General features: G+C 59.1%; 53 protein-coding genes and 1 tRNA gene (1 of these 54 running past the window's edge). 37 read left to right on the top strand and 17 right to left on the bottom strand.

Features of this window, described 5'->3' with window-relative positions; genetic code table 11:
• From eno to BMZ42_RS11250, 10 genes are all read left to right on the top strand, one after another.
• A protein-coding gene (eno, locus tag BMZ42_RS11295) for a phosphopyruvate hydratase (protein ID WP_091522525.1) crosses the window boundary here: on the top strand, positions 1-848 show its 3' portion. It extends 427 nt beyond the left edge of the window; only the last 848 of its 1275 coding nucleotides appear in the window; the start codon falls outside the window, past its left edge; it ends in the stop codon at positions 846-848.
• Positions 849-934: 86 nt separating this feature from the next.
• Entirely contained in the window at positions 935-1246 is a 312-nt protein-coding gene (locus BMZ42_RS11290) for an FtsB family cell division protein (protein ID WP_091522335.1), read from the top strand.
• A 188-nt stretch (positions 1247-1434) separates the two neighbouring features.
• Positions 1435-2478: a pyruvate dehydrogenase (acetyl-transferring) E1 component subunit alpha gene (gene pdhA, locus BMZ42_RS11285; RefSeq protein ID WP_091522333.1), complete on the top strand. Its 1044-nt coding sequence runs from the start codon at positions 1435-1437 to the stop codon at positions 2476-2478.
• Between the two features lie 15 nt (positions 2479-2493).
• Positions 2494-3879: a pyruvate dehydrogenase complex E1 component subunit beta gene (locus BMZ42_RS11280; protein ID WP_091522330.1), complete on the top strand. Its 1386-nt coding sequence runs from the start codon at positions 2494-2496 to the stop codon at positions 3877-3879.
• A gap of 13 nt (positions 3880-3892) precedes the next feature.
• Positions 3893-5230, top strand: coding sequence for a pyruvate dehydrogenase complex dihydrolipoamide acetyltransferase (locus BMZ42_RS11275; protein WP_091522328.1), 1338 nt, complete (start codon positions 3893-3895; stop codon positions 5228-5230).
• Between the two features lie 123 nt (positions 5231-5353).
• Complete coding sequence (locus tag BMZ42_RS11270) at positions 5354-5899, top strand: HdeD family acid-resistance protein (RefSeq protein WP_091522522.1); 546 nt, start codon at positions 5354-5356, stop codon at positions 5897-5899.
• 28 nt (positions 5900-5927) lie between these two features.
• Positions 5928-6569: an SGNH/GDSL hydrolase family protein gene (locus BMZ42_RS11265; RefSeq protein WP_091522325.1), complete on the top strand. Its 642-nt coding sequence runs from the start codon at positions 5928-5930 to the stop codon at positions 6567-6569.
• Between the two features lie 13 nt (positions 6570-6582).
• Positions 6583-8025 (top strand): dihydrolipoyl dehydrogenase, encoded by a 1443-nt coding sequence (gene lpdA, locus BMZ42_RS11260; RefSeq protein WP_091522321.1) that lies wholly within the window; start codon positions 6583-6585, stop codon positions 8023-8025.
• 68 nt (positions 8026-8093) lie between these two features.
• The gene (lipA, locus tag BMZ42_RS11255) at positions 8094-9062 is read left to right on the top strand and encodes a lipoyl synthase (protein ID WP_091522319.1); all 969 of its coding nucleotides are present in this window, start codon (positions 8094-8096) and stop codon (positions 9060-9062) included.
• Positions 9063-9072: 10 nt separating this feature from the next.
• The gene (locus tag BMZ42_RS11250) at positions 9073-9528 is read left to right on the top strand and encodes a type II toxin-antitoxin system RatA family toxin (protein ID WP_091522317.1); all 456 of its coding nucleotides are present in this window, start codon (positions 9073-9075) and stop codon (positions 9526-9528) included.
• Here BMZ42_RS11250 and BMZ42_RS11245 read toward each other — a convergent pair.
• On the bottom strand, positions 9525-10025 hold the full coding sequence (locus tag BMZ42_RS11245) for a CinA family protein (protein WP_091522315.1): 501 nt from the start codon (positions 10023-10025) through the stop codon (positions 9525-9527). The genes BMZ42_RS11250 and BMZ42_RS11245 overlap by 4 nt on opposite strands.
• A complete protein-coding gene (locus BMZ42_RS11240; protein WP_091522312.1) occupies positions 10022-11221 on the bottom strand; it encodes a bifunctional 2-C-methyl-D-erythritol 4-phosphate cytidylyltransferase/2-C-methyl-D-erythritol 2,4-cyclodiphosphate synthase in 1200 nt (399 codons plus the stop codon). Before BMZ42_RS11240 ends, BMZ42_RS11245 begins: the two co-directional genes overlap by 4 nt.
• Before the next feature lie 196 nt (positions 11222-11417).
• Here BMZ42_RS11240 and dusB point away from each other — a divergent pair, with 196 nt between their 5' ends.
• The 8 genes from dusB (at position 11418) to hflX (ending at position 21436) form a co-directional block, all read left to right on the top strand.
• A complete protein-coding gene (dusB, locus tag BMZ42_RS11235; protein WP_091522309.1) occupies positions 11418-12440 on the top strand; it encodes a tRNA dihydrouridine synthase DusB in 1023 nt (340 codons plus the stop codon).
• Positions 12437-13567 (top strand): two-component system sensor histidine kinase NtrB, encoded by a 1131-nt coding sequence (locus BMZ42_RS11230; RefSeq protein WP_091522306.1) that lies wholly within the window; start codon positions 12437-12439, stop codon positions 13565-13567. The genes dusB and BMZ42_RS11230 overlap by 4 nt, the downstream gene beginning before the upstream one ends.
• Entirely contained in the window at positions 13564-15018 is a 1455-nt protein-coding gene (ntrC, locus tag BMZ42_RS11225) for a nitrogen regulation protein NR(I) (protein WP_091522304.1), read from the top strand. Before BMZ42_RS11230 ends, ntrC begins: the two co-directional genes overlap by 4 nt.
• A gap of 76 nt (positions 15019-15094) precedes the next feature.
• A complete protein-coding gene (locus BMZ42_RS11220; protein ID WP_420492464.1) occupies positions 15095-17389 on the top strand; it encodes a sensor histidine kinase NtrY-like in 2295 nt (764 codons plus the stop codon).
• A 2-nt stretch (positions 17390-17391) separates the two neighbouring features.
• The gene (ntrX, locus tag BMZ42_RS11215) at positions 17392-18756 is read left to right on the top strand and encodes a nitrogen assimilation response regulator NtrX (RefSeq protein ID WP_091522299.1); all 1365 of its coding nucleotides are present in this window, start codon (positions 17392-17394) and stop codon (positions 18754-18756) included.
• 30 nt (positions 18757-18786) lie between these two features.
• A complete protein-coding gene (locus tag BMZ42_RS11210; RefSeq protein WP_091522297.1) occupies positions 18787-19650 on the top strand; it encodes a D-amino-acid transaminase in 864 nt (287 codons plus the stop codon).
• A 142-nt stretch (positions 19651-19792) separates the two neighbouring features.
• Positions 19793-20041: an RNA chaperone Hfq gene (gene hfq / locus BMZ42_RS11205; protein WP_091522294.1), complete on the top strand. Its 249-nt coding sequence runs from the start codon at positions 19793-19795 to the stop codon at positions 20039-20041.
• Positions 20042-21436 carry a GTPase HflX gene (gene hflX, locus BMZ42_RS11200; protein WP_420492463.1) on the top strand — a complete coding sequence of 465 codons (1395 nt, stop codon included), beginning with the start codon at positions 20042-20044 and terminating at the stop codon, positions 21434-21436.
• Here hflX and mazG read toward each other — a convergent pair.
• Together mazG and BMZ42_RS11190 are read right to left on the bottom strand one after the other, a co-directional pair.
• Entirely contained in the window at positions 21433-22278 is an 846-nt protein-coding gene (gene mazG / locus BMZ42_RS11195; RefSeq protein WP_091522292.1) for a nucleoside triphosphate pyrophosphohydrolase, read from the bottom strand. The genes hflX and mazG overlap by 4 nt on opposite strands.
• Positions 22279-22356: 78 nt before the next feature.
• Positions 22357-23580, bottom strand: coding sequence for an acyl-CoA dehydrogenase (locus tag BMZ42_RS11190; RefSeq protein ID WP_091522290.1), 1224 nt, complete (start codon positions 23578-23580; stop codon positions 22357-22359).
• 127 nt (positions 23581-23707) lie between these two features.
• On the opposite strand from BMZ42_RS11190, the gene BMZ42_RS11185 reads away from it, so the two are divergent.
• Positions 23708-24631 carry a LysR substrate-binding domain-containing protein gene (locus BMZ42_RS11185; RefSeq protein WP_091522287.1) on the top strand — a complete coding sequence of 308 codons (924 nt, stop codon included), beginning with the start codon at positions 23708-23710 and terminating at the stop codon, positions 24629-24631.
• A 63-nt stretch (positions 24632-24694) separates the two neighbouring features.
• Complete coding sequence (gene metH, locus BMZ42_RS11180) at positions 24695-28477, top strand: methionine synthase (RefSeq protein ID WP_091522284.1); 3783 nt, start codon at positions 24695-24697, stop codon at positions 28475-28477.
• 183 nt (positions 28478-28660) lie between these two features.
• Here the strand turns inward: metH and BMZ42_RS11175 are convergent, their stop codons facing one another.
• From BMZ42_RS11175 to BMZ42_RS11145, 7 genes are all read right to left on the bottom strand, one after another.
• Positions 28661-29476 carry an MBL fold metallo-hydrolase gene (locus BMZ42_RS11175; protein ID WP_091522283.1) on the bottom strand — a complete coding sequence of 272 codons (816 nt, stop codon included), beginning with the start codon at positions 29474-29476 and terminating at the stop codon, positions 28661-28663.
• Positions 29469-30260, bottom strand: coding sequence for a TatD family hydrolase (locus tag BMZ42_RS11170; RefSeq protein WP_091522280.1), 792 nt, complete (start codon positions 30258-30260; stop codon positions 29469-29471). Before BMZ42_RS11170 ends, BMZ42_RS11175 begins: the two co-directional genes overlap by 8 nt.
• Before the next feature lie 9 nt (positions 30261-30269).
• Positions 30270-31817 carry a methionine--tRNA ligase gene (metG, locus tag BMZ42_RS11165; protein WP_091522278.1) on the bottom strand — a complete coding sequence of 516 codons (1548 nt, stop codon included), beginning with the start codon at positions 31815-31817 and terminating at the stop codon, positions 30270-30272.
• 81 nt (positions 31818-31898) lie between these two features.
• A complete protein-coding gene (locus tag BMZ42_RS11160) occupies positions 31899-32954 on the bottom strand; it encodes a DNA polymerase III subunit delta' (protein ID WP_091522276.1) in 1056 nt (351 codons plus the stop codon).
• Positions 32951-33616 carry a dTMP kinase gene (tmk, locus tag BMZ42_RS11155; protein WP_091522517.1) on the bottom strand — a complete coding sequence of 222 codons (666 nt, stop codon included), beginning with the start codon at positions 33614-33616 and terminating at the stop codon, positions 32951-32953. The genes BMZ42_RS11160 and tmk overlap by 4 nt, the downstream gene beginning before the upstream one ends.
• Before the next feature lie 189 nt (positions 33617-33805).
• Positions 33806-34969 (bottom strand): D-alanyl-D-alanine carboxypeptidase family protein, encoded by a 1164-nt coding sequence (locus BMZ42_RS11150; protein ID WP_091522273.1) that lies wholly within the window; start codon positions 34967-34969, stop codon positions 33806-33808.
• 72 nt (positions 34970-35041) lie between these two features.
• Positions 35042-36100 (bottom strand): septal ring lytic transglycosylase RlpA family protein, encoded by a 1059-nt coding sequence (locus tag BMZ42_RS11145; protein WP_342028951.1) that lies wholly within the window; start codon positions 36098-36100, stop codon positions 35042-35044.
• A gap of 495 nt (positions 36101-36595) precedes the next feature.
• Here BMZ42_RS11145 and BMZ42_RS11140 point away from each other — a divergent pair, with 495 nt between their 5' ends.
• Together BMZ42_RS11140 and BMZ42_RS11135 are read left to right on the top strand one after the other, a co-directional pair.
• Complete coding sequence (locus tag BMZ42_RS11140; protein WP_244523236.1) at positions 36596-37036, top strand: diacylglycerol kinase; 441 nt, start codon at positions 36596-36598, stop codon at positions 37034-37036.
• Positions 37037-37276: 240 nt separating this feature from the next.
• Positions 37277-37366: transfer RNA gene (locus BMZ42_RS11135), tRNA-Ser, on the top strand.
• A gap of 338 nt (positions 37367-37704) precedes the next feature.
• Here BMZ42_RS11135 and BMZ42_RS11130 read toward each other — a convergent pair.
• The 5 genes from BMZ42_RS11130 to BMZ42_RS11110 all read right to left on the bottom strand — a co-directional run bounded on the left by BMZ42_RS11130 (position 37705) and on the right by BMZ42_RS11110 (position 46090).
• Complete coding sequence (locus tag BMZ42_RS11130; protein ID WP_091522269.1) at positions 37705-40500, bottom strand: BPTD_3080 family restriction endonuclease; 2796 nt, start codon at positions 40498-40500, stop codon at positions 37705-37707.
• A gap of 4 nt (positions 40501-40504) precedes the next feature.
• On the bottom strand, positions 40505-43585 hold the full coding sequence (locus tag BMZ42_RS11125) for a site-specific DNA-methyltransferase (RefSeq protein WP_244523235.1): 3081 nt from the start codon (positions 43583-43585) through the stop codon (positions 40505-40507).
• A gap of 317 nt (positions 43586-43902) precedes the next feature.
• Positions 43903-44313, bottom strand: a complete 411-nt coding sequence (locus BMZ42_RS11120) for a hypothetical protein (protein ID WP_091522265.1) — start codon at positions 44311-44313, stop codon at positions 43903-43905.
• Entirely contained in the window at positions 44310-45641 is a 1332-nt protein-coding gene (locus BMZ42_RS11115) for a recombinase family protein (RefSeq protein WP_091522262.1), read from the bottom strand. The genes BMZ42_RS11120 and BMZ42_RS11115 overlap by 4 nt, the downstream gene beginning before the upstream one ends.
• Positions 45638-46090, bottom strand: coding sequence for a DUF2924 domain-containing protein (locus BMZ42_RS11110; protein ID WP_091522261.1), 453 nt, complete (start codon positions 46088-46090; stop codon positions 45638-45640). The genes BMZ42_RS11115 and BMZ42_RS11110 overlap by 4 nt, the downstream gene beginning before the upstream one ends.
• Positions 46091-46116: 26 nt before the next feature.
• Between BMZ42_RS11110 and BMZ42_RS18015 the strand changes: the two genes are divergently transcribed.
• The 13 genes from BMZ42_RS18015 (at position 46117) to BMZ42_RS11045 (ending at position 55418) form a co-directional block, all read left to right on the top strand.
• Entirely contained in the window at positions 46117-46371 is a 255-nt protein-coding gene (locus BMZ42_RS18015; RefSeq protein WP_175556701.1) for a hypothetical protein, read from the top strand.
• 47 nt (positions 46372-46418) lie between these two features.
• Positions 46419-47183, top strand: a complete 765-nt coding sequence (locus BMZ42_RS11100) for a hypothetical protein (RefSeq protein ID WP_091522255.1) — start codon at positions 46419-46421, stop codon at positions 47181-47183.
• Positions 47123-47644: a hypothetical protein gene (locus BMZ42_RS11095; protein WP_139207912.1), complete on the top strand. Its 522-nt coding sequence runs from the start codon at positions 47123-47125 to the stop codon at positions 47642-47644. Before BMZ42_RS11100 ends, BMZ42_RS11095 begins: the two co-directional genes overlap by 61 nt.
• Positions 47592-48578 carry a helix-turn-helix domain-containing protein gene (locus BMZ42_RS11090; RefSeq protein WP_091522251.1) on the top strand — a complete coding sequence of 329 codons (987 nt, stop codon included), beginning with the start codon at positions 47592-47594 and terminating at the stop codon, positions 48576-48578. Before BMZ42_RS11095 ends, BMZ42_RS11090 begins: the two co-directional genes overlap by 53 nt.
• Before the next feature lie 117 nt (positions 48579-48695).
• Positions 48696-49271: a sigma factor gene (locus tag BMZ42_RS11085; RefSeq protein ID WP_091522248.1), complete on the top strand. Its 576-nt coding sequence runs from the start codon at positions 48696-48698 to the stop codon at positions 49269-49271.
• Between the two features lie 33 nt (positions 49272-49304).
• Positions 49305-49694: a hypothetical protein gene (locus tag BMZ42_RS11080; protein ID WP_175556700.1), complete on the top strand. Its 390-nt coding sequence runs from the start codon at positions 49305-49307 to the stop codon at positions 49692-49694.
• 12 nt (positions 49695-49706) lie between these two features.
• Positions 49707-50000 carry a hypothetical protein gene (locus tag BMZ42_RS11075; protein WP_091522246.1) on the top strand — a complete coding sequence of 98 codons (294 nt, stop codon included), beginning with the start codon at positions 49707-49709 and terminating at the stop codon, positions 49998-50000.
• 2 nt (positions 50001-50002) lie between these two features.
• Entirely contained in the window at positions 50003-50545 is a 543-nt protein-coding gene (locus tag BMZ42_RS11070) for a RuvC family protein (RefSeq protein WP_091522243.1), read from the top strand.
• Positions 50542-51288 (top strand): PD-(D/E)XK nuclease family protein, encoded by a 747-nt coding sequence (locus BMZ42_RS11065; RefSeq protein WP_091522241.1) that lies wholly within the window; start codon positions 50542-50544, stop codon positions 51286-51288. Before BMZ42_RS11070 ends, BMZ42_RS11065 begins: the two co-directional genes overlap by 4 nt.
• Positions 51289-51363: 75 nt before the next feature.
• Positions 51364-52020, top strand: coding sequence for a hypothetical protein (locus BMZ42_RS11060; protein ID WP_139207910.1), 657 nt, complete (start codon positions 51364-51366; stop codon positions 52018-52020).
• 81 nt (positions 52021-52101) lie between these two features.
• Positions 52102-54168 (top strand): AAA family ATPase, encoded by a 2067-nt coding sequence (locus tag BMZ42_RS11055; protein WP_091522236.1) that lies wholly within the window; start codon positions 52102-52104, stop codon positions 54166-54168.
• A gap of 211 nt (positions 54169-54379) precedes the next feature.
• Entirely contained in the window at positions 54380-54943 is a 564-nt protein-coding gene (locus tag BMZ42_RS11050) for a hypothetical protein (protein ID WP_091522233.1), read from the top strand.
• Positions 54927-55418 carry a DUF6362 family protein gene (locus BMZ42_RS11045; protein ID WP_091522230.1) on the top strand — a complete coding sequence of 164 codons (492 nt, stop codon included), beginning with the start codon at positions 54927-54929 and terminating at the stop codon, positions 55416-55418. Before BMZ42_RS11050 ends, BMZ42_RS11045 begins: the two co-directional genes overlap by 17 nt.
• A gap of 22 nt (positions 55419-55440) precedes the next feature.
• Here BMZ42_RS11045 and BMZ42_RS11040 read toward each other — a convergent pair whose 3' ends face one another.
• On the bottom strand, positions 55441-55863 hold the full coding sequence (locus BMZ42_RS11040; RefSeq protein ID WP_091522227.1) for a PACE efflux transporter: 423 nt from the start codon (positions 55861-55863) through the stop codon (positions 55441-55443).
• A 308-nt stretch (positions 55864-56171) separates the two neighbouring features.
• Between BMZ42_RS11040 and BMZ42_RS11035 the strand changes: the two genes are divergently transcribed.
• Together BMZ42_RS11035 and BMZ42_RS11030 are read left to right on the top strand one after the other, a co-directional pair.
• A complete protein-coding gene (locus BMZ42_RS11035) occupies positions 56172-56516 on the top strand; it encodes an HNH endonuclease (RefSeq protein WP_091522225.1) in 345 nt (114 codons plus the stop codon).
• A 136-nt stretch (positions 56517-56652) separates the two neighbouring features.
• The coding region (locus BMZ42_RS11030) for a ParB N-terminal domain-containing protein (protein ID WP_139207909.1) at positions 56653-57671 on the top strand (1019 nt) is incomplete at its 3' end.

The following is a 57671-nucleotide window of genomic DNA, read 5'->3' as shown; positions in this document are numbered from 1 at the left end:
TGCCGATGATGAACATCATCAACGGCGGCGCCCACGCTGACAATCCGATCGACTTCCAGGAATTCATGATCATGCCGGTCGGCGCGGATTCCTTCCGCGAGGGGCTGCGTTGGGGTGCGGAAATTTTCCACACGCTCAAGAAGGGTCTGAAGGATGCTGGCCACAACACCAATGTGGGTGACGAAGGCGGATTCGCCCCGAACCTTCTGAGCGCGACTGCCGCACTCGATTTCGTCATGGCGTCTATCGAAAAGGCCGGCTTCAAGCCGGGCGAAGACGTCTCGATTGCGCTCGACTGCGCGGCAACCGAGTTCTTCAAGGATGGCAACTACGTCTACGAAGGCGAGAATCAGACCCGCGATCCGAAGGCGCAGGCCGAGTACCTCGCCAAGCTGTCAGCGGACTACCCGATCATCTCCATCGAAGATGGCATGTCCGAAGATGACTGGGACGGCTGGAAGTATCTGACCGAGCTGGTTGGCGACAACGTTCAGCTCGTCGGCGACGATCTGTTCGTGACCAACTCCGCGCGCCTGCGCGACGGCATCCGCATGGGCGTCGCCAACTCGATTCTGGTCAAGGTCAACCAGATCGGCACGCTGACCGAGACGCTCGACGCGGTCGAGACGGCGCATAAGGCTGCCTACACCGCCGTCATGTCGCATCGTTCGGGTGAGACGGAAGATTCGACCATTGCCGACCTCGCAGTTGCGACCAACTGCGGTCAGATCAAGACCGGCTCGCTGGCGCGGTCTGACCGGACGGCCAAGTACAACCAGCTTCTTCGCATCGAGGAGGAGCTGGGCCGGAGCGCCCGGTATGCCGGGAAGGGCATCCTGAAGGGCTGATGATTTGAGAGGGGCGGTTGCGATGGTAACCGCCCCTTAAACATAATCGTGCGAAGTGGGCGAATTGTATTTGAGTTAGTTTCGCCATGTGGACACGTCAGCACAAGAAAAGAAATACCGGCGCGTTGATCGTCCCGGCCATTGCCGCGCTCGTTCTTCCCTATTTCGGTTTTCATGCCTACCATGGCGAATATGGCATATACTCCAAGCATCGGCTGCAGGAGCGTGTGGCCGTGCTGGAGCAGTCGCTCGACAAGGTTCGTGGTCAGCGTATCAAGCTGGAGAAGCGGGTCGCTCTGCTTCAAGACGGAACCATCGAGAGGGACATGCTGGACGAATATGCGCGGCGTAGTCTCAGCCTCGCTCTTCCGGATGAAGTTATCATCATGCGGAAGTAGGGCGATCTGCGATTAACCTGAAGTCGGTTAATCGTTGATTTGTTCTTTAATTTTAATCGGTTACACGCATGTCAGCTATGCATTTTCTGCATGGCGAAACGCGCTGCGCCGTGCTAGCCTTTCAGTCAATCGGGGGGAGCGGGTGCGCTTCTCTGTCCGCGAAGAGACTTTACGAAAGGGAGCGACCTATGGCGACAAACGCCAGGAAAACATCCGCCAGATCCCGGGCGGATGGCAAAGCCCAGCCAGCACTGAAAACGCCGCCGCCAGCCAGCTTCACCAAGGAGCAGGATCTCAAGGCATATCGTGACATGCTGCTGATCCGCCGTTTCGAGGAGAAGGCAGGCCAGCTCTATGGCATGGGCTTCATTGGCGGTTTCTGCCACCTCTATATCGGTCAGGAAGCAGTGGTGACCGGCATGGCCATGGCGATCAAGGAAGGCGATCAGATGATCACCGCCTATCGCGATCACGGCCACATGCTGGCAATGGACATGGACCCGCGCGGCGTCATGGCCGAGCTGACCGGCCGTCGCGGAGGCTACTCCCGCGGCAAGGGCGGCTCCATGCACATGTTCTCGAAAGAGAAGAACTTTTACGGCGGCCACGGCATCGTCGGTGCGCAGGTTCCGCTCGGCACCGGTCTGGCCTTCGCCAACAAGTACCGCGGCAATGACAGCGTTTCGCTGACCTATTTCGGCGACGGCGCGGCCAACCAGGGCCAGGTCTACGAGAGCTTCAACATGGCATCGCTGTGGAAGCTTCCGGTGATCTACGTGATCGAGAACAACCGTTACGCCATGGGCACTGCCGTGACCCGTTCGTCGGCCGAGACCAATTTCTCGCAGCGCGGTGTTTCCTTCCGCATTCCGGGCATCCAGGTCGATGGCATGGACGTGCGCGCCGTCAAGAGCGCCAGCGACCTTGCGGTCGAGTGGTGCCGTGAGGGCAATGGCCCAATCATCCTCGAGATGGAAACCTACCGCTATCGCGGTCACTCGATGTCCGACCCGGCGAAGTACCGTTCGAAGGACGAAGTGCAGAAGATGCGCTCCGAGCACGACCCGATCGAGCAGGTCAAGGCGCGCTTGCTGGATTCGAAGTGGGCCACGGAAGACGATCTGAAGGCGATCGACAAGGAAGTCCGCGATATCGTCGCAGACTCGGCCGATTTCGCCCAGACCGACCCGGAGCCGGATCCGTCCGAGCTCTACACCGACGTGCTCATCTAAGGGAGAAGGCCGATCATGCCGATTGAAATCCTGATGCCCGCTCTCTCCCCGACGATGGAAGAGGGCAACCTTTCGAAATGGCTGAAGAAGGAAGGCGACGCCGTGTCGCCAGGCGACGTCATCGCCGAGATTGAAACCGACAAGGCAACGATGGAAGTCGAAGCCGTCGATGAAGGCACGCTGGGCAAGATCCTCGTGGCTGAAGGCACCGAAGGCGTGAAGGTGAATACGCCGATCGCAGTTCTACTGCAGGAAGGCGAAAGCGCCGACGCTGCGCCAGCGGCGAAGCCTGCAGAACCTGACGCAGCGCCGAAGGCTGCGGCTCAGGAAGCTGCACCTGCAAGCACGCCGGCCCCGGTTCCTGCCGCGCCGAAATTCGAAGCAGCAGCTGACCCGGATATTCCGGCTGGCACCGAAATGGTCCCGACGACCGTTCGTGAAGCGCTGCGCGACGCCATGGCCGAAGAAATGCGCCGCGACGAAGACGTTTTCGTCATGGGCGAAGAGGTCGCGGAATATCAGGGCGCCTACAAGATCACGCAAGGCTTGCTGCAGGAATTCGGCCCGCGCCGCGTGGTCGATACGCCGATCACCGAGCATGGCTTTGCCGGCGTTGGCATCGGTGCATCGTTTGCAGGACTGAAGCCGATCGTCGAATTCATGACGTTCAACTTCGCCATGCAGGCGATCGACCAGATCGTGAACTCGGCAGCCAAGACGCTTTACATGGCAGGCGGCCAGATGGGCGCTCCGATCGTGTTCCGTGGCCCTAACGGCGCTGCTGCACGCGTCGCAGCCCAGCACTCGCAGTGCTATGCGGCGTGGTACGGCCACATTCCGGGCCTCAAGGTCGTCATGCCTTATTCAGCAGCCGATGCGAAGGGCTTGCTGAAGGCGGCGATCCGCGACCCGAACCCGATCATCTTCCTTGAAAACGAAATCCTGTACGGCCAGACCTTCGACGTGCCGAAGATGGATGACTTCGTGCTGCCGATTGGCAAGGCGCGCATCCACAAGCAGGGCAAGGACGTCACGCTGGTTTCCTTCGGCATCGGCATGGTCTACGCGGTCAAGGCTGAAGCCGAGCTGCGCGCCATGGGGCTCGACGTCGAGATCATCGATCTGCGCACTATTCGTCCGCTCGATTTCGACACGATCATGGCATCGGTTCGCAAGACCAACCGCCTCGTCGTGGTGGAAGAAGGCTTCCCGCAGTCTTCGGTCGGCGATTTCATCGCCAACCGCGTGCAGCGCGAGATTTTCGACTATCTTGATGCGCCTGTGATCACCATTGCGGGCAAGGACGTGCCGATGCCGTATGCGGCCAACCTCGAAAAGCTGGCTCTGCCAAGCGTGGCCGAGGTGGTTGAAGCGGTCAAAGCCGTCACTTACCGCAGCTAAGGGGGGCGCCGCCATGCCGATTGAAATCACCATGCCTGCGCTGTCACCGACCATGGAGGAGGGCAACCTCGCAAAGTGGCTGGTCAAGGAAGGCGACAAGGTTTCGCCCGGCGATGTGATCGCCGAAATCGAAACCGACAAGGCGACGATGGAAGTCGAATCCGTCGATGAAGGCACCGTCGCGAAGATTCTCGTTGCGGCGGGAACGGAAGGCGTGAAAGTCAACGCAGTGATCGCAATCCTCGCCGAAGACAGCGAGGACGTGGCGAGCGCTGCGGCCGGGAAGCCGGCCGAAGCCAAGGCAGAACCTGCCAAGGCCGAGGCTGCGGCACCCGCTCCGGCGGTTCAGCCAACAGCGGCAGCGCCCGCTCCGGCCACGGTGGCTGCGGCCCCTGCAGCATCCGGGGAGCGCGTTTTCGCCTCTCCTCTGGCGCGTCGCGTCGCCAAGGACGCTGGCGTCGAGATCACGGCCATCTCCGGCACCGGGCCCAAGGGCCGGGTGATCAAGGCTGACGTGGATGCAGCGATCGCTGGCGGCGTTGCGCCGAAGGCAGCTGCCGCTGGCAAGGCTGCGGATACAGCAGCACCAGCGCCAAAGGCGATGTCCGATGATGCTGTTCTCAAGCTGTTCGAGCCTGACAGCTACGAGCTGATCCCGCACGACAACATGCGCAAGACGATTGCGCGTCGCCTGGTGGAAGCCAAGAGCACGGTTCCGCACTTCTACCTCACCATCGATTGCGAGATCGATGCGCTGCTGGCGCTGCGCAAGCAGCTCAACGATGCCGCTCCGGTGGTGAAGACAGAGAAGGGCGAAACGCCTGCCTACAAGCTTTCCGTCAATGACATGGTCATCAAGGCGATGGCCGTTGCGCTGAAGGCGGTTCCGGACGCGAATGTTTCGTGGACGGATGCGGGCATGCTGAAGCACAAGCACGCCGATGTCGGCGTTGCGGTGTCGATCCCCGGCGGCCTGATCACCCCGATCATCCGCAAGGCCGAGGAAAAGACGCTCTCCACCATCTCGAACGAGATGAAGGATCTGGCGGTTCGCGCGCGCAATCGCAAGCTCAAGCCGGAAGAGTATCAGGGCGGCACGACGGCCGTTTCGAACCTCGGCATGTTCGGCATCAAGGACTTCGCCGCCGTCATCAACCCGCCGCATGCCACAATTCTGGCGGTTGGCGCAGGTGAGCAGCGGGCCGTGGTGAAGGACGGCGCGGTCGTGGTCGCCAACGTGATGTCGGTGACGCTGTCGACCGACCACCGTGCGGTGGACGGCGCGCTCGGAGCCGAAATGCTGGCTGCGTTCAAGCGGACCATTGAAAACCCGCTCAGCATGCTGGTGTGATAGATTTTGCCGGGAGCCGGAAACGGCTTCCGGTGTTGCCATGCAGTTTTGCGTCCCGACGGGGCGCACGGAGTATGGAAAGCCGGTCAATAGTGTCCGGCTTTTGACGTGGAGGCAGATGCCATGACCATGACCGTGCATGAAGAAGGAATGAGAAAATCCTGGATCTGGATGGCGGTGCTTGCCGTCATCTCGCTGATCGGTGGCGTTCTCGCGCTGTTTAATCCGTTTGCGGCAACTCTTGCCGCCACCATGATGGCAGGCTGGGTCTTTGCCCTGCTGGGTATCGTCCAGATATTTCAGGCGTTTCAGGTGCAGGGATGGGGCGGCTTCATCTGGGCGCTTCTGTTCGGTCTTTTGTCACTGATCGTTGGCGGCTCGCTGATCTTCAATCCGCTTGCCGGCATGATCTCGCTGACACTTCTGGTCGCGGTGCTCTTCATCGCAACCGGCGTCGTGAAAATCATGTACTCGTTTTCGCTGCGCCCGGTGACCGGTTGGGGGTGGGTCTTGTTTTCAGGGCTCGTTTCGCTCGTTTTGGGCGTCATGATCCTGGCCGATTTCCCAGCGTCCGCCGCGAGCATCCTTGGTATTCTGCTTGGGGTTGAACTGATCTCCAATGGAGTTCTGTTCCTTTTCGTGGCTCTCGGTCTGCGCAATTTGCGCTAAGTCGGCATCACGCGGAAGGCACGCGCACATGAAGACAATCCTCTGCTACGGCGACAGCATCACGTGGGGAAGCGCCCCGGCGACCGGCGAACGTCATCCGTTCGAAGTTCGCTGGCCCAATGTGCTGCAGAAGGCGCTTGGTCCCGAAGTGCAGGTGATTACGGACGGACTGCGCGGTCGCACGACAGGTTTTGACGAGCATCTGGCGGCCTGCGACCGTAACGGCGTTCGCATCCTGCCAACGAGCCTGTACACGCACGCGCCGCTCGATCTCGTCATTCTGATGCTCGGGTCGAACGACATGAAACCGGCAATCGCGGGGACCGCGCTTGCCGCGATGCAGGGGATGCGCCGCCTTGTCGAAATCGTACGGCTGAACGCGACGCGCGACCGCACCACAGAACCGCCGGAGGTGCTGATCGTGGCACCCCCGGCGCTGTGCGAAACCGCGAACTTCGAGTTCGCAGCCATGTTTGCCGGTGGCATCGAGCATTCCAAGATGCTGGCAAGCCTGTATTCCGATCTTGCCGACGCTGAAGGCTGCGGCTTCTTTGACGCCGGTTCGGTTGCGCAAACCTCGCCGATCGACGGTGTCCATCTTGACGAAAACAACACACGTGCCATCGGCAAGGGGCTCGAGCCCATCGTGCGGATGATGCTGGGAATTTGACGAGGAGAGCCCTGTGGCCGATACCAGTTACGACGTCATCATCATCGGTGCTGGCCCCGGCGGCTATATTGCAGCCATTCGCGCCGCACAGCTGGGCCTGAAGACGGCGATTGTCGAACGCGAGCATCTGGCTGGAATCTGCTCCAACTGGGGCTGCATTCCGACCAAAGCGCTGTTGCGCTCTGCCGAAGTGATGCACCTTGCCAATGAAGGCAAGGCGTATGGCATCGACATCTCCGGCGCGAAGCCGGACCTGAAGGCTATCGTTGCACGTTCGCGTGGCATTGCCGAGCGCATGAATGGCGGCGTCGGCATGCTGATGAAGAAGAACAAGGTCGACATCATCTGGGGCGAGGCCAAATTCACCAAGCCCAACGAGATCGTCGTCAGCAAGACCACCAAGACGATCATGCAGCCGCAGGCGCCAGCACCGAAGAACGCCAAGGGTGAGGGCACCTACTCGGCCAAGCACATCATCGTTGCCACCGGCGCACGCCCACGCGCACTGCCGGGCTTCGAGCCGGACGGCAAGCTAATCTGGACCTATTTCGAGGCAATGGTGCCGCCGGAAATGCCCAAATCACTGCTGGTGATGGGATCGGGCGCCATCGGCATCGAGTTCGCTTCGTTCTATCGCACGATGGGCGTCGACGTCACCGTTGTCGAACTGATGCCGCAGATCATGCCGGTGGAAGACGCGGAAATCTCCAAGTTCGCCCAGAAGCGTCTCGAAAAGCAGGGAATGAAGTTCATCCTCGAGGCGAAGGTAACGAAGGTCGAAAAGTCGGCCAATTCGGTTACTGCGCATGTCGAGAAGAAGGACGGTTCGGTCGAGAAGATCACTGCAGACCGGATGATTTCGGCCGTCGGCGTTCAGTGTAACTCCGAAAACCTTGGCCTCGAGGCCATCGGCGTGAAGCTCGATCGCGGCGCGATTGCCATCGACGAATATTGCCGCACGAATGTTGCTGGCGTCTACGCGATCGGCGACGTCGCAGGTCCGCCGATGCTGGCGCACAAGGCCGAGCATGAGGCTGTCATCTGCGTGGAAAAGATCGCAGGGCTCAACGTTCATCCGCTGGACAAGTCCCGCGTTCCGGGCTGCACCTATTGCCATCCGCAGGTGGCCTCTGTGGGGCTCACGGAAGCTAAGGCGAAGGAAGCTGGCCGCGACATCCGCGTCGGTCGCTTCCAGTTTATCGCCAATGGCAAGGCCGTCGCGCTCGGTGACGATCAGGGTCTGGTCAAGACGATCTTCGACAAGAAGACCGGCGAGTTGCTCGGCGCGCACATGGTGGGCCCAGAGGTGACCGAACTCATTCAGGGCTTCGTGATCGCTATGAACCTGGAAACCACCGAAGAAGAACTGATGCATACGATCTTCCCGCATCCGACACTCTCGGAAGCGATGAAGGAAAGCGTGCTCGACGCCTACGGACGCGTGCTGAACATGTAAGGCGTGAGGGCGGTTTCATTTGCCGCCCGAATTGCCTATATCGGCGGCACCAGAAGGACACTAGCTGAATGGTCACCGTACTCAACCTTGTCGACAAGCCCCGCCCGCGCCACCCGGAGAAGGCCCACCGGCCCGATCAGGAGGTGCTGCGCAAGCCGGAGTGGATTCGCGTCAAGGCACCGGTGTCGAAGGGGTTTCTCGAAACCCGCGATATCGTGCAGAACAACAATCTGGTGACGGTGTGCCAGGAAGCCGGCTGCCCGAATATCGGCGAGTGCTGGGACAAGAAGCACGCGACCTTCATGATCATGGGTGAAATCTGCACCCGTGCCTGCGCGTTCTGCAACGTCGCCACCGGTGTGCCGACCGCGCTTGATGCGAACGAGCCGGCAAATGTGGCCAAGGCGGTCAAGCAGATGGCACTCAGCCATGTGGTGATCACCTCGGTTGACCGGGATGATCTTGCCGATGGCGGTGCGCAGCATTTTGCGGACGTGATCCACGCGATCCGCGAAAGCTCTCCCGCGACGACGATCGAAATCCTAACGCCGGACTTTCTGCGCAAGGACAAGGCGAACGCTCTTGAGATCGTGGTCGCGGCGCGGCCCGACGTGTTCAACCACAACCTGGAAACCGTCGCGTCGAACTATCTGACGGTTCGCCCCGGCGCGCGCTATTTCCACTCGATCCGGCTTCTCCAGCGGGTGAAGGAACTTGACCCGACGATCTTCACCAAGTCCGGCATCATGCTCGGGCTCGGCGAGGAGCGTAACGAAGTGCTGCAGTTGATGGACGACCTGCGTGTCGCCGATGTCGACTTCATCACGCTTGGCCAGTACCTCGCGCCTTCGCGCAAGCATCATCCGGTCAAGGCGTTCGTAACGCCCGACGAGTTCAAGTCCTATGAGACGATTGCCTATACGAAGGGCTTCCTGATGGTGGCTTCGAGCCCGCTGACACGTTCGTCGCACCATGCAGGTGACGATTTTGCCCGTCTTCGCGCAAACCGCGAAAAGAAGCTGGCAGGGAAAGCGTAGCGTTTCCCACATGCCGCAGTTTGAAACGACGCGTGTCATAAAGCATTCGCCCGAAAAGATGTTCGCGTTGGTCGCGGACATCGAGCGCTATCCGGAATTTCTGCCAATGTGCGAGGCGCTGAGCATTCGCACTCGCCGCGAGCGCGGCGACCTGACGTTGCTGGTGGCCGACATGACCGTCGGCTACAAGGCGATCCGTGAGACGTTCACCAGCCAGGTTGTGCTGAAGCCAGCCCAAAACCAGATCGTCGTCAAATATGTCGATGGCCCGTTCAAATATCTGAGCAATATCTGGCGATTCGAACCCGCAGGCGAGGGGGTGACGACCGTCCACTTCTTCATCGATTACGAGTTCAAGAGCCGCGTTCTGGGCGCGCTGATGGGCGCGATGTTCGACCGCGCCTTTCGCATGTTCACCGACGCGTTCGAAAAGCGCGCCGACGCGATCTACGGGCAAAGCGCCTAGGCTGTACGGCCTTCCTCAAGCGCGGCGAGCGCCATCGTCACAGCGTGGTGGACGGTCTGGCGACGGACATAATCGCGACCGAGATTCTCAAAGATCCGCCGTTCAGCGACCGGCCGACGCCCGTGCATTGCCAGGCCGAACCAGACGAGACCGACAGGTTTCTCCGCACTGCCGCCATCCGGGCCAGCAATGCCGGTAACCGATATGGCGAGGCCGGCATTCGAGCGCTCAAGCGCGCCGCTAGCCATCTCCAGCGCGGTCTGCTCGGAAACCGCGCCATGCTCGTCGAGCGTTTCCTTGCGCACGCCGAGCATTTCCATCTTGGCCTCATTGGAATAGGTAACGAAGCCACGGTCGACCATCGAGGATGAACCGGGCAAATCGGTCATCAGCGAGACGATCATGCCGCCGGTGCAGGATTCGGCTGTCGCGACCAAGGTGCCGTGACGCTTGCAGATTTCCAGGAGCCGGCGCGTAAGGTCGACGGTTTCGCTCATTCTGGCAGTTCTCCGGGGTAGACGACGCTCGCGGTAACGATTGCGGCGATGCCCTCTTCACGCCCCACGAAGCCAAGGCGCTCATTGGTCGTCGCCTTGACCGAGATGCGCTCTTTCGAAATTCCGAGCATCTTTGCCAGACTTTCGGTCATAGCTTCGCGGTGAGGGCCGATTTTCGGGGCTTCGCAGATCAAAGTGATGTCGGCGTTGGCAATGCGTCCGCCCTTTGAACGGACGATGCGCACCGCTTCCTCGACGAAAATATGCGAGGCAGCGTCTTTCCATTTCATGTCCGACGGAGGGAAGTGCGTGCCGATGTCGCCTGCACCGCAGGTTGCAAGCAGCGCGTCGGTCAAGGCATGGAGGCCGACATCAGCGTCCGAATGGCCGCTGAGCTTCTTGTCGAAAGGAATTTTGTGCCCGCACAGGATGACGCCGTCGCCAGGCTCGAATGCGTGCACATCGTAGCCATTGCCGGTGCGCACATCCGGGAAAGATGCTGACTGTGCGAGACGCAGGTTGGCCATTTCGAGATCCTTTGCCCAAGTGATTTTAGTATTGTCCGCGTTTCCGTCCACGATCCGGACAGGAATTTTCGCCCATTCGGCAATGGCGGCGTCATCGGTGAAATCGTCCCGCCCGGCTTCCGCTGCCCGCTGATGCGCTTCGAGAATAGCGGCGAACGGAAAACCCTGCGGTGTCTGGGCAGCAAAAAGACCGGCCCGATCGGTTGTACCGATAACAATCCTGTCAGCGCTGGCGTTCTTCAAGGTGTCCGAGACGGGCAGGGCAGGCAGGCTGCCTCGCCCTTGATCGACGCCAGCGATAACCCGATCAATCAGGCTGCCATCTACAAAAGGCCGCACGCCGTCGTGTATGAGGACGAAATCCAGGTCGCTGTCGGCGAGGGCGGCAAGGGCATGCAGGGTCGATTCTTGTCGGGTACCGCCACCGACAACAGTGCGCATGCGGGGCCGAAGATCGCCTGCGGCACGGTCGAACTGCGTCGCGTCGTCAGCATGGATTGCAACGACGATGTCCGAGATCGCAGGATGGCCTGCAAATGCGCGCAGCGTGCGTCGGATGACGGGTTCGCCGCCGATGGAACGGTACTGTTTTGGTCCCTCGGCAGACTGTCCAGCGCGCTCGCCACGTCCGGCAGCGACAATAACAACCCCGATTTTGCCTGACGTCATGGATTCGCCGTTCTTGCGTGTTTTGCCGTTATCAGCGCGTGCCCCGCTGGCTAGCGCCCTGCCTACCCTCTAGAGGCCGAAGGGTCTCAAGGCCAGATTTATTCTGATTTCCGCGAAGGCAGCAATTCTCACATTGCGCCGCAGCATGAATCTGTTTAGTTAATAAGCAATCATCTTCACTGCTTGGTTTTTGTGCATGTCTTCTGTCGCCACCCTAGCGACACCTCTGCGGCTCGGTCATAATTTGATCGGGAACCGCGTGTTCCTCGCTCCACTTTCCGGAATTACCGACGAACCCTTCAGGCAACGTGCCGTGCGCCACGGTGCGGGGCTGGTTGTGTCCGAAATGGTTGCCAGTGGTGAGCTGGCGAAGGGGAGCCGGAACTCACAACTTCGCATTCAGCGTCCTGACGTGCCGATCCATGTGGTTCAGTTGGCTGGACGCGAAGGGCGGTGGATGGCGGAGGGTGCCCGCATCGCAGTCGACCAGGGTGCCGACGTCATCGATATCAATATGGGCTGTCCGGCCAAGAAGGTGACTGGCGGCTATTGCGGCTCGGCCCTGATGCGCGAGCCGGATCATGCCCTGACCCTGATCGAGGCCGTCATCGGGGCGGTTGATGTTCCGGTCACGGTCAAGATGCGCCTTGGTTGGGACGATGACGATCTGAATGCGCCATCAATCGCGCGTCGGGCGCAAGAGGCGGGTGTTTCCATGGTTACGATCCATGGCCGCACGCGTTGCCAGTTCTACAAGGGGCGGGCCGACTGGTCGGCGATCCGTCATGTGAAGGAGGCGGTCAGTATTCCCGTTGTCGCGAATGGCGACGTCGCCGACCTTGCGGATGCCGTCGGCATTCTGGAGCAGTCCGGCGCCGACGCGGTCATGGTCGGTCGTAGTCATTATGGTGCGCCGTGGCTGGCCGGTGCGATTGCGGCCGAGGCTGCGGGGGTGCAGGGGCCAGATATCCCACTCACCGGAATTGATATTTTCAAATATATTACATCGCACTACGAGGACATGCTGAAGCTTTACGGCACTCAGCAAGGTCTGCGGGCGGCCCGCAAGCATCTCGGATGGTACCTCGATCGCCATGCATCTGACGTGGACGACGAACGACGTCGAACCATCATGACGTCGCTTGAAACGCAGCAAGTCATTGACACTTTGCGCAGCGTCTTCCTGGAACGCGAACCGGCAAAGACTATCCCACAATGAACAAGCCAGATGCCGCCACTGACCTTGCTTCGATCGTGCTTAACACGATCCGGCACCCGGTTATCATGGTCGACCCTGACGGCAAGATCGTGTTCGCAAACGCGGATGCGGAGGACTTCTTCCGCTCAAGCGCGGTGATGCTGGCGCGGGATGGCCTGGAGCGGTTTGTCCCCTATGACAGCCCGCTGATTACCCTCGTAGAACAGGTGCGCGAGCGCCGCGCTCCATTTCACGAGTACCGGGTAGACATTTCCTCGCCGCGCCTTGGGGCCGAACGGATGGTCGATCTCTATGTGGCACCGGTGGTTGAAATTCCGGGGAACGTCGTGGTGATGTTTCAGGAGCGGTCGATGGCCGACAAGATCGAGCGTCAGCTGAACCATCGCGGCGCCGCGCGCTCCGTGACCGGGCTGGCGATGATGCTGGCTCATGAGATCAAAAACCCGCTGTCGGGGATCCGTGGTGCAGCGCAGCTGCTGGAAACGGCGGTTTCCGATGAAGACCGCGCTCTGACACGCCTTATCACCGACGAGACCGATCGTATCGTGTCGCTGGTCGACCGCATGGAGGTGTTTTCGGATGAACGGCCCATCGACCGCCAGCCGGTGAATATCCACATTGTGCTCGACCATGTGAAGGCGATCGCGCAAAACGGGTTCGCAAGCAAGATCCGTTTCGTTGAGGACTACGACCCTTCGCTGCCACCCGTGCTGGCCAATCGCGACCAGCTGATACAAGTTTTCCTCAACCTGGTGAAAAACGCCGCCGAGGCGATCGGCGGCGATCCCAACGGTCAGATTTCTCTTTCAACCGCGTTTCGTCCTGGCATGCGTGTTTCCGTGCCCGGCTCCAGTGACCGCGTGTCGCTGCCACTGGAGTTTTGCGTCCATGACAGCGGGACGGGCGTCGCGGACGACCTCGTGCCGATCCTATTCGACCCGTTCATCACCACAAAGCAGAACGGCTCAGGCCTCGGGCTTGCGCTGGTCGCGAAGATTGTGGGCGAGCACGGCGGTGTCATCGAGTGCGAGTCGTCGACGCATGGAACCACCTTCAGGATCCTCATGCCGAGCTGGAAAGAACCGCGTGAGGCCAACCACAACTTTGAAAAGGAGCCCAGCGAATGACCATCAGCGGAACCGTTCTCATCGCCGACGATGACGCCTCGGTCCGCACGGTCCTGAGCCAAGCGTTGTCGCGGGCGGGGCACGAGGTGAGGGCCGCGTCCAATGCCGCGACGCTGTGGCGCTGGGTTTCTGCCGGCGAGGGCGATGTCGTCATCACTGACGTGGTGATGCCGGACGAGAACGCTTTCGACCTGCTGCCGCGCATGCGCAAGGCAAGGCCAGAGCTGCCGGTTATCGTGATGAGCGCGCAAAACACGTTCATGACGGCAATTCGGGCTTCCGAAACCGGCGCTTACGAATATCTGCCAAAGCCGTTCGACCTGACCGAACTGATCACCATCGTCAATCGCGCACTTTCGGAACCGAAGTCGAGCGGTCGCGAAATGCGCAGCGAAGAGGTACCGGAGCCGATGCCGCTGGTCGGACGTTCGGCGGCGATGCAGGACATCTACCGCGTGCTGGCGCGGCTGATGCAGACTGACCTGACGGTGATGATTACTGGAGAATCAGGAACCGGAAAGGAACTCGTCGCCCGTGCGCTGCACGAATATGGCCGGCGTCGAAATGGGCCGTTTGTCGCCATCAACATGGCGGCGATTCCACGCGATCTGATTGAGTCTGATCTTTTCGGCCATGAGAAAGGTGCTTTCACGGGTGCCCAGCATCGTTCGGCGGGCAGATTCGAGCAGGCCGACGGAGGAACTCTCTTTCTCGATGAAATCGGGGACATGCCCATGGAAGCGCAGACACGACTTTTGCGTGTGCTGCAGCAGGGCGAATACATGACCGTTGGCGGACGAACGCCGATTCGCACCGATGTGCGCATCGTGGCTGCAACCAACAAGGATCTGCGCCACCTGATCAATCAGGGCCTGTTTCGCGAAGACCTGTTCTACCGCCTGAATGTCGTGCCACTGCGCCTGCCGCCATTGCGCGAACGCTCCGAAGACGTGCCGGACCTGGTCCGCCATTTTTTCAGGCAGGGAGAGAAGGAAGGGCTGCAAGCCAAACACATTGCATCCAAAGCCATGGAACTCATGAAGCGTCACCCATGGCCGGGAAATGTGCGCGAGCTGGAAAATCTGGTGCGGCGACTGGCGGCGCTCTATCCGCAGGACGAGATCAGCGCCGAGATCGTTGAAGCGGAACTGCATACGCAAGAAGCATCTTCGCCTGCTGCCCTCTCAGGCGGAGCTCCAGACGACATCACCATTTCACAAGCTGTGGAGATTCAGCTGCAGCGTTATTTCGCGGGGTTTGACGGCGAGTTGCCACCCCCGGGCCTTTATCAGCGCGTGCTGGCGGAAGTAGAATATCCATTGGTTCTGGCCGCGATGACCGCCACACGCGGCAATCAGATCAAGGCCGCGGAACTGCTTGGCCTCAACCGCAACACCCTGCGCAAGAAGATCAGAGAATTGGGCGTGAGCGTATATCGCGCATCCAGATAGTCCGATTGACGCAATTTTGGTGTGGACTGGCAAATAGGACTACCCACCGCGCGAACTCCGTTGCACAATTGCCACAATGCGTTGCATAGGTGCCACGCAAGAGAGGCTTGATGGAATTCGAATGGCGTTGCAGACACCCGTCATGAGCGAGGCAGAGGTGGGGCATCCGCGTAGCGCGGACGGGCGGCGATTGCTCGCTTTGCAGGGCATTGCGGCGATCGTTGGGGCGTTGCTGACGTCAGCGCTTTCCTTTGTCGTGCTGCTCGGCCTCACCCCCATCACACCGAATGAGACCACGACGCTGGTGCTGATCGGCATCAACGCTGCATTCATTCTGTTGCTGACAGGGCTGATTGCCCGCGAAGTCCATCGCATCGTGACGGCCCGCAGGCATGGCAAGGCCGCTTCGCGGCTGCATGTGCGCATTGTCACCCTGTTTTCGCTGGTCGCTGCGATTCCGGCAATTCTGGTGGCAATCGTGGCATCGGTGACGCTTGAGCTCGGGCTGGATCGCTGGTTCGAAATTCGCACCAAGGTCATCATCAACTCGTCGATGTCGATCGCCGAGGCCTATGTCAACGAGAACGCCCGTAACCTGCAGGGGACGACGGTTTCGATGGCGTTCGACCTCGATTCCAACCGGACTTTGTACACGCTCGACCGTACGGGCTTTCGTGTGCTTCTCAGCCGGCAGGCGCAGGCTCGCGAACTCGATCATGCAGCGATTGTGCGTTCCGATGGCTCGCTGATCATGCAGGCAGAGACCAGTGCGGTCTTTCCGATGCCAGCCCCGTATCTGGAGGTCATACAGACCGCGAAGGACGGTCTGCCGGTCCTGATCCCGCCCAATAACCGCAGCATTGTGGGGGCTGTTGTAAAACTGCAGGAAATCGACGACGCCTATCTTTATACGATCCGTACCGTCGACCCGGAAGTCATTCGCGCGCGCCAAATCGTGCGTGCGAACACTGACGAGTACAAGTCGCTGGAGAACAATCGCGTATCAACGCAGATCGCGTTCGCACTGATCTATCTGGGCGTCACGCTGATGGTCGTCTTGTCGGCCATCTGGACCGGAATTGCGGTTGCGGACCGGCTTGTGCGACCGATCCGGCAATTGATCAGTGCGGCCGATGAGGTGGCTACCGGCAATCTGAATGTTGCGGTTCCGATCCGGCAGTCGGACGGCGACGTCGCTTCGCTGGGCGATACCTTCAACAAGATGATCCTGCAGCTGCAGTCGCAGCGCAATGAAATTCTCGACGCCAAGGACGTCATTGACGAGAGACGCCGTTTTTCCGAGGCGGTTCTTGCTGGCGTGACAGCAGGGGTGATTGGCGTCGAGCGTGACGGGACGATTTCAATCATCAACCGTTCGACAGAAAAAATGCTGCTGATCCGTTCAGACGCAGTGCTGGGCAAAAGTCTGGTTGAAGTTCTGCCCCACGTGGGAAGTGTGTTCGTCAATGCGCTCGAATTTGACAAGCCGGTTTATCGTGAGCAAGTCCAGTTCTATCGCGGTGGCGCGGAACGAACATTCGATATCCAGGTGACCATCGAAGAAGATGGCGCAACCGATCGGCAAACCTCCTATGTCGTGACGGTTGACGATATTACCGACCTGGTGTCGGCGCAAAGGTCGTCAGCCTGGGCGGACGTTGCGCGCCGCATCGCTCACGAAATCAAGAACCCGCTCACGCCGATCCAGCTATCCGCCGAACGAATCCGTCGTCGGTTTGGGAAGGTCATCGTCGAAGACAAGGCGGTGTTCGACCAGTGCACTGAAACCATTATCCGTCAGGTTGGCGATATTGGCAGGATGGTCGACGAGTTTTCGGCTTTCGCGCGCATGCCAAAACCGGACATGAAGGTTGTCGATCTTCGCGAAGGACTGCATGAGGCATCGTTCCTCGTGGAAGTCAGCAGGCCGGACATAACCTTTGAACGCGATTTCGGCACCCAGAAACTGATGGGCACATTTGACACGAGGCTGCTGAGCCAGGCGTTCGGCAACCTGATCAAGAATGCCGCAGAAGGGATCGATGCTGCTCCGCGCGCAGAGGGCGTGGGCGGAGTTATCAGGATTACATCGCGGCGGATCGGCAATGAGATCTGTGTCGAGGTCATCGACAACGGCAAGGGCCTGCCACGTGAAAACCGCCAGCGACTGCTGGAGCCCTATATGACGACCCGCGAAAAGGGGACAGGGCTTGGCCTCGCTATCGTCAAGAAGATTGTCGAGGACCATGGAGGGCGACTCGAACTCCATGACGCGCCGGAGGCGTTTTTCGGCGGGCGCGGGGCATTGGTAAGGATTGTGCTGCCGGCGGTGGATGGCGGCACGGCCATAGAGACAGTTGAAGAAGGTTGAAAATGGCGTCTGATATTCTGATCGTTGACGACGAAGACGACATTCGCGAGCTGGTAGCTGGCATTCTGTCGGATGAGGGGCACGAAACGCGTACCGCGCATGATGCAGACAGCGCGCTCGCGGCGATCTCTCTGCGAGTTCCACGTCTGATATTTCTCGACATCTGGATGCAGGGATCCCGGCTGGACGGCCTCGCTTTGCTGGATGAGATCAAGAAGCTTCACCCCAACCTGCCAGTCGTCATGATCTCTGGGCATGGCACGATCGAAACCGCGGTATCTGCCATCCGTCGTGGCGCATACGATTTCATTGAAAAGCCTTTCAAGGCCGACCGGCTGATCCTTATCGCAGAGCGGGCTCTGGAAACTTCAAAGCTTCGTCGCGAATTGTCCGACTTGCGCAAGCGCAGTGGCGAGACGTTTGATCTGATCGGTATGTCGGCCGCGATGACGCAATTGCGGCAGACGATCGAGCGTGTGGCGCCGACCAACAGTCGTATCATGATGACCGGCCCATCAGGTTCCGGCAAGGAACTCGCGGCACGCGCCATTCACGCCCTTTCGCCACGAAAAAGCGGACCGTTCGTCACCCTCAACGCCGCTTCAATCACTCCGGAACGCATGGAAATGGAGCTGTTTGGCACTGAAGCCAACAGCGATGGCCAGCGCAAGGTTGGTGCGCTGGAAGAGGCGCATCGCGGTATTCTTTACATCGACGAAGTTTCTGACATGCCGCGCGAGACGCAGGCGAAAATCTTGCGGGTGCTGGTGGACCAGCAATTCGAGCGGGTCGGCGGTTCGCAAAGAGTGAAGGTCGATGTGCGCATCATTTCGTCCACCTCGCAGAATATCGAAACCTTGATCGGGGAAGGGCGTTTCCGCGAAGACCTATACCACCGGTTGGCAGTGGTGCCGGTGCAGGTGCCGCCGCTCTCAGAGCGGCGCGAGGATATCCCTTACCTCGTCGATCACTTCATGCGCCAGATGGCGGCGCAGGCTGGCATCCGGATGCGACGGATGGGCGTCGACGCGCTGGCCGTGCTGCAGGCACATAACTGGCCAGGCAATGTACGCCAGCTGAAAAACAACATTGAGCGCCTCATGATTCTGGCGCGAGGGGATGATGTCGACAGCCCGATCACGGCTGACCTTCTGCCGCAGGAAATCGGCGACGTGATGCCACGCACGCCCAACCAGTCGGATCAACACATCATGGCATTGCCGTTGCGAGAAGCCCGCGAGCAGTTTGAGAAGGAATATCTTCTCGCGCAGATCAACCGCTTTGGTGGCAATATTTCACGCACAGCGGAATTTATCGGCATGGAACGCTCGGCCCTTCATCGCAAGCTGAAGTCACTCGGTGTCTGATCACACGTCTTTTTTACCTGAGGGAAATCCATGCCACGCATTGCCTATGTGAACGGGCGTTATGTGCCGCACGCGACTGCGAGTGTGCATATTGAAGATCGCGGCTACCAGTTCGCCGATGGCGTCTATGAAGTTTGCGAGGTTGCGCGCGGAAATCTCATGGACCGTACGCGCCATCTCGAACGTCTCGATCGCTCACTGAGGGAATTGCAGATCGGCTGGCCGATAGCGCGCCGTGCTGTCGAGATGGTGATGCGCGAAGTGGTGCGACGCAACCGCGTCGAGAACGGGCTTGTCTATGTTCAGGTCACACGCGGCGTTGCTCCGCGCGACCACTTCTTTCCGACAACGGCTGTGAAGCCTGCGCTTGTCGTGACGGCAAAGCGGACGGACCCATCGGCGTCGGCACTCCGGGCCGAACGCGGGATCAAAGTTATCACGGTGGCTGAAAACCGCTGGGACCGTGTGGACATCAAGACCATTGGACTGCTGCCAAACGTGCTCGCGCGCCAGAAGGCAAGAGAAGCAGGCGCAGCTGAGGCCTGGTTCGTCGACCCTGATGGAACGGTCAAGGAAGGGGCAGCCACAAATGCGTGGATCGTGACTGCTGACGGCAAGCTGGTCACGCGACCGGCCGAGGCTGGCATATTGCGCGGCGTCACCCGTTCAACGGTAATGGATGTCGCATCAAAGCTGGGACTTATGGTTGACGAGCGCGGCTTTAGCGTCGATGAAGCCAAGCAGGCAAAAGAAGCTTTCATTACCGCAGCAACAACGGTGGTCATGCCGGTGGTGGAAATCGATGGCGTCAGCGTGGCGAACGGGCATCCGGGTTCCGTGACCCTGTCGTTACGTGAGGCCTTTTTTGAAGTTGCGGAAAAGACCCCGGCCTGATAACCGCGATGGTGAAAGGGCCGAAAGAGATCGTGCGCGTGCCGATGATGGTGGGCGAATTTTTGGATGTGCGCTTGACAGAGCACACCCAATCGGGCGCAATGACTGGCGCACCGTTGGGGATCGGCGAAAGATAAGAACAATGGCGGAACGGACGCAAAATCTGCAGGATGTTTTCCTTAATTCTGTTCGTAAGAGCAAGAATCCACTTACAATTTTTCTGATCAACGGCGTGAAGCTGACCGGTGTCGTCACTTCGTTTGACAATTTCTGCGTACTTCTGCGCCGGGACGGACATTCGCAGCTCGTCTACAAGCATGCCATCTCGACCATCATGCCGAGCCAGCCGGTCCAGATGTTTGACGGTGAAGATGGCGGCCGGGACGCCTGATTGACACAAGACAAGAAGTCCACGCCAAAGCGCCACCGCTCCGAAGGAGCGGAGGGCGCTGAATTGCGTCCGGAAGCGACCGCGCGCGCGATCATCATCGTGCCGGTCCTGACACGGTTGCCGCGGCAGGTCGCCGAGGAAGCGAGCCAAACCCGTCCAAAGCCGCTGCGTTCGCCGCAGGCGCGCCTTGATGAGGCCATCGGCCTGGCAGGCGCGATCGACCTGGAGACGGTTCACAGCGAGATCGTGATGGTCAACGATCCTCGTCCGGCGACCTTGCTGGGAAGCGGGAAGCTTGAAGAGCTTGCTGCGCTCGTCGAAGAGACCTCGGCAGAGCTGGTCTTCGTCGACCATCCCCTGACACCGGTCCAGCAGCGCAACCTCGAAAAGGCGCTCGACGCCAAGGTGCTGGACCGCACGGGGATCATTCTTGAAATTTTCGGCCGACGCGCCCGCACGCGTGAAGGCACGCTGCAGGTCGAACTGGCGCATCTAAACTACCAGAAGGGCCGACTTGTTCGCAGCTGGACTCACCTTGAGCGTCAGCGCGGCGGTGCAGGCTTTCTCGGCGGTCCGGGCGAAACCCAGATCGAAGCCGACCGCCGTGCGTTGCAGGACAAGATCGTCAAACTGAAGCGGGAGCTGGAAACGGTCCGCCGCACACGGGATCTCCACCGCTCCAAGCGCCGCAAGGTGCCTTATCCGATTGTCGCAATTGTCGGATATACGAACGCTGGCAAATCAACGCTGTTCAACCGCATGACCGGCGCCGAGGTGATGGCCGAGGACATGTTGTTTGCAACGCTCGACCCGACATTGCGCCGCGTGCGCCTGCCACATGGCACGATGATCATCCTGTCGGACACGGTGGGATTCATCTCGGACCTGCCGACACATCTCGTCGCGGCATTTCGTGCGACGCTGGAAGAGGTGGTGGAAGCCGACCTGATCATCCACCTGCGAGACATTTCGGACCCGGATACAGTCGCGCAATCAGAAGATGTCGAGCGCATTCTCCACGATCTGGGCGTTGATGCGAGCGACGAACGCCGTGTGCTGGAAGTCTGGAACAAAGTTGATCTTCTGGACGCGTCCGCGCGAGACAACCTTGCCGAAGGTGAGCCCGGCGCGCGTCATCCGGCAGCGATCTCCGCGATGTCGGGCGAGGGCGTTGATCGTCTGGCGACCCTGATCGAAGAGCGGATTGCCGGAAGCCTCGTGACGATGAATGTTTCGCTCGATGCGGCACGTGCCGGCGAAATCGACTGGCTCTATCGCAACAGCTCGGTGCTGGCCCGCGCCGACCGCGACGACGGCGGCATCGACCTGTCTCTGCGTGTGACCGAAGCGGTGCGCGAGGAGATCGTTGAGCGGTTCGGCAAGAACGCGGGCTAAAGCGCGTCACGATCTTTCAGAATGCCGGTCTTGGCTTCCTGCCACAGCTCTTCCATCTCATCGAGGGTCGCGCTACCCAATGCGCGGCCCTGCGCGGCAAGCTTCGTTTCGATGTAATGGAAGCGATCGCGGAACTTGTCGTTGGTGCGACGCAGCGCTTCTTCCGGGTCAAGTTCAAGATGACGTCCGAAGTTGACCAGCGCAAAGAGCGTGTCGCCGTATTCTTCGGCAACGTGCAGCGTATCACTGGACGCGATGGCCTCGCGTAACTCGGAGATTTCCTCTTCGATCTTGTCGAGAATCGGCGCGGCTTCTTTCCAGTCGAAACCGACCCGCGCCGCCTTTTGCTGAATTTTCAGCGCTCGGGTGAGGGCAGGTTGCACCAGCGGTATCCCGTCCAGATAGCCGGCGCCATGGTCTTCTGGCGGCAGGCCGCGGGCAATGCGAGCAGCATGCTTTTCCGCCCGCTCCTCCGCCTTGATGATCTCCCACATCCCCTTGGCCATGCCAGCGCTGCGCGCATCTTCATCCCCGAACACATGGGGGTGACGACGGATCATCTTTCTGGTGACAGCCTCTACAACGTCGCCAAATGAGAAAGAGCCTTCTTCCTCGGCCATGCGGGCATGATAAACGACCTGCAACAAAAGGTCGCCCAGTTCATCGCGAAGGTCGTCACGGTCGCCGCGCTGGATCGCATCGGCAACTTCATAGGCCTCTTCAATGGTGTAGGGGGCGATGGACTTGAAGTCCTGTTCGATGTCCCACGGGCAACCAGTGTCGCGGTCGCGCAGCGCTGCCATGATCTCGATCAGGCGCGAAATATCTCTGGAAGGCTTCATATGGGACTCTCGGGACGACATTTTCGCCCCGAGAGGTAATGCGTGACGGCGGCGATGTCTACGCCGCCCGGTTCGCTATCAGAAGAACGCCTGTAGGCCTGTCTGGGCGCGGCCCAGGATCAGCGCGTGCACATCGTGCGTGCCTTCATAGGTGTTGACGGTCTCAAGGTTGGCCGCGTGGCGCATCACGTGGTACTCGATCTGAATGCCGTTGCCGCCGTGCATGTCACGCGCCTGGCGTGCAATGTCGAGCGCCTTGCCGCAATTGTTGCGCTTGACGATCGAAACCATCTCCGGTGCCGCGCGGCCCTCGTCCATCAGGCGACCGACGCGCAGCGAAGCCTGCAGGCCGAGCGCGATTTCCGTCTGCATGTCGGCGAGCTTCTTCTGGAACAGCTGGGTGCCAGCAAGCGGCTTGTCGAACTGCTTGCGATCCATGCCGTACTGGCGGGCGCGCAGCCAGCAATCTTCCGCAGCGCCCATGACGCCCCAGGAAATTCCGTAGCGAGCGCGGTTGAGGCAGCCGAATGGCCCCTTGAGGCCTTCAACGAACGGGAGCAGGGCGTCTTCGCCGACTTCGACATTGTCGAGCACGATTTCACCGGTGATTGATGCCCGCAGCGAAAGCTTGCCGCCGATCTTCGGTGCCGACAGGCCCTTCATGTCCTTGTCGAGCACGAAGCCGCGGATCTTGCCGCCATGGGCTTCCGATTTCGCCCAGACGACGAAGACGTCGGCGATCGGCGCGTTGGAGATCCACATCTTCGAACCGGTCAGGCGATAGCCGTTCTCGGTCTTGACCGCGCGGGTCTTCATGCCGCCCGGATCGGAGCCTGCATCCGGCTCGGTCAGGCCGAAGCAACCGATATACTCGCCCGAGGCGAGCTTCGGCAGATACTTCATGCGCTGCTCTTCCGAGCCATAGGCGTAGATCGGGTACATGACGAGGGAGGATTGCACGCTCATCATCGAACGGTAGCCGGAATCGATGCGCTCGACTTCGCGGGCAACCAGACCGTAGGCGACATAGGAGCCACCAAGGCCGCCATACTGCTCAGGAACAGTGACGCCGAGAAGTCCAAGAGCACCCATCTCGCGGAAGATTTCCGGATCGGCCGTCTCGTCGAGGTAAGCCTTTTCCACGCGTGGCAGCAACACATCGGTGCCGAAGGTTGCAGCCGTGTCGCGGATCATCCGCTCTTCTTCGGTCAACTGGTCGTTGAAGAGAAACGGGTCTTCCCAGTTGAAGGTGGAAAGGTCAGGGCGTTCCTTGGGCTTCCAGTCACGTTTTTCGGCGGCCATGCGGTCCCTCCAGGTATGTTGCAGGTTTGTTGCACTAGATGGCGTTCCGCATACCACGGTCGACGGCTGGTTTCCAACGAGCAATGCTGTCATGGTAATGAGGATTGCTCATAATTAGAAAAGTTTCATGCGCGATACTCATATCCCTACGATTGGCGAGCTTCATGCCTTCGCCGCCTGCGCCCGCACAGGTTCCACCACACGCGCGGCTGACGAACTGAACCTGACACAAAGCGCCGTCAGTCGCTCACTGGGAACACTTGAAGATCGGCTCGGCGTGTTGCTTTTCCGCAGGGTGAAGCAGAGGCTCGTATTGTCAGACGCGGGCAGGGCGTTTCGGCGCGACGCCGAACGAATTTTGCATGAACTGAACCAGGCAGCGGTGGGAGTGATGGCTTTCGGCGGCCAGAGCGAAGTGCTGCGCCTGGCGGTGCTGCCAACATTTGCCTCGCGCTGGCTCATTCCAAGGTTGCGTGAATTTCGATTGATCGCTCCGGATGTCACCTTCGACATTGTATCCCGCCTTGAAGCGATTGACTTCGACAACGAGCCTTTTGATGCGGCGATCCAGAGAAGCAATCTGCGGCCAGCCAACACCGAATTGCTGCCGCTGATGGAAGAGCGGCTGGTGGTCGCAATTTCACCGGATCTGCTAGGCGGGCAGCACCTTCCGAGCGACGAAGAGCTGTCACGCTTCCCTTTGCTACAACAAACGACGCGCCCCAGTCTTTGGCTGGATTGGTTCAGGGATGCCGGCAATGACCCTCGCTCCATTCTGCGCGGACCACGCTTCGAGCATTTCGACATGGTAATCGGGGCAGCGATTTCGGCACTCGGCGTCGCATTGGTGCCTGAGGTGCTTGTCGAGCCGGAAATAGCGGCAGGGCGCCTGATCATGGCCTCGGAGCGGAGATTGGTCGTGAGCTCGCCTTACTCCCTCATCTTTCCAGCACACAGCCTAGAGATCGAGGCATTCGTTGCGTTTCGCAATTGGCTGGAAGGGTTTGGGACGCATGCGCAGGCGACAGGAAACATCCGACAAGTCACATGAAATGTTGACATAAGGATATCTTTATGTGAATTCTGCTGGAGAAATCCCACAGAAAGTCCATTCATGTCCTCTATCGATGAGATTCTCGGTCCCGTTACTCCCAAGTCGGACGGATCTGATGTTTTCGCAGCGCTTGCCGAAGCTGCGCGTGAACGCATTTTGATTCTTGATGGGGCGATGGGGACGCAGATCCAGGATCTCGGGCTTGGCGAGGACCACTTCCGGGGTGATCGGTTCGGCGGGTGCGCTTGCCATCAGCAAGGCAACAACGATCTCCTGATTCTCACGCAGCCCAAACTGATCGAGGAGATTCAATACAACTATGCCATGGCCGGCGCCGACATCGTGGAGACCAACACGTTTTCATCCACGACGATCGCACAAGCCGACTACGGCATGGAAGAGTTCGTCTATGAGCTGAACCGAGATGGCGCACGGCTGGCAAAGCGCGCAATGATCCGCGCGCAACAGCAGGATGGACGCCGCCGTTTCGTTGCCGGCGCGCTGGGACCGACAAACCGCACCGCGTCGATCTCACCAGACGTCAACAATCCCGGCTATCGCGCGGTCACATTTGACGATTTGCGGCTTGCCTATGCCGAGCAATTGCGTGGCCTGATCGATGGCGGCGCGGATATGGTCCTGATCGAGACGATCTTCGACACACTCAATGCCAAGGCGGCGATCTTCGCGACCGAAGAGATCTTCATTGAGAAGGGCGTTCGCCTGCCGGTGATGATTTCCGGCACGATCACGGATCTTTCGGGCCGCACGCTCACAGGTCAGACGCCAACTGCCTTCTGGCATTCCATCCGCCATGCAAAGCCATTTTCAGTCGGACTGAACTGCGCGCTGGGCGCTGCCGCCATGCGGCCGCACATCGCCGAGATCGCCAGCGTTGCCGACACCCTTACCTGTGCCTATCCCAACGCCGGCCTGCCGAACGCTTTCGGAAAATATGACGAGACGGCAGAGTTCATGGCCGGTCAAATCGAGGAGTTTGCGAGGGAGGGGCTGGTCAATATCGTTGGCGGATGTTGCGGCTCCACACCGGAGCACATCCGCGCCATTGCTGATGCCGTTTCACGTCACAAGCCTCGTTCGGTGGTGACGTCAAAACCACAGATGCGGCTTTCTGGCCTTGAGCCATTCACGCTGACGAAGGACATTCCGTTCGTCAATGTGGGCGAGCGCACCAATGTTACCGGCTCGGCAAAGTTCAGGAAACTGATCACGGCAGGCGACTTTTCCGCTGCGCTCGACGTCGCACGTGACCAAGTCGCGAATGGCGCGCAGATCATCGACATCAACATGGATGAGGGACTGATCGACTCTCAGCGGGCGATGGTCGAGTATTTGAACCTGATCGCAACCGAGCCGGACATCGCGCGCGTACCGGTCATGATCGACTCATCGAAGTGGGACATCATCGAAGCCGGCCTGAAATGCGTCCAAGGCAAGCCGATCGTCAACTCGATCTCGATGAAAGAAGGCGAGGAGGCCTTTCTTGATCACGCTCGTCTGTGCCGGATGTATGGCGCGGCCGTCGTGGTCATGGCGTTCGACGAGCAGGGGCAGGCCGACACGCATGCGCGCAAGGTCGAAATCTGTACCCGCGCCTACAAGTTGCTGACCGAGAAAGCCGGGTTCTCACCGGAAGACATCATCTTCGATCCGAATGTGTTTGCTGTGGCAACCGGGATTGAAGAGCATGACAATTACGGCGTCGATTTCATTGATGCGACGCGCGACATCATTGCGACATTGCCGCATGTCCATGTTTCGGGTGGCGTATCGAACCTGTCCTTTTCGTTTCGCGGCAACGAACCGGTGCGCGAAGCAATGCACGCTGTATTCCTCTACCATGCAATTCAGGTCGGCATGGATATGGGCATTGTCAATGCGGGCCAGTTGGCCGTCTACGAATCCATCGATCCGGAGCTGCGCGAAGCATGCGAAGACGTCGTTCTCAACCGAACGCCCAAGACTGGCGGCACAGCCACCGAGCGGCTGCTCGAACTGGCGGAACGCTACAAGGGGGCAGGTGGCAAGGAAGCCAAGGAGCGCGACCTGGCCTGGCGGGAATGGCCGGTTGAGAAGCGGTTGGAGCACGCGCTTGTCAACGGCATCACGGAGTTCATCGAGCAAGACACGGAAGACGCGCGCCTGAACGCCGAGCGACCGCTACACGTCATCGAAGGACCGCTGATGGCGGGAATGAACGTCGTCGGAGATCTTTTCGGTTCCGGCAAGATGTTCCTTCCTCAGGTGGTCAAATCCGCGCGCGTCATGAAACAAGCCGTCGCGGTGCTGCTTCCTTACATGGAAGAAGAAAAGCTGGCAGGCGGCGGTGAAGCACGCCAGAGCGCTGGCAAGATCCTGATGGCCACCGTGAAAGGCGATGTGCACGATATCGGGAAGAATATTGTCGGCGTTGTGTTGGCCTGCAACAACTACGAGATCATCGATCTGGGCGTGATGGTGCCGGCGACGAAAATCCTGGAAACCGCCAAGGCCGAAAAAGTCGACATCATCGGGCTGTCGGGACTGATTACGCCGTCGCTTGACGAAATGGCGCATGTTGCCGCGGAAATGGAACGGGATGGTTTCGACATTCCGCTTCTGATCGGCGGGGCGACGACCAGCCGGGTTCATACCGCCGTCAAAATTCATCCACGCTATGAACGCGGGCAGGCGGTCCATGTCAACGATGCCAGCCGTGCCGTCGGTGTTGTTTCGGCACTTTTGTCGGAAGAGCAGAAACCGGACTATCTGGAGGAACTTCGCACCGAATATAGGAAAGTCACGGAGGCGCATGAGCGTTCAGAGCGCGAAAAACAGCGCCTTCCCTTGGCCAAAGCGCGCGCCAACGCCTACAAGATCGACTGGAGCAACTACACCCCGCCAAAGCCGTCATTCACCGGTACGCGAACATTTCAGACATGGGATCTCGCGGAACTCGCAGGCTATATCGACTGGACACCGTTTTTCCAGACCTGGGAGCTGAAGGGGCGCTATCCAACTATTCTTGATGATGAAAGGCAGGGCCAGGCAGCCCGACAGCTCTTTGAGGACGCGCAGGCGATGCTCAAGAAGATCATCGATGAGAAATGGTTCGCGCCCAAAGCTGTCGTCGGATTTTGGCCAGCCAATGCGGTTGAAGACGATATCCGGCTATTCACCGGCGAGGGGCGACAGGAAGAGCTTGCAACGTTGCACACGTTGCGCCAGCAGCTGCCGCGCCGTGAAGGAAAGCCCAATCTGGCACTGGCAGATTTCGTCGCCCCCGCCGAAAGCGGCAAGGCGGACTACGTAGGCGGGTTCGTCGTGACGGCTGGTATCGAGGAAGTCGCAATCGCGGAGCGTTTCGAGCGGGCAAATGACGATTACTCGTCCATATTGGTGAAGGCGCTGGCAGATCGTTTTGCCGAAGCCTTTGCCGAGCGCATGCACGAAATAGTCCGCAAGGATCTTTGGGGCTACGCTGCGGAGGAGGCGTTTAGCGCTGAAGATCTCATCAACGAGCCATACAAGGGTATACGGCCGGCACCCGGCTATCCGGCGCAGCCCGATCATACGGAGAAGGTCACATTGTTCAGGCTGCTGGACGCTGAGAACCAGATCGGTGTCGGGCTGACAGAGAGCATGGCGATGTGGCCGGGATCTTCTGTGTCCGGGCTGTATCTGTCGCATCCTGAAAGTTACTACTTTGGCGTCGCCAAGGTCGAACGCGACCAGGTCGAGGATTATGCAGTGCGAAAGAAGATGGATGTCGTTGATGCCGAACGCTGGCTGGCGCCAATCCTGAACTATACGCCGGAAGGCTACGCACAAGCCGCAGAATAAAGTTCCAGATACGCGGTGAACTCTCGAAATCCCCGGTACAGTGTGGCGGGGATTTCATCAAACAGGCGGCGTTACGAGAGCCGTCCGGAAAACACCAGATTATTGCATAAGATAGATTATGGAACTTACTGATATGAGCAGAGGCCTCAGGAAGACCATTCCGTACGCTCCACCGCAACGAAATCAATCGCTTGCAAAAGGAAGTTCAATCACCATCCCATCATAGGCTGGCTCCACATGTTCAGGCGTTTCGGCCATGACCGTGTCGTAGTCCAGCGGAATATGCATATGGGTCAACACGGCACGACGTGGTTTCAGGCGCTCGATCCAGTCCAAAGCCTGTGCCAAAGAAAAATGACTGGGATGCTCGCGATACTGCAATGCGTCCACGATCAGCACGTCGAGATCGTGAAGCCGCGCAGCGGTTTCTTCCGGAAACGCACTTACGTCTGAGCAGTACGCCAGATTACCGATCCGGAATCCGAGAGACAGGATGTCGCCATGCATCTGCGTCAGCGGTTCAAAAATGATCGGTCCGCCGGGACCGTCAACCGAAAACGGCACATCATGCGCAATCGTGATTGCCCTGACAATCGGTGGATAGCTGCTGCCGGGTGGCGTGGCGAAGCAATAGCCGAACGCTGCGTCGATGCGCTCAAGTGTCGGCTTGTCGGCGTAAACGTCGATGAGCTTGCGTTGCGCCAGAAAATAGCCACGCAGGTCGTCAATGCCGTGAATGTGGTCTGCGTGTGCATGTGTATAAACGACAGCATCGAGGCGATCGACGTTGGCAGCCAGCATTTGCTGCCGGAAATCTGGACCAGTGTCGATTGCGACGCGCGTAACTCCCGTATCCGAAATGCGCTCTACGATCGCCGCCGCCCGTGTGCGACGGTTCTTCGGATTTGATGGATCACAATTTCCCCAATCACCCATGATTCGAGGGACGCCTGGCGACGACCCGCATCCCGTGATCGTAAGGCGCAGCCGGTCAGCCATGCGCAGCCGGATTCGGCATTTTGGAGAAAAGACGGAAGAAATTGTCCGTAGTGACCGTGGCTATCTGCTCACGCGAAACGCCAACGGTTTCGGCTAAAGTATATGCGGTTTCAACGACATAGGATGGTTCGTTCCGCTTGCCGCGATATGGTTGCGGCGCCAGAAAAGGCGCATCCGTTTCAACCAGCAAGCGATCAAGTGGTATCTGACGTGCAATTTCACGCAGTTCTTCTGATCGCTTGAATGTGAGAATGCCGGAAAACGAGACGTAGCCCCCGAGCGCAAGGCCAGCTTGCGCCAAACCAAGCCCGGATGAGAAGCAATGAAGCACGAAGGGGAAGGCACCCTTCCCCGTTTCATCTTCAAGAATTGCAATCATGTCGTCGTCAGCATCGCGCGCGTGGATCACCAGCGGAAGTCCGGTTTCTCGAGCCGCGGCGATATGGCGTCGCAATCCCTGTGCCTGCGCCTCACGTGGCGCGCGGTCGTAATAATAGTCCAGACCCGCCTCGCCGATCGCGACGACCTTGGGGTGCTGCGCCAGACTCACGAGGTCTTGTGTCGTAACGTCAAGCTCTTCGCCGGCATTATGTGGATGCGTGCCTACCGAGCAATAGACGTGCTCATAGGCCTCGGCAATTGCCGCGATCTGCGAAAAACGCCGCACATGCGTGCATATCGTGACCATCCGGCTTACCCCGGCATCAAGGGCGCGTGCGACAATCGCGTCGCGCTCCTCGACAAAATCGGGAAAATCCAGATGGCAGTGGCTATCAATCAGCATCTTTGACCGTCAGTCCGCTGTTTCCTGTTCGACATAGCGTGGAAACACGCCTTGCGGCGCAGGAAGTGGGGTGCCGGACGTCAATTCGTTGCCGTTGACATGCGAGAAGCTTCGCGCATCGGCAGAAACCGCCAGCAGATCCAGCAGTTTTGACGATGATTCAGGCATGTAGGGCTGGCACTGAATTGAAACGCGGCGCACGACTTCAGCCGTCGTCCACAGGACAGTTTCCATACGGGCAGGGTCGCTTTTCTTCAGCGCCCAAGGCTCCTGCCCTGCAAAATAGCGATTTGCTTCCGCCACGACGGCAAAAACGGAAGCCAAGGCGACATGGATCGCCTGTGTTTTCATCGCCTCGCGAGAAGTCGCCAGCGCCTCCTCGGCCTGCTGGAGGATCGCCAGATCAACATCGAGCAAGGTGCCCTTCTGGGGCACCACGCCGCCGCAGTTCTTGGCGATCATCGACAGCGAACGTTGAGCAAGGTTGCCGAGATCGTTGGTGAGATCGGCATTGGTGCGATTGACGATCGCTTCGTGGCTATAGCTGCCATCCTGGCCAAACGGCACTTCACGCAGCAGGAAATAGCGCACCTGATCGAGGCCGTAATTTTCTACCATCGAAAACGGATCGATCACGTTGCCGACCGACTTCGACATCTTCTCGCCGCGGTTGAACAGGAAGCCGTGGCTGAAAACGCGCTTGGGCAACGGGATGCCAGCCGACATCAGGAATGCTGGCCAATAGATGGCGTGGAAGCGCGTGATGTCCTTGCCGATGACATGAACATCGGCCGGCCAATATTTCCAAAGGTCAGCATTTTCATCGGGATAGCCGGCTGCAGTGATGTAGTTTGTCAAGGCGTCGACCCAGACATACATCACGTGGCGTTCATCGCCCGGAACGGGAATGCCCCAGTCGAATGTCGTGCGCGAGACCGACAGATCCTTCAGGCCGGACTTGATGAAGCTAACGACCTCGTTGCGGCGCTCGACCGGGCCGACAAAGCCAGGTTGCTCTTCATAAAGCGCCAGAAGACGGTCGCCATAAGCTGACAGACGGAAGAAGTAGCTTTCTTCCTCGACCCATTCGACAGGCGAACCCTGCGGACCGTAGCGGACACCATCCTCGCGGACTTCTGTTTCTTCTTCGCCATAGTAGGCTTCGTCGCGCACCGAGTACCAGCCGGCGTAACCACCCTTGTAGATGTCGCCGTTCGCCTCCATCGCCTTCCAGATCGCCTGTGAGGCCTTGTAATGGCGCTCCTCACTCGTGCGAATGAAGTCATCATTCGAGGCGTTCAGAACCTGCGTCATGCGCTTGAACTGGTCTGAGTTCCGGTCGGCCAGTTCACGCGGCGTGATGCCTTCCTTGCGCGCCGTCTGCAGCATCTTGATGCCATGCTCGTCCGTACCGGTCAGGAACATCACGTCCTTCCCGTCGAGGCGCTGGAAACGCGCAAGCGCGTCCGTCGCGATCAGCTCATAGGCATGGCCGATATGCGGCTTACCGTTGGGATAGGAAATGGCTGTGGTGATGTAAAAACGGTCGCGTGACATGAGAGGTGAGCTCTTCCGGCATTTGAATGGCTTGCGGGTGAGATAGCGCATCGTAAAACGTCTGGCTACCTGCGACGTGGTTCAACTGTGCGTCGACAGCCACATTCGGCGCAGCAACCCGTTTACGTGCTGCTTTTTATCGAGGTTATAAGCATCGGCCTCGGCCATAATGCGTCCGCAATCCTGCCAAAGCTCCGAAAAACGCGCTGCTGCATCTACGTTCTGTTCAACAGCGGCCGATCGCGCCCAGCCTGCAACGATGTCGAGGGCTGTCTGGTTGAAAATTTCAAACTGCACCGCGCTGTCGCGGCCGCTCATCGCTTCCGCCACCTTCAGCGCATCGGTGACGTTGAACTCCGGTGCGCTGACCGTTCTTGCGATCGCGTCGGCAATATCGAGGCCGCCGAATTGCGTCAGCAACAACGCTTCACGAACGCTTCCCCCTGCCCGGCCGATGAGAGCGTTCTGGCTTGTCGCGTCATCCGGAAGTGCCGCATCCAGATGAGACAGCACTTTCAGCACTTCATGATCCGCCAGCGGCTTCAACTTGATCGACTGGCAGCGTGACCGAATGGTCGGCAGCAGACTGCCAAGCGTGTGCGAGATCAGGATGAAGAGGGTTCGCGCAGGCGGCTCCTCCAGCGTCTTCAACAGCGCATTGGCGGCATTCGTGTTCATATCGTCGGCTGGGTCGACAATAGCAACACGGTAGCTGCCATCATGCGACGTCATCGCCAGAAAGCGATTGACCTTGCGGATCTCGTCGACCGTGACGACCGACTTGAAAGCCTTGGTCTTGTCATTCACAGGGCGCGTGAGATGCAGAACGCCGGGATGCGCGCCCTGAGCGACCTGTCTGAAAACAGATGACGAAGGCTCTAGCGGACGGAACCGGTCTGGCGCATGTTCATGATCGGGATTTGCGAGAAGATGGCGCGCCAGATGAAAGGCAAAGGTGGCCTTGCCTATTCCGGGAGGCCCGGACAAAAGAAGCGCATGATGCAGTCGTCCAGCCTGATAAGCTTCCGCAACATGGGCAACAGCCTCCTCATGGCCGACCAGGACAGGATTTTCTGCAGGCTCGGCGATATCGGGGATCGTGTCAAACTGCTCCGGCGCAAGCCGCTCAAAGCTCATGCGGCGGTCCCCTTCCCGGCCCCGCCGACCTGTTGGATACGGTCCGTCACGATCGAAGCGATTTGCTTGGACACCTTCTTCGGCGATTGGGTCGCATCGATCACGACGCAGCGATCAGGTTCCGCTTTGGCGATATCTAGAAATGCCTTGCGCCGCCGCCGATGCACTTCCAGCGTTTCCTTTTCATAGCGATCAGCCGTTTCGTCGCCCCGACGAGCGGTGGCACGACGCAACCCTTCTTCCGGATCCACATCCAGAATGATCGTCAGGTCGGGCAACAGGGCGTTGACCGTCACCGCTTCGAGACTCTCCATGAAGTCGCGCGGCAGGTTGCCGGTGACGCCCTGATAGACGCGGCTGGAATCCATGAAGCGGTCGCAGAGAACAACGTCCCCCCGCTCGACCGCTGGGCGGATAACCTGCTCAACATGATCCGAACGCGCAGCCGCAAACAGAATGGCTTCCATCGCCGGACCGAAGGGCTCGGCAGCACCGGAAAGCAAAACGTGCCGGATCGCTTCGGCTCCCGGAGAGCCTCCAGGTTCCCGCGTGACAATAACCGTGCGGCCCTGTTTACGCAGCATCTCGGCGAGCTGGATAATCTGAGTGGACTTGCCTGCCCCCTCGCCGCCTTCGAATGTAATGAATGTTCCGCGCGTCAAGCCAAATACCTGCGACAATCGATTGTCAGTCAGACATAGGCGAAGCGAAGAAATTTATCCATGCCGCAATCGCACTCGCCCCGACCCTAAAGCGTGTCGCGGCCTCTCGAATTCGCTTCACACGCTTTAAGTTGCTGTAGTGACGCATGTCCTTCTTCCGAGACACGCTCTCACATTCGGGTGACGCTCCTAGCGCAGCCAGCCTATAGCCAGCTCTTCGACCGCATCCAGCGCCCGTTGATGAATCGTACCTACACCGACGCTTTCTGCCGCAAATAGAGGGGTCTCCTGCGTCAGCGTTTCCCCAACCCAGACACGTAATTTTCCTATCGGCGCGCCCTCCTCGACAGGAGCCAGGACAGGGCCATCATAAACGATCCGCGCGATAAGGCGGTCGCGATTGGCCGAGGGGATCAGGACGCCGACCGGACCTTGAGCGCGAAGTCCAACCGACCCCTTCTCGCCCCCGTAAGTTTTGGCTTCACCGACGATCTCTCCAGCGGCGAATATCTCCTGTCTTTCAAAAGCCCGCATGCTCCAATCCAGAACCTTGCGTGCTTCGTCAGCTCGCTGGCGATCACTTTCCATGCCGCTCAGTGCGAGAAAGACACGTCGTCCGTCGCGCTCTGCACTGCCGACAATGGCGTAGCCGGATTCTTCGGTAAAACCGGTCTTGAGGCCATCGGCGCCGATATCCATCGCCAGAAGTGGATTGCGGTTGCGCTGAAGAATCTTGTTCCAGGTGAATTCACGCTGGGAATAAAATTTGTAGAACTCTGGATATTCCCGCCACAAATGATTGGCCAGCTGCACCAGTTCGCGCGCCGTCACGAACTGGCCTTCTGCTGGCAGGCCGGTGGAATTCCTGAATACCGAGCGGGATAGCCCGATCTCGCGAGCGCGTTCGTTCATCAACTGAACAAAGCCCTCTTCCGAGCCCGCCATCCCCTCGGCGATGATGATACACCCATCGTTTGCCGATTGGACGATCACGCCTTGTATGAGGTCTTCCAGGCGAATGGAGGAGCCCAATTCCGCGAACATTGTTGACGTGCGCGACGGAGCGCCGCCCGTTCTCCAGGCGTTTTCCGACACGCGAAATTCATCGTCGAAAGAAAGCTTGCCTGACTTGATGGCATGAAAAACCACTTCCATGGTCATCATCTTCGCCAATGAAGCTGGCGGAAACAGCTTGTCAGCATCCTTGGTGAAAAGCAGCGTGCCAGTCTGCTGATCGACAACAAATGCCTGTTTCGCACTAGTGTCGAAAGACTGCGCGCTGGCCGCCGACAAGATGGCCAGGCCCAGCGCAAACGATGATCCAACCCTGAGGATTGAAGAAAGAAAGTACATCCATGCCCCTTGCCAACCGCCGGTCAAAGCCGAGATTGAAAGTAGCAACTGCTCCCTTCATCGATCAAGAGGTCAGTCGCGTACCGTCATGGCGTCCGTAGCACCAGCAGCCCATGCGGTCCGGAGCATTTCGTCGACCTCGGCCCGGCCATTCGGGTTCAGACGCAGTGAAAAGCCAGAGCTGTTCGGATCCGTCTCGATCACAACCTGCCCAACCGAGGTGAGCGCGCGGGCCATGGTCTCTGCCGAGAGCTGATCTGGATATGTACCGACGGCGACATATTCAGGCGACGTGCGCGCGGTGGAAGCAGTAGCCGCATAGCGCTGATTCAGCGCCTCGATCAGACGGGACGAATCCCTGCTACCCTCGGCAAAATCAGACACAATTTGTGCCGCCCGATTTACCCGATCGTCCGCGTAGCCCAGCGCAGTGATGGACGATGCGCCATCCGTCTCCAGGCTGGCGAGACTGACACCTGGCCGCTGTGGGGCGATCGGGCCGAATTCAGGCAGAACCACATCGTGGCTGGTCGAACCAAGCGGGCCAGCACCACTCTGACCCGGAAAAATACGCGCTGCCGCCAGCGAAGGGGTCGGTGTCGGCCCGTTCATCGCTATCATTACACCCGAAGCCATCCCGTCTGATGGGTCCGGAGCTTTTCCAGCTGGCTTGTAAGAGGCAAGAAGATAGCGGTCATCCTGCCCGTGAAGCGGTGCTCTTCCAACATACTCAACGTCGACTTTGGCCAGTCCGTTGCTCGTATAATCGAGAAGCTCCGCAGCCTTGCGCGACAGATCGATCACCCGCCCTTCCGCGAAAGGTCCACGGTCGTTCACCCGCACAATCACAGATGCACCATTGGCGCGGTTCGTGACACGCGCATAACTTGGCAGCGGCATCGTCGGATGCGCGGCCGTCAGGTGCGTCATATCGTAAATTTCGCCGTTGGCCGTCAAGCGACCATGAAACGCATCACCATACCACGAGGCGAGACCGGAATTGCGATAGGAAGGATCTTCCTTCGGGTGATACCACTTGCCGCGAACCTTGTAGGGTTTGCCCACCTGATCGCGACCACCGCCGCGAGGCAGGCCGGAGCGAGCATTGCTGACCCGCGGGCTTGCTTTCACGCCATATTCCGATTCAGCAAAGTACTCTTTGCTTCTGGTCGGCTTGGTTCCGACATTCGAGACTGGCGAACACGCAGACAACGTGGCGGCAGAAAGGACAAAAGCGAGAACGGAAGCGCCCCGCCCCAGTGACACAGCTGTCTTAGAACTCATACGTCTCAAGTCCCCGGTCCAAGCCCGCGTACGCAACAAATTTGCAGTTTCGGCGCGCTGCGGCTGGCAACGCTTTTTCACCCAGGCAAAATTATCACCCTGAGCAGAATGCTATAACTGCACATGAATTCCTTATCGGTATGTTAACTGAATGTGGCCGTATCCGGGCAGATTGATGGCAGCCTGCGATTCGACCTTGTTAAATCGTGTTCGCACCAAGGCGCAGACACGACAATTTTCCTCCTGTCGTTGGGAGTATTGGTGCCCTTGGCTCGTGTGCGGTAGACAGATAAGCGACTGGGCACTAGAGACGGTCAATCTGCACGAAATGTCCAAATCTGCATGAATTTGACAGCATGCGGTAACTTTTCAGGGCCAATGGCCGCGCCGTTTCATCAGGGGATGGCCTTGAATTTTATGACCGGCACATTTCAGCGACTTCTAAACGCCACCCGGCATTCATGCGCTGGCATAGGCTATACGCTGCGCCATGAACAAGCATTCCGGCTTGAAGCGACGCTGCTGATAGTCTCCATCCCCCTCGCCTGCTACCTTGCCAAGAGCCTGATCTGGTTTGTTGCTCTTGTCGGTTCAGTGCTCGCGATCATGTTAGTCGAAATCATCAACACGGCCATCGAGCAGGTCTGCAACGCGGTCAGTCGCGACTTTCGGCCGGAAATCAAGGTCGCGAAGGATTGCGGGTCTGCAGCAGTTCTGATCATGTCGGTCATCGCTATTTCGATTTGGGCATCCGCAATTTGGGAGCTGTTTGCTCCGGCGTGATGAGCGACGAACGCCCGGCGCATCCTAGAACACGCCAGAAAATCGCTTCAGCAAGAATGGACAGCCCGCGATTGCCTTCGGTGGCTCGATGTCATCGGCGCTCTTCACAGATCAACTGCCAGCAATCCGCGTTACTTGTTGACGCATCGAACCCCGGCACTGTAAAGGCTCACACGTAAATCGCGTTCGCAGCAAAAATCAGGATCAAACATCCAGTCGATTTGCTCGCAACACAAGGTCGGAGGGATGGCCGAGCGGTTTAAGGCACCGGTCTTGAAAACCGGCGAGGCAGTGATGTCTCCGTGGGTTCGAATCCCACTCCCTCCGCCACTCAACCTATTGTAATCATTCTCTGATTCGTATTCTGCGACTGGAATAGCGCGGAACTGCGGGTTATCGGGCCAAAGCTGTTGACTGAGCTACCTGCCCGAATCGCTGATTTCGTTCTCTCTCCGCCAACATTCTCCAAACCTCCTGACTGCGCGGATTTGGTGCGGAATCATAAGTTACTGTAAATGCATAGTTATTTTGCTCGCTTTGTCCGTACTTTTGTGGTGGACAGCGGTGGGAGAAAGAACTCGGGTCGAACTTTCCGGCTACCGAGGCCCTGCGACACATCTGGAGAAGGCAGAATCAAACCTCGCTCGCACGGCGGCGGTATGACGTCATCATGCCGGTTCTGCCATGGCGACGTTCGCGTGCTTCGTTACAATATCCTGCAGGTCGCTCGGCCTGAACGCTACATCCCAGGCCCACTGCCCGAATCCTCCAGTGCCGTTGATCGCGCTGACCCATTCGTTCAGCGCGTCCCGCTTGGCCCTGTTTTGAGGGCTGTCTACCCCCTTTATTTCGAGGGCGAGCGTCTTGCCGCCAGAGAGCCGGACGAGGAAATCGGGAACATACCGACGGCGTGAACCAGCCCACATATACTGAATCTGGAAGCCCAGATGATCGTTCTTCGCATAGGCAACGACATCACCCCGCCCCTCGAAGACATTTGCCGCGTGACCCTCCCACGATGAGTCGCCAACGAGGTGGCTGATGTGCGACTTGATGGTTGGGAAGCACGGCTTGGCCGTGTACCAGGTGCGCATCAACCCGGTTGCACCGATCGGGTTTTCCTCGTCGAAAACGGGCGTCAGGCGTTCCGTGTTCTGCTCCGTCACGTTGCTCAGCACATGCTGGACTACCAGATCGATGTTGAGCGCGATCAGAATCCGCCGCCGAAGCGGGTCGGAGTGAAACAACGACGGGATATCGAGACGATCGGAGTTGAGGAACGCCTCGACGATCCTGACGAGCTGCGCCGCCAGATATTCGTGGGTGCCCGAAAAACCGTGGCTGAGTTCGGCAAATGCCTTCCGGGTAGCCTGAAAGACGAGGCGTTGCAGACGGAAGCCGTCTGGCAGCTTCTCGAGGTCGATGGCGGTCACCTTGCCCATGTCCGTCGCGCCGCCGAGCGCCGGAGCCAATTCCGCGCTGATTGGCGTGCTGGCAGGGTCGAGCACAAGCGGCGCTACCTTGCCCCAGTCCATGGCAAGTTGCGGTCTCACGACCGTTTCAACCCGCAGCACGTTCGGCCAGCGAAGTTCCAGATGGGCCCGCTCGGGCACGACTTCGATCTGCGTGGTCGGCTTGGGAGGCGGCGGAGCCTCCCCGCCTTCGCCTGTTTCCGAAATGGAAAGCGGCACACCGAAGACGTTGACGTATTCGGGCAGGAACAGGCCATTCTCGTCAGTGTCGTAGGACACCCTACGCAATCCTCGCCCGACGACCTGTTCGCAGAGTAGCTGGGATGTGAAGGCGCGGAGACCCATGATGTGCGTGACGTTCTTGGCGTCCCATCCCTCCGACAGCATCGCGACCGATATGACGTTCTGCAGGTCTTGTCCGGCCGCTCCCCGCTTCCCGACATTGTCCACGATTTCGCGCAGCAGTTCTTCCTTCTTCAGGGCGCGGAACTGTTGGCGGCGGGTCTCGGGGATGGTCGCAGCGTCGATGATTGCCTTCAGCCGCGCCTCGTAATCCTTGTCGGAGGTCGCGGTCTCGCCGATCTCAGCCTTCCCCAGCACCTTGGAATCGACCCGGAGCGTTCGGGTCGGTGCGTGCAATTCGGGCCAGTGCGCATCGCCCTTGTTGAAATAGGTCTCGATGCGGGCTGCGGTTTCGGTGCGGTTGCAGACCGTCAGCATGACCGGCGGAGAATGATGCCCGGCCTCCTGCCATTGCGCCCGGGTTTCCCGCCAGTCGGCACCGAGCAACGTATACGCGTCCTGGACCAGCTTTGGCAGCGCCTCGTGCGCTTCGGCCTTGCGGTTCAGGTCTTCGGAAACGGTCGGGTCGCGGTAGATGTGGTAGAGCTTTGAACGCAGCGTCTTCGCATCCGGAACCGCATCGTCGCGGACGACCACGCGCGGTGTCTTCACCAGCCCGGCCTCGATCGCGTCGTTCAGGCCGAAATCCGAGATGATCCAGTCGAACAGCGCCGTATCGGTGCTCTTCTTGCCAGTCGGCGCGAAAGGCGTGGCCGACAGGTCGAAGCAGCGCTGGATGCGCCGGGTTTTGTGGATGCGGTCGAGGCCTTCGATCCAGCGCGTCGCCTCGTCGAGGTCGATGCCATGCTCCTCGGCATGCTTCTTGCTGATCTTCACCTCGGGCGGTTTGCGATAGGCGTGGTGCGCCTCGTCGTTGATGACGATGATATCCTTGTGCGCCGCCAGCTTGCCCAGCACGCGCCGCGTGAAGGCCTCGTCGGACTCGCGCCCCTTCTTCACCACGGATCGCTCCGCTTCCTTCAGCGGCATCAGCGTGTGCCAGTTCTCGATCAGCACCTCAGCCTGGTTCAGCTTCTGGCGCAGGGCCTCGGACGGGCAAAGGTTGAACTCGTCATAGTAGCTGCCCTCGCTGGGCAGCAGCACCTGCAGCCGTTCCTTCACGGTCAGCCCCGGTGCCACGATGAACACGGCGCGGCTGAAATCCTTGTTCCGCTTCGGATAGGTCAGCGCATTCAGCACCTGCCAGGTGATGATCATCGCCATCACCGTGGTCTTGCCCGCGCCCGTCGCCATCTTGTTGCAGAGCCTTTCCCACACACCGCCATCGCCGGGGATCGCGATGCCCTGCTTGTAGGCCTCGGCGCCTTCGACCCACCATATCAGCGTCTCGATGGCCTCGAGCTGGCAGAAATAGAATGGATGCTGCCGCGCCTCACGGTCGTGCCAGTGCTCCAGCAGCTTGCGGGTAACGATGGTCACGCCGGGCCAACCGTCGTCGCGCCACTGATCCACGCGGGTGCGGATCGTGTTCACCAGATCAAGCACCTCGGTGCGCTTAGTGTTGTTGCGCGCGTCGAAAACCTCATAGCTCGCAGGCCGCCGTTCTGGCTTGATCTCCAGATTGCCGCCCTTGGCCTCGACCCAATGCTGCGCCGGGCAGACGAAGGGAGAATTGATGATGAGGGACATGGGCTTATCCCTCCAGCGACATGATCTTGAGCGACTCGATCCCGCGATCATCGACGATCTTGACCGCGATCCGGCGGTTCTCTCCCGCCTCGAAGGGCAGCGAGACGGTGCCGTGGAACTGCTCCAGCAGGTCCTCGTCCAGTTCGGCCCGCACGGTCTTGCGCAGGCGGTTCCAGCCGCCCTTGGCATCCGCCATGGGGAAGAACACCTGATGCGGCATCAGGGATCGGTTGTCATAGTCCACGTCCAGCGACCACATCGCGATCTGCCTGGTGCCGCCCGAGACCAGATCGCCCTTGCGCGGATCGAAATAGTCGAAGCCGTTGACCTGAACCTCCCACAGCCCGTCCTTGCGCTTGCGCAGGTCCACATCGGGCTGGCCCATCAGCCAGAAGGACTGGTTCGAGCTGCGGCCCTTCTTCAGATCCTCGGTCAGAAGGTCGGTGTTCATCTGCGCCTTCAGCAGCGTGACGCCGGGCCAGTTCACCTCGTCGATGTCCTTCGCGGCCTCCGGGTCGAAGGTGAAGGCGCAGAACAGGATGAATTTCGGCGACGGGCGCAGGGTCTCGGCCTCGGTCAGCGCCAGTTCCACCTGCCTCTGCTCCAGCGCCGCGTGCTCGGGGCCGAAGCTGACGACGACACGCTCGCCCGAATCAGTCAGCGATCCGCTGGCGTGGATGTGCTTCAGCCCCGGCAGCGTCTCGAACTCGGCGAAGCGCAGCATCGCGCCGCCCTTGCCGCGCACGCCGGTTTTCAGGAGTTCGTCGCGCCAGAGCGCCTGGCGAGATGTCTCGCCGGAGCGGGCGACGGTCTCGTCGGCCTCTTGCGGCGGGATGCTTTCGTCCAGCGACAGGACGGTCGGCGCGGGCACCGCCTCGACCGAAAAGGGCCCGCAGATGCGCAGCTTGGATTTGTCGATGCGGGGCTTGTCGTAAAGCGTCTCCTGCTCGGCATGGTCGCTGATGCTTTGATCCATGCGGCGCTGCATCGCCTGACGGGCGGCGTGGAAGGTGTCGAAAGGCGCGCGCGCGGCCTCGGGCCAATCGTCCGGCCAGTCGAAGGGCACCTCCCATTCGTGCAGGGTGTCGCCCTTGGCGAAGTCCACCGGCTTGCCCTTGCGCACGCCCTGCGTGGGCTTGAGCGGCTTCGGCGGGGCGGCGCTCAGTGCTGCGTTGAGGCCCTCCAGCGCCGCTGCGATCTTCGGGTGGTCCTCGTCATAGATCGTGTCGATGTCGGGGTTGTTGGCGATGCTTTTCAGCGTGATGTGCGGGACGGTTTCATAGTCGAATCCGCCCCCCAGCCCCTCGTGCGGATAGCGCAGCGCGTAGTAGTCGAAGCTGGCGGTCATCAGCCGCTGCTTGGCCAGCGTGATCGCCACGCGAGAGGTGTCGCAGGTGATCCAGCGCCGCCCCCATTTCTCGGCGACGAAGGCTGTGGTGCCGGAGCCGCAGGTGGGATCGAGCACCAGATCGCCGGGGTCGGTGCACATGACCATGCACCGCTCGATTACGTTTTCATTGGTCTGCACAACGTAAGTTTTGCCTGACGCTGGGGCAGTGTCATGCCAAGGACTGGTGATTTTTGCGTAGGGGTAGTCAGTATGCGGACTGACGAACCGCGGGAAATCTCCTTCGACGAACAGCCGATTTGCAAATCGCAGGCGGTCCATCTTTTCGGGCGAGGCAACCCAGCACTGCCCACCCGTCGGCTTGTAGGTTTCGCCATGAAGTTCAAATGAGAATACACCTTCTTCAGAAAACGATGGTGCCCATTGTGAGATCGTGCCGAAGATGTTCTTTGGAGCAATGCCATCTCTAAGCTCTTGACGCTGCTCTTTTGTGAGCCGTCGTAAGTTCCCCCTGTCATCAACCGTCCCAGTCCAGCGGCCTTTTGCATCGGGCAAGGTTTCTCGGTAAATATGACGATACTTGATTTTTGACGGGTCTTTGCAAAACCAGATCAAGAAATCGGACATTTGTTCAAGCGTCTTTGCCCCCAAGGGCATCAGCTTCTTCCGAAATGGCACAATCGCAACGAAGCGATCCATACCGAAAATTTCTTCCATCATTGAGCGGATGTAATGCAGGTTCTCATCCGAGATCTGCACGAACACCGATCCGCTCTCGGTCAGCAATTCCCGCGCCAGCATCAGCCGGTCACGCAGATAGGTGAGGTAGGAGTGGATGCCGAGTTCCCAGGTGTCCCGGAACGCCTTGATCATCTCGGGTTCCTGGGTCAGGTCGTCGTCCGAGCGGTCCTTGACGTCGCGCTTGTTCGTGAAGGGCTGGAAGTTCGACCCGTATTTGATGCCGTAGGGCGGGTCGATGTAGATCATCTGCACCTTGCCGCCCATGCTCTCCTTGGTCAGGAGCGAGTTCATCACCAAGAGGCTGTCGCCCGCCACCAGTCGGTTCGACCAGCCCTTTTCGTGGTGGTAGAAATCCAGCGCCTGGCGCAGCGGCAGGTTCTCGAACGGCGCTGCGAACAGGTCCGGCTGCCGCCATTGCGTCGCGGCATCCTTCCCTGTCAGCCGCTTCGCCGCATTGGCAAGGATCGTCGCCGGGTCCACCCGTTCGTGGACATGCAGCGAGACGGTATCGACCGCGACGCTCGTCCGCTCCGCCTTGCCCGTCCAGTTGAGATAGGGTGCCTGCAGCCGCTTCAGTTCCTGAAGCGCGTCGCGCATCTTTTCGAGATCACCGCTGGCCAGCGCCTCGTCGATGAGCCGTTCGATCCCCGCCCGCGCAGAGTCGAAATTCAGCACCGGGTCGAGATGCGGGTCGTAGGCCCAGACCGTCTTGTCCCCATCCGGATCGGTGCCGGCATGCACCATCCCGACCTCGGGGTTGTTCACCCGCGTCTCTCCGTGGCGGTAGGACAGCACCTGCACCGGCCCGTCCGGCCTGCGCGCGACCTTCTTCCCGGCTTTGGTCCGGGGCATTCGCGGCGCGGCCTCTTCGGTATGGGTCAGTTCGAACCCATCGTCCTCGTCGCCCTCATCCTCGTCCAGGTCGCCATCCTCATCGCCCAGATCGTCGGTAACGCGAAAAATCGACCCGCCTCGTCCCTTGCCACGCCCGAGCACATCCTCATCGATCAGTGCATCGCGCGCAGTGATATAGTCGTCCTCGGTAAGGTCGGGTATGTGCTCTCGCAGCAGAGCCAGCATGGCCCCGTTACCGATGGAGGAACCGTCATCGGGAGCCAAGTTCAGGATCAGTTCGGTGAGACTGTCAAAAATGCTCGAATCAGCATTGGCCGTATTTGTATGGTTCATATCGCCCCTCTACCAGCTGGTAATCTAGGCAACGCGATACAGGGCTGTAAAGATCGCAACATGCCAGCAGCAGATACCGTCACGGTGGGCACGTCCCAAACCTGTTTGGCTGAGAACGTCCGGAATTACAGCATACAAAGCGATGCCGACTGCCTCTCCCACTCCAGTGGAAATGGCTTCATCAGCGTCGCCAGCGTGATATCCCGCCCCTGTCTGCCATCGAGGATCGCCTCGACGATTGAAGGCGCCAGCAGGGTCAGGCGTAGGACGCGGCTGACATAGGAGGAGCTGATTTTCTCGGCTCGGGCAATGTCCTCAACTGTGGTGTGAACGCCGGTTTCCAGCAGCTTGCGCCAGCGGAAGCCACGGGCGATGGCTTTCACCATGGTGTTGTCGACACGAGCACGTGGCAGCGCCCATGACGATGTGCCATCGGGCAGGACGATCTGCTTGCGCCCACCGCGCTTGTTGAACGTGAGCGGCACATGCACGGTGATGGTGTCGTGATCACTGGTGACGGAAGCTGTTATACTCATGCTGCCTTCCTGTTGTCAGAGTTTTTCCGATCCGACCCTATGGTGCCAAGATCCGCAACAAGGCCGGCCAACCCTAGCGTGCACAGGCGGATGGAAAGGCCGTCAGTGGCAAGATCAACCCGCTCGACCAGAAGCTGAACAATGCGGGCCTGCTCCGCTGGAAACAGTTCGTCCCAGATCGGATCGAGCCGCTCCAGCGCATCGCGAACCTCGGCCTCTGGCAGGTCTTCAATTTCCGACCGAGCCGCACGCCATGTGCCGATGATAATTTCCGGTGCTCGTAGAAGTCCACGCAGTTGATCAATGACGGCGTTCTCCACCTCTGCGGCCGGCACACGAGCGATCGGACAGGCATCGGCCCCGCGTTTCAGCACCGATTGGCTGACATAATAGCGATAAAGCTTGTCGCCCTTCTTTGTGTGGGTCGGCGAGAATGCAGCGCCGTCAGGACCAAAAATCAGACCTTTCAATAGGGCCGGCGTCTGCGCCCGCGTGTTGCTGGCGCGTTTGCGTGGGCTGGTCTGAAGAATGGCACGAACCTTGTCCCAAAGAGCACGATCGATGATCGGTTTGTGCTCACCGGGATAACTTTTGCCCTTGTGCACGGCCTCACCGATATAGACCCGGTTGTTCAGGAGCTTGTAGAGAACACCCTTGTCGACCAGTTTGCCCCGGCGGGTGCGAACATTCTCGGCAGCCAGAGCTTTTGCCAAAACCGTTGCCGAGCCAATGCTTACAAACCGCTCGAAGATCATGCGCACCGTGGCAGCCTCGGTTTCCTCGATTACCAGCTTGCGGCTTTCCACCCGATAACCCAGCGGAACAACACCGCCCATCCACATGCCTTTCTTGCGACTGGCGGCAAACTTATCACGAATGCGCTCGGCCGTGACCTCGCGTTCAAACTGGGCAAAGGACAGCAAGATGTTCAGCGTCAGCCTGCCCATCAAGGTGGTGGTGTTGAACGACTGGGTGACGGAGACGAAGGTGACGCCATTTCTGTCAAACACCTCGACCAGCTTGGAAAAATCCATCAAGGAGCGCGACAGGCGGTCGATCTTATAAACGACCACCACGTCGACCAGTCCATCCTCGATATCGGCCAGCAGCTGTTTCAGTGCCGGGCGTTCCAGCGTGCCGCCGGAAATACCACCGTCATCGTACTGATCACGCACCAGTACCCAGCCCTCGGAGCGCTGGCTGGCAATATAGGCTTCGCAGGCCTCGCGCTGCGCATCGAGGCTGTTGAACTCCTGCTCCAGCCCTTCCTCGGAGGATTTTCTGGTGTAGATGGCGCAGCGAAGCTTGCGAATGGCAGGTTTCGTCATGTCCGGCTCCTGTGGTTTTTCAGGCCGAAGAAAATCCAGCCATTCCAGCGCGTGCCGGTGATGGCGCGGGCGACCGAGGACAGGCTTTTGTAAGGGCGTCCCTGCCATTCAAAACCATCGGCCAGCACAGTAACGGTGTGCTCGACACCCTGCCATTCGCGGATCAAGCGGGTACCGACAATCGGTCGGTCGTCAGCACGGTTGCGACGTACCATCAAGTTGCCGCCATCAAGCTGTTCACCCAAAGCTTCAAGCCGCTCGATTGTCGAGGGTTTCAGCCCGCCATAGGCCAACTCCTGAATCCGATAGGCCAGCCTGCTTTCGAGATAGCGCCGATTAAAAGCGGGCGGTTCGCTGTCGAACAGATCGCGCCACTGCTTCTTCAGTTCCGGCGTTGTGGCCGTCTTCAGCGCCACCAGGCGCGCGGGAATAGGATCATGCGTCGTCATCAAATTCTCCGGTGAGTTGGAGTTGCATGACGGCATCGGTCGGGCGTGAAGTGAAGGCAACTTTCTCCATTATCTTCAACAGGATGAGCACCTTCGCGCTGACGCAGTCGAATGATGCCGCGTGCAAGCAGCTGGCACAGTTCGGCATGACGTTCGGTGGATTTCATGCGCTCTGGTGGCAATGGATTTGGAATATTCATGGGGACCCACCCTCAACGGTTATCCCCAGTCAAGTACTCAGCACCACGTCAAACCGTCTCACCGATTCGACTCGTTGTTGAGGTTTTGATAAAGAACATAATGGGAACAAAATAAAATAGGGTGCACCATGAAGAAGAGCATCAAGAAATTCGTCAGCCGAGAATTCGTCAAAACGGTTGATCTTGAACTTCTGAAGCGACTGATCGACAAATTCGATGCTGCCGAGAAGCTTAAATGGGCTGACTTGCCTGAGGAGGACCGTGAACGACGGGAGGAGATCTACGAAATATTCCGTGGGGCCGATGAAACATTCCCCAAGAAATTACTCGATGCACTTCATCGCATCATGATGCTTTCCAACCCAACAGGAGCGCGGCTTCTCCACGAACGCGCCGAGGCGGCCGGGATCAAGTTGATACCTGACGAGGAACTGAAAGACGAAAATGATGGCCGCCATCTTACGCCGCGGCACATCGCGCTCAGAGCTTTCCTCGACCACCAGGAAATATTCGATCAAACCCGCAAGGTTGCCGCCTTTTTCTTTGGCAGCAAGATTCTGGAATTCCATGGCACGGCTGGTACTCCTTCCCGCCATGATAGTTCAGAAGCACGTGAGGCGTTCCAGAACGCGGCTTCCGCCTATTTTTCGGAGCGCTACCAAGGGCGTTATTGTCGGGTCAGCTGGTATGATGAAGGCGAGGAAGTTCGCATTATGGTGGCTCACGGCAACAATGCCACCATGGCGAATGTCGAGGAAGATGGGGAGGAGCAAACTCGAGCCTGGCGCGAAATTGCCGAAGACAGCATGCGCTGTCCGGCTGGGCAGGTATTATGGCGAAGACACTCGGTGACCAGCGCCAGCTCGCCGCGCTATTTGCAGAGCATATGCTAGGCGACGCCGATTTCTTCAAAAAGCGGGAGAATGAGCAGCTTTACACATTGCAGCCGGTTCGGGATCAAGGTGCGGACTTTCGCTTCCGTTACGATTGGGACGAGCGTGTCCAGGACGTCAAGGTTCAGCAAATTGTGGTCGACGACGGCGAATATGTACTCAATGGCCGCCGGCATTACTCACCTTGGACTTTAACCTGCAAAGACAACCATGATGCGATAGCGCAACTGCACGAGATAGCACCGGATCTCAACCTGTCCGAGGTTCAAGTCGTTTCGATGAGGCTGGTGTTCCAATTCGTCATCAACGAAGACAATTTCCCGGTCACCGTGAGGATCAACCCGCCGCACACCGCCACGATCTCGGACCGCACACTGGAAGACGCAATCATGGAGCTTTTGACACGCAATGGCATCCGCCTCCCTCGTCAAGCTGACACGGCTGCTATTGCAGCGGAGTGACCGCCACCCGATCGGTCGCCTGGATGGAAATGATCAGAAGACTGCAGACGCGGCCGTTTTTCTGCGTTTCCTGAATCTCGGATTGCTGACTGAAGAGGCGCAATTGTCGGACGCCGATGGCATCATGTTCGAAACCATCGGCGGCCGCGTCTGGGGATTTTGTGCAGATGGAACAGGCAATGCTGATGCGCTCACCCCAGATGATCTACGCCAGTTCGAAATCAATATGACTGCCGTTTGCCGGCAAATCCGTAAGGCTAATGGGATCGAAGGACCACCTGTGGAAGTGCTTGGCCCCTTTGCCATGCGGATCGGGGCGGTCGGCAGCGGTAGCAGGCGGCGTCAATATTTTATGGTGCGCGCGCTACGCCCGAAGAATGCGCTCGATCTTGCCTATACGATCCGGGGACATGCCGATGAAGGCGCAATTGTTATTCTGACGCCAACTGAACGCAATTTGCCCGGCAATGTGATCCGCTTGCTGCGGGCAACCCAGATCGAGATCTTGTCAATTGATGCACATCTCGATGAGAGCGCTGCAGAACCACTTGTTCTGCATCTGCTGCGCACACCCGAGGGCTTGTCGATCGACGAGCCGGAGCTTTTTATCGACACCGGTGGTCATCGAGTATGTTTTCATGGTGCTGACGTTAGCTTGACTTCGCGTGAATTCAGCGTTCTCGTCGCCCTAAGCAACGAGGCAGCCAATGAGGCCGGCTTTGTCAATCGCGACTTGCTTCACCATTGCTTGCCTAAAGCCAAAGGCAAAGAGGAAGTTGCTTCTGAGCAGCTGGAAAAGGTTATCAGCAATCTCCGCAGTGCTCTGACGTCGGCAGCTGGCATGCCACGCGAGCATGGGAGAAAGCTCATTATCTCCAAACGCCGCATCGGATATAGGCTCGATATCCAGCAAGAAAATATCAGTATCGTCTAATCCTCCTCCTCCCCACTGGCAGGTTTCTGGAAGCTTCGGGGAAGGTTCCAAAGAGGCTTCTCCAGTCATAATCGACGACCTTCGGCTCATCAAAAACGATGAATCGAGGTCCTACCGATGCGCTGCCCAATCTCTCCCGCTGATCTTTCTACCCTCCAGCATGTTGCTGACCGCGTTGCACGTCGCACACGCCATCGGCTCGGCCTGCCTATGCAGGATCTTGATGATCTGCGCCAGGAGCTGTTGCTCGACCTGATCGCAAGGATTCCCACCTTCGACCACACTCGCAGCCCGCTTGAGGCTTACGCTCAGCTGGTCGCCAGCCACCGTTCCACCCGCATCGATCGCGCCGTGTGGCGCGAGCGCCAGCTTTATGGCCGAACACCTCTGTCGCTGGATACCCCGCTTGCCGGTGATGACAACGCGGTCGTCGGCGATCTGTTTTCGCAAGAACAGGGATTGGGCGCGCTGTTTGGCCAGTCTTTTGATGTCGAGGATCAGGCCATTACCAACACCAGCCTCGATGTCGGGTTAGCGCAGCTTCAGCCCGATGATCAGCATCTTTGCGTAGCCCTTGTCGGCTCGAGCATCGATCAACTTGCCGCTTCTGGCCATGGCGCCCGCGCCACCCTGTACCGCCGCCTGAAAGATATCCGCCTGACGCTTCTCGCCCATGGCGTGGAGCCTGCGTGAGACGGTTTTGAAGCTCGGTGAGTACTAATCAATATGAACAAGATCTCCCATAAATTCACCGCCGCCCAGCTGCTGCTAACCGAGGCGCAGTTCTGCGCCTGGATCGGCCAGTCAGCACCCGGCACTACCATTCAGTACCATAGCGGGTTCCTCGCAATCGACACCGTGCGCGCCAGTAGCGATCTCCTTGAGCATGAGCGCAAGGAACTGGTTCGTGTTGGCCGCCGTGCCTGGTGGGCTTTTGAACACAGCCTCGTCCATCTCGTGCAGCGCCGCCTTGCCACTGATCGGTTCGCCTATCTGGCGATTGCCCGTGCGCGCCCGAAAAAGATGCACGCAAGCTTGCTCAGCGTCCTTGCCCAGCATGACGAAACTGGCGGCCTCGCCAATCCCAATATTTCGCTTCGCCAGTCCCGGTCCTGAAAGGAGCCTTCGATGTTTGCCACCTCCAAGCTGAACAATTTGCGCAAACGCCATTACGGTCTTGATGGTTTGCCAAGCTCGATCTGCGTCCTCGCTCCGGACCAGCTGGCAAGTTCAGTGCGCCCGTTAGAGGTGGCGACCCTCGATGAGGTGGCCTTCGCCATCGTCAAGGCCGAACAGGCTTACAACGCCGCTGGCGATCGCCTGTTTGCCCTGCGCCGCCTCTATAATCTGGCTCGCGAGGCTGGTGGGATCGGGTCTGGTTGTGCAGTCGATGCTGCAATCAATGCCAGGTCGGAGCGCTGATCATGGCTATTCTTGCCATCGACCCGGGCCTCAACAACGGCATTGCCATTCTGGATTGTCAGCGTCGTCTGCTGCTGGCAACCGAAATCCCGGTGATCGGTGAAGGCGCCAACAAGCGTCTGAACCTGATCACCTTCGCCGACATTCTGGGCCAGTTTCGGATCAGCCATGCGGTTGTCGAGGATGTCGCGGCAATGCCGAAACAGGGCCTAACCTCGACATTCCGCTTCGGTCGTGCCTCAGGCAGCTTTGAAGGCGCCCTTGCGGCACTCAAGATCCCGACAAGTTTTATCCGCCCTGCGATCTGGAAGCGCGACATCGGCGCCAAGGCCAAGCAAGCCGAAGATATCCGGGCTCTTGCCATTCAGACCTGGCCGGATCAGTCACATCGCTTTGCTCGCAAGCGAGATCACAACCGGGCAGAAGCAGCCCTGATCGGCCTCTGGTTTCTTCAGCATTCCGGCATCGTCGGCGAGGCGTCAGCAGATCGCATGCCTCCAGGATCCACCGTCATCGCTGATGGTGACGACGGGAGGACGATATGAGCAACCCCTTTGCGCCTCACGGCCTCGACCACATCTCGGTCAGCCAGCTTAATTTGTGGGCTGCAGCTCCAGGCATTTATGTGATGGAGCGTCTGCTCGGCCATCGCGCTCCAGTTGGGGCTGCTGCCCATCGTGGTACCGCCGTCGAAGCTGGTGTCATCGCTGGCCTGATGGGTGCCTCGCTCAAAGAGGCGATCGACACCGCCAATGCTGTTTTCACCGAGCGGACCGCGCTTTCGTCTGATCCGCGCCGGGACAAGGAGCGTGACAGCCTCGCTGGCATGGTCGAGCGCGGGATCGAACTGCTCGGACCATGGGGCAAACCCGATCGTACACAGGTGCGCAAGGAATGGCGCATGGATGGCATTGCCGTCCCGGTGCTCGGCTTCACGGATGCCGAATATGACGCACACGGGCTGATCATCGATCTGAAAACCAGCCACGCCCTGCCGTTAACAATCCGGACATCCCATGCAAGGCAGGTCGCCAGCTATATCGGCGCCGGATCGAACATGAGCGGCGGTGTTGCCTACGTCACCTCGAAAAAGTCAGCACTTTATCAGCTCGAGAACGCATCAGCCCATGTCGCGGCGCTGACTCGCATGGCGCATTCGCTGCAAAACTTCCTCGCCATCTCCACCGATCCACACGAGCTGGCGAGCCTGATCACCGTCGACACTGACAGTTTTTATCTCGCCGACCCACGTGCGCGTCAACACGCGTTCGAGGTGTTCGGCGTCTGAAATCCCCGATCACGGGATGGGCCAGCAGGCGGCCAGATGCCGGCACAAAGCGCAGAGCGCAGAAAGACTGACAACATGACTACTGGTTTTGGATTAAGCATTGGAAGCAGCAAGGATTTCCTCCCCTCCATCCGCATCAACGGCAAGGACGGCGGCGTCGAGCGATCGACATGGGATGGCAGCGAACGCGGCCTCGAAGTGGTCGATGACCTCGTTTGCCTGATGGATTGGTCCACGCTCCAGGTGGGCTGGGTTGAATTTACCGATCGTGGCCCCGACAAGCGTCTGGTCGCGATTGGCGATCCATTGCCTGACCGCCCTTCCGAAAAGCACAAGCAGGGTGTGCAGGTGGTGGTCTATCTGCCGGGCGGTCTTGGCTGCCACGAGATTTGCTCAACGGCAATCGGCGTGGTCGGCGCGCTGGAGCGCATCTATGAGACGAGCATTGCCGCCCCTGAATGGCAGCAAGGCAAGGTTCCGGTGGTGCGCTTGAGCGAGTTCATCAAGGAAAAGACCAAGCATGGCAATCGCGCCGTGCCGGTGTTCGAGATTCTCGACTGGAAGGATCGCCCCGCAGAATTGGACGAGCACAAGGCATCGCCCAAGCCGCGTGCAGCAATGCCGGCATCCACCCCTGTGTCTTCCGGCACGAGCCGTCCGGCTGCGACCGGCTCAACCCAGATGACGCCGCCTGCGTCCGGCGCCCGCGCCCCGGTTCCGGACTTCGGATGAGCGTCGAGGGGATCGGGAGGCGGCCACCTTCCGATCCCCGGCACCACCACGAAACAATGAGCTTGGACATGGGGCGCGTAGATGACCGTAGAATTGCCAGATGATTTTGCAAGCGCCTGCCAATGGGCCGACAGCTATCGGGCGCTGAGCCTTGCGGTGATCCCTGCTGCTGGCCGGGAAAAGATCCCGGTCGGCAAATGGCGTGAGTTCCAGACTGGCATTCCGCAGACCGTTCATGATCGCTGGTATGGCGACGACGGTGAACATCGCGCCAATTACCGCATGGGGTTCCTGACCGGTGCTGCCTCACTCGGCGATGGCTGGAAGCTGCTGGTCGTCGACCTTGATGAAAAGGGCAGTGTCTCCGGTTCCGCGACTTGGAATCATTGGGTTGCCGACAACGAACTTGGCTGCGATCCTGAAACGTGGCGCGCCCGCACCGGCGGCGGTGGCCAGCACATCTATTTTCGTTATCCCGCGCATCTTTCCATCAGGAATGCGCAGGAGACGATCGCCGGCATCGATGTGCGGGCTGAAGGCGGGTTTGTCATAGCCCCGCCGTCGCGCCATCAGAACGGCAAGCAATATCTCTGGACCTTCTCGCCCTTCGACACGGAGCTGGCCGAAGCGCCTGCGTGGCTGCTGGACAAGGTCGGGGCAACGGAGGCGCTGCCACTGGCGGCTGCGCCAGCCCAGCCATCGGCATTGTCATCATCATCACCTCCACGCGCCGAGACGACGGCGGCGGATCCCCAGGCATCACCACACCAGATCACTGATGCCTGGGGGCACATCGTTGATGGCCGCGATGCCTATATGCGCGACATGGTCTGGGCAGCAATCGTCGACTGGTATCGCGAATGCCCGATACCGCCAACCAGTCCCGAAGTCGAGCAGAAGCTGCTTGAGGTTTATGCAGTCTATGAGCGCAAGGTGCGTCCGCGGGAGGCTGGAAACACGCTCGAGAACGAAGGGCGCGGCCTTTCTGCTTTCCGGGAAAAGTGGGCTTACGCCATGCGGCAGTGGGACACCAAGGTTGCAGCGGCGGCGAAGGAAAAGCCAACTGGATCCCACAGGGTCATATGGGAACAAACATCACCTTCAGTCGACCTCTCGGCCGAACTGGAATGGTTCGACGATATCAGTCCGGTCATAAGCACGCCCTATATCGTCAAGGACGTCCTTGATCTCGGTGCCATGTCGGTCGTCTACGGCCCATCAAATTCTGGCAAGACCTTCTTTGCCCTTGATATCGCCTACCATGTTGCGATCGATCATTCCTGGCGTGCTCAGCGCGTTGCAGGCGGGTCGGTCCTTTATCTTGCTGCCGAGGGTGGCAATGGCATTGCAAACCGTATTGTCGGCCTCAGAAAGACCAGCGGCGTCGTGGACGTACCCTTTGCGCTGCGCCGTGCTGGTCTGGATCTTCTCAATCCGGATGCCGACACCGAGCGTGTCATCAAGCTTGCCGAGGAAGTTGAAAAACGCGCGCCCCTTAAATTGATAGTGATCGACACGCTGTCGCGCGTTATCGCCGGTGGCGACGAAAACGGTCCGGTCGACATGACAGCGTTCATCAAGAATATCGATCGCATCCGTCATGCCACCGGCGCCCATATCATGATCGTCCACCATACCGGCAAGGATGCGGCCAAGGGCGCACGTGGTCATTCATCGCTCAGGGCTGCGACCGATACCGAAATCGAGGTCTCAGTCGACGAGATGGAAACGCGTCTCGCCAAAGTGACCAAGCAGCGTGACCTGCCGGGGGGCGAGGAGTTTGCCTTCAAGCTTGATCCAGTCGCGCTCGGTGTCGACGATGACGGTGACACCGTCACCACATGCGTCGTGCTGCCCATGGAGAAGCAGGCGCAAACGGATGATTTTCTGCCACCACGTACAACCTGCAAGGCCATCCTGAAAGCAGTCGACGAGGCCTGGAAGGCGAAACATCCGTTCTCGATGGCACCCCAGTCAAAAGCGTCCGGGCGATATGCGCCACGGGCGCTCGGCCAGCAATTCGATCTGCCTGGCAAGGTCATCGAGACCCTGCTGATCAGCTGGATCGACAACGCCATCGTCGCCGTCGAGATGTGTGATTCCGACACCAAGAAGCGCGGCCTGAAGGTGCTCGAATGGCTCGATTGAGAGTTACGGAGGTTGCACGGAGGTTACGGAACTATGCCAGCTAAGCCATTGAAATCATTATCCGGAAGTCACTACGGAAGTTACGGAGAAGGAGGTGCTAAGCCATTGATTTCATTTACGGAGGTTTACGGAAGTCTGACCTCTTCTAAAGAAGGCCGCTGCGCTTCGGCTCCGCGGCCTTCAAAGGGGTCACGCGAGAAGGAGTTTGTTCATGGCCTATGATTTCAACAATGCGAGGCTGGCGACCAAGCCCAAATCCGAGATTGTCGTCGACATGATGGCAGCGTTGCACAAGCTCGATGCGCTGGCGCGCGATATGGAACGCAAATGGGGTGCGTGCCGTCTGCCAGCACTGGTGCCAGATGATCTGGCAAAACGGTTCTATTCACAACACCGCAAGGTCTCGATGGCGCTGCGCGAGGGACGCAACCAGGATGCGCTCCACGAGATAGAGCGTATGGTGACAGCTTGGCAGTTTCTGGATCAAGAAGCAGACAGGCTGGGTGCGGAGCCGATCCATCCTGCCGTCTGGGAGGTTGCACTTTCCGATGGCACGGTGGCGGCGATCGTCCAGGACGAGGATAGTGCTGCCGCTGTCGATCCGCAGGACCGCGCCATGAAAGTCTACATGCTGTCCGAGATCGCCCGCCTGATCGAGGCCATGCCGACGGTGATGGCGATCAAGGAGGAATGGCCCGGCGCCAAGGTTGTGCCGACACGCACGATCACTGCCGACAATTACTGGTGGGAGCATGGCGATGAACTGCCGTTTTGACCGACCCCGCAGCCGCGATGGCAGCGACCTGATCTGGACACCCAGGCTGGTCGAGGAGCGCCTCGCTGAAGCTGCTGCCGTGCTGCAGCGATTGCCTGCGCCACGGCGACAGGGATATTTTAATACGTGGCCTCGTCACAGCTATGAGTTCGGCGACCTCGTGGGCCAAGCGCCACGACAAACGTCGTTGCCACCACCATCGCCTGCTGTGATTTCACGCATGGAAGAAACGCTGACATGGACAATCGGCTTGGATCCAATCGATGGCGGGATTGTCTGGCTGCGCGCCCACAACGCACCATGGAAAGCAATCTGTTGGAAGGTCGGCTTGCAGCGCTCCGCAGCCAATGAGCGCTGGCTCTTCGGGTTGTGCATCATCGCCATGAATCTCAACCGGCAGCCGATGCCGAGGAAGCGGTCACGGCGTTATGTGATCGAACGAATGAAGGACTTTTCGGCTACAGCGCTGCTTTAAGATGCAAGCGATGGGGTGCGGTTCAACCCTCCCGTTTAATCGGCACTACGTAATCAAATATCAACGTGAACACGAAGGTGAAGACCAGGAAAAATATCAATAGTGCCACTTGCATCACAAGTGCATCGAACGGTCCCACCTGGTACCAGAACATGAATAGCGGGATCAGTATGGCAATCAGGCCGAATTCGAAACCAGCGGCATGGACTGCACGCAAGCCAAGGGAACGGGTCTGAATTCTGCGGATTCGCTCCCACCTCTCAAAGAGCGTGTTGTAAATAAAGTTCCAGACAACCGCAGCAACGGAGCTTGCAACAGCAACCGGCAGCGAGCCCTGCGCCTCGCCTCCGCTGAGGGTCGCAAGAAGCATGGTTGCAAAAGCTATCGCGAATATTTCAAAAACGACGACGTAGGTGATCCGTCTTGCAAGTGGAGAGAGTGTCATCTGCCTTCGATTCGGTCTGAATTTTTGTGGTTTTGTAACCAGGTAACCCAAAATTCCCACTAAATGCATCTTGCAGACAACTGCTTTTGGTTTGACCCGAAATGACGGCAATATCTCCATTTGGGTTGACACTGCATCGATCGTAGTCGTGCGAAGAATGTCCGCCGGACATACCGCAGCAAGACAAAACCTGCTGATTTGGGGTATATTCTGGCTATGCTTGCGAGAGTAGCGCGCCGCGACGGCAGTAATCCTCGCAGGCGTTTTTCGTTTCCAGCACCATCATTTCTATCATTGAGATCAGCATCATGGCCGTTTGTCCACCGATCCACCGTCCTGTTGGACGGCGTGAGAAACGTGAGCGTGACCAGGACTATGCACGGCGACGCAATCCAGAAGCCCGCGCGCTCTATCGCTCGAAGCGCTGGCGCACCGAACGCGCTGCATTCCTGCACCAGCATCCGCTGTGCGTGGAGTGCCAGCGACATGATCTGATACGCCCGGCGAACGTCGTCGATCACATCGATCCGCATGGCGGTGACGAGACGGTGTTTTGGGACCGCAGTCGCTGGCAGGCGCTGTGTGCTTCCTGCCACGGCCGGAAGACGGCAGCAAAGGATGGCGGTTTCGGCAATACGAAACGCTGCTCATAGCCCCCGGGGGAGTCTAAATCTCTAACGATTTCAATGACATGACCGCGCGCCACCAAGAACTCATCCGTGGCCAAAATGGCGATGGGGGGGGGGTACGCGACCAAGATGTTGATTTTGTTGGATACGAAAAATGCAAATGGCTGATCCTGCCACCATCGACGCCATTCACGGCGATCGCCAGCTTGCCGTCGAATACCGGCCGCTCGATGCGCTGGTGCCGTACGCCCGCAATGCGCGCACGCATTCTGACGCGCAGATCGCCGAGATCGCCGGCTCGATCCGCGCATTCGGTTTTACCAATCCGGTGCTGATTGCCGAGGACGGTACGTTGATCGCCGGCCACGGAAGGGTGCTGGCTGCGCGCAAGCTCGGCATGGAGACAGTGCCGGCCATCGTGCTGACGGGCCTGTCGGAGACGCAGCGCCGGGCGCTGGTGCTGGCCGACAACCGCATCGCCATGAATGCTGGCTGGGACGAGGATCTGCTGGGGTTGGAACTCTCCGATCTACAGGAGGCAGGCTTTGATCTCGGCCTGACCGGCTTTGATGACGACGAATTGCAGGACCTGCTTTACGGCAGCAGCAACGAACAGGACGGGCTGACCGAGGATGACGCCATTCCGGAAGTGCCGGCAACGCCGGTCACCCGACGCGGCGATCTGTGGCTGCTCGGCGATCATCGCTTGCTCTGCGGTGACAGCACAGACCCGGATGATGTGACCCGCCTGATGAATGGCGAGCGGGCGGCATTGTTCGCGACCGATCCGCCCTATCTCGTCGATTATGACGGCACCAACCATCCGACCAAGAAGAACGCCTCAAAGCGGGCGAAGAAAATTGCCAACAAGGATTGGTCGGAAGACTACATCGAGCAGCCGCACTGGGATGATTCCAGTCAGGGCCCTGAGTTTTACGAAGCCTTCTGCCGGGTGGCGATCGACCATGCCATCGAGGAGAACGTCGCTTGGTATTGCTGGCACGCTTCACGCAGGCAACGCATGCTGGAAAATGTCTGGGACAAGTTTGACGTCCTGCATCACCAGCAGATCATCTGGGCCAAGTCCCGCCCGGTGCTGACCCGCTCGGTGATGCTATGGGCGCATGAGCCCTGCATGTTCGGCTGGGTTCGCGGCAAGAAGCCTCGCATCAATCGCGA

It is taken from the genome of Aquamicrobium aerolatum DSM 21857, assembly GCF_900113935.1.
Lineage (GTDB): Bacteria > Pseudomonadota > Alphaproteobacteria > Rhizobiales > Rhizobiaceae > Aerobium > Aerobium aerolatum.
This window is presented reverse-complemented; position numbering and strand designations above follow the sequence as displayed.

Bases quoted from the DNA above. Each gene is read 5' to 3' on its own strand.
- BMZ42_RS11060 (WP_139207910.1), top strand. From the start codon at position 51,364: ATGACTACTGGTTTTGGATTAAGCATTGGAAGCAGCAAGGATTTCCTC.
- BMZ42_RS11265 (WP_091522325.1), top strand. From the start codon at position 5,928: ATGAAGACAATCCTCTGCTACGGCGACAGCATCACGTGGGGAAGCGCC.
- pdhA (WP_091522333.1), top strand. From the start codon at position 1,435: ATGGCGACAAACGCCAGGAAAACATCCGCCAGATCCCGGGCGGATGGC.
- BMZ42_RS11280 (WP_091522330.1), top strand. From the start codon at position 2,494: ATGCCGATTGAAATCCTGATGCCCGCTCTCTCCCCGACGATGGAAGAG.
- BMZ42_RS11120 (WP_091522265.1), bottom strand. From the start codon at position 44,313: ATGAGTATAACAGCTTCCGTCACCAGTGATCACGACACCATCACCGTG.
- BMZ42_RS11070 (WP_091522243.1), top strand. From the start codon at position 50,003: ATGGCTATTCTTGCCATCGACCCGGGCCTCAACAACGGCATTGCCATT.
- BMZ42_RS11275 (WP_091522328.1), top strand. From the start codon at position 3,893: ATGCCGATTGAAATCACCATGCCTGCGCTGTCACCGACCATGGAGGAG.
- BMZ42_RS11245 (WP_091522315.1), bottom strand. From the start codon at position 10,025: ATGAGCGAAACCGTCGACCTTACGCGCCGGCTCCTGGAAATCTGCAAG.
- BMZ42_RS11150 (WP_091522273.1), bottom strand. From the start codon at position 34,969: ATGTACTTTCTTTCTTCAATCCTCAGGGTTGGATCATCGTTTGCGCTG.
- lipA (WP_091522319.1), top strand. From the start codon at position 8,094: ATGGTCACCGTACTCAACCTTGTCGACAAGCCCCGCCCGCGCCACCCG.
- ntrX (WP_091522299.1), top strand. From the start codon at position 17,392: ATGGCGTCTGATATTCTGATCGTTGACGACGAAGACGACATTCGCGAG.
- BMZ42_RS11240 (WP_091522312.1), bottom strand. From the start codon at position 11,221: ATGACGTCAGGCAAAATCGGGGTTGTTATTGTCGCTGCCGGACGTGGC.
- BMZ42_RS11185 (WP_091522287.1), top strand. From the start codon at position 23,708: ATGCGCGATACTCATATCCCTACGATTGGCGAGCTTCATGCCTTCGCC.
- BMZ42_RS11250 (WP_091522317.1), top strand. From the start codon at position 9,073: ATGCCGCAGTTTGAAACGACGCGTGTCATAAAGCATTCGCCCGAAAAG.
- BMZ42_RS11090 (WP_091522251.1), top strand. From the start codon at position 47,592: ATGGCATCCGCCTCCCTCGTCAAGCTGACACGGCTGCTATTGCAGCGG.
- BMZ42_RS11080 (WP_175556700.1), top strand. From the start codon at position 49,305: ATGAACAAGATCTCCCATAAATTCACCGCCGCCCAGCTGCTGCTAACC.
- BMZ42_RS11100 (WP_091522255.1), top strand. From the start codon at position 46,419: ATGAAGAAGAGCATCAAGAAATTCGTCAGCCGAGAATTCGTCAAAACG.
- BMZ42_RS11210 (WP_091522297.1), top strand. From the start codon at position 18,787: ATGCCACGCATTGCCTATGTGAACGGGCGTTATGTGCCGCACGCGACT.
- BMZ42_RS11175 (WP_091522283.1), bottom strand. From the start codon at position 29,476: ATGGCTGACCGGCTGCGCCTTACGATCACGGGATGCGGGTCGTCGCCA.
- BMZ42_RS11065 (WP_091522241.1), top strand. From the start codon at position 50,542: ATGAGCAACCCCTTTGCGCCTCACGGCCTCGACCACATCTCGGTCAGC.
- BMZ42_RS11075 (WP_091522246.1), top strand. From the start codon at position 49,707: ATGTTTGCCACCTCCAAGCTGAACAATTTGCGCAAACGCCATTACGGT.
- mazG (WP_091522292.1), bottom strand. From the start codon at position 22,278: ATGAAGCCTTCCAGAGATATTTCGCGCCTGATCGAGATCATGGCAGCG.
- BMZ42_RS11085 (WP_091522248.1), top strand. From the start codon at position 48,696: ATGCGCTGCCCAATCTCTCCCGCTGATCTTTCTACCCTCCAGCATGTT.
- hfq (WP_091522294.1), top strand. From the start codon at position 19,793: ATGGCGGAACGGACGCAAAATCTGCAGGATGTTTTCCTTAATTCTGTT.
- BMZ42_RS11050 (WP_091522233.1), top strand. From the start codon at position 54,380: ATGGCCTATGATTTCAACAATGCGAGGCTGGCGACCAAGCCCAAATCC.
- metG (WP_091522278.1), bottom strand. From the start codon at position 31,817: ATGTCACGCGACCGTTTTTACATCACCACAGCCATTTCCTATCCCAAC.
- BMZ42_RS11095 (WP_139207912.1), top strand. From the start codon at position 47,123: ATGGCGAAGACACTCGGTGACCAGCGCCAGCTCGCCGCGCTATTTGCA.
- BMZ42_RS11190 (WP_091522290.1), bottom strand. From the start codon at position 23,580: ATGGCCGCCGAAAAACGTGACTGGAAGCCCAAGGAACGCCCTGACCTT.
- BMZ42_RS11115 (WP_091522262.1), bottom strand. From the start codon at position 45,641: ATGACGAAACCTGCCATTCGCAAGCTTCGCTGCGCCATCTACACCAGA.
- BMZ42_RS11290 (WP_091522335.1), top strand. From the start codon at position 935: ATGTGGACACGTCAGCACAAGAAAAGAAATACCGGCGCGTTGATCGTC.
- BMZ42_RS11110 (WP_091522261.1), bottom strand. From the start codon at position 46,090: ATGACGACGCATGATCCTATTCCCGCGCGCCTGGTGGCGCTGAAGACG.
- BMZ42_RS18015 (WP_175556701.1), top strand. From the start codon at position 46,117: ATGACGGCATCGGTCGGGCGTGAAGTGAAGGCAACTTTCTCCATTATC.
- BMZ42_RS11160 (WP_091522276.1), bottom strand. From the start codon at position 32,954: ATGAGCTTTGAGCGGCTTGCGCCGGAGCAGTTTGACACGATCCCCGAT.
- BMZ42_RS11040 (WP_091522227.1), bottom strand. From the start codon at position 55,863: ATGACACTCTCTCCACTTGCAAGACGGATCACCTACGTCGTCGTTTTT.
- dusB (WP_091522309.1), top strand. From the start codon at position 11,418: ATGTCTTCTGTCGCCACCCTAGCGACACCTCTGCGGCTCGGTCATAAT.
- metH (WP_091522284.1), top strand. From the start codon at position 24,695: ATGTCCTCTATCGATGAGATTCTCGGTCCCGTTACTCCCAAGTCGGAC.
- BMZ42_RS11270 (WP_091522522.1), top strand. From the start codon at position 5,354: ATGACCATGACCGTGCATGAAGAAGGAATGAGAAAATCCTGGATCTGG.
- BMZ42_RS11055 (WP_091522236.1), top strand. From the start codon at position 52,102: ATGACCGTAGAATTGCCAGATGATTTTGCAAGCGCCTGCCAATGGGCC.
- BMZ42_RS11140 (WP_244523236.1), top strand. From the start codon at position 36,596: ATGAATTTGACAGCATGCGGTAACTTTTCAGGGCCAATGGCCGCGCCG.
- BMZ42_RS11230 (WP_091522306.1), top strand. From the start codon at position 12,437: ATGAACAAGCCAGATGCCGCCACTGACCTTGCTTCGATCGTGCTTAAC.
- BMZ42_RS11035 (WP_091522225.1), top strand. From the start codon at position 56,172: ATGGCCGTTTGTCCACCGATCCACCGTCCTGTTGGACGGCGTGAGAAA.
- BMZ42_RS11170 (WP_091522280.1), bottom strand. From the start codon at position 30,260: ATGCTGATTGATAGCCACTGCCATCTGGATTTTCCCGATTTTGTCGAG.
- BMZ42_RS11220 (WP_420492464.1), top strand. From the start codon at position 15,095: ATGCGTTGCATAGGTGCCACGCAAGAGAGGCTTGATGGAATTCGAATG.
- ntrC (WP_091522304.1), top strand. From the start codon at position 13,564: ATGACCATCAGCGGAACCGTTCTCATCGCCGACGATGACGCCTCGGTC.
- BMZ42_RS11130 (WP_091522269.1), bottom strand. From the start codon at position 40,500: ATGTCCCTCATCATCAATTCTCCCTTCGTCTGCCCGGCGCAGCATTGG.
- BMZ42_RS11045 (WP_091522230.1), top strand. From the start codon at position 54,927: ATGAACTGCCGTTTTGACCGACCCCGCAGCCGCGATGGCAGCGACCTG.